Genomic DNA, 57,671 nt, shown 5'->3' on the forward strand with positions numbered 1-57,671 from the left:
AACTGCATGGTGCTTATTGACCAGAAAATAGCTACTTTTTTGAGCTAACAAACTCAGTCGGCGTTATGGAGCTACATTTAGGCGGATTAGTGACCATTTACTTGTAATAGGGCTGCTGGAATTCGCTTCCCCCCTCAGATACGGGTATTTTAATCAAATAGGGCTTCTTGAGTTCATTAAGGCGAACCGCGCACAAATTAGAAGAAGCACAATAGGGGTTGGCAGCCATCATGCGGCGGCGACCCAACGCGCGTCCAAGATCCGCGCGCACAGAGGTATAAATAACTGAAATAGTTTGAAAAAAGTGATAAAAATTTCTTTTATGTGCTATAAACATCTTTATTTTCTTTTATTTTGCTATATAATATACAATATATAATAAATAGAACATACTATATAGGTGGTTCTGAATCATTTAGGAGGAGAACATCATCGAGCTGACAACCCGACAATTGGAAATTATTGAACTTGTGGGTAAACACGCCCCGATAACCGGGGAACGAATCGCGGAGCTTTTGGGCATAAGCCGGCCGACGATTCGATCAGATCTCGCTGTTCTGGTCATGCTTCAGCATATTGATGCGAAACCTAAAGTTGGTTATTTTCTAGGCAAAGCGGCACTGGAGGTCGATTCTCCATTTAAACATATCGAAGCTATGAAGGTGAAAGAGATCATGGGAATTCCCGTCGTCTTGCGAGAAACGGTAACGGTGAGTGATGCGGTTGTAACCCTTTTTCTCGAAAATGTGGGGAGTCTGATGATCGTCAATTTGCAAGGCGCATTAGTTGGCATTGTCTCCAGGAAAGATTTGCTCAAAGTAACGCTGGGGCAAAGCACGGCGAATACGATGCCGGTTTCCATGGTTATGACGAGACATCCGAATATTGTGACTGTAGGTCCCGAAGACAGCGTTCTAGAAGCAGCTAGAAAAATGATTCATCATGACGTAGACAGCCTGCCTGTCGTCAAAGCAGCATCCGAACATGGCCACGATGAAGTGGTCGGCCGCATTACCAAAACAACAATGACCAAATTGCTGCTCGATAGCGCACTAGGGACTTAATCAGGGGGAATTAACGTGGGAGAGAAGATGCATACGATTTTTGTATGTTCGGATGCGGTTGGGGAAACGGCGAACACGGTTGTGCAAGCGACAATTCGCCAATTCAATGCAAGCCAAGTACAAGTCAAGCGTTACGGCACCATTCGAACGGAAGATGAGGTGCGTTCTGTTGTGGAAGAAGCAGCACGCGTTGGCGGGTTTATCGCTTATACGCTGGTGCTGCCTGAACTTCGCGAGATGATGCGGCAGGAAGCGATTCGCGTGAATGTCAATGCGATCGATATTATGGGACCCATGATGCAAGCTTTTATTGATACGTTCAAAGGTTCACCGAAACGCAAAGTGGGTCTCTTATACCAATTGGATGAGCAGTATTATCAACGTGTTGAAGCGATTGAATTCACCGTGAACAGTGATGATGGGAAGGATCCCAATGCGATGAAGCAAGCTAACATTGTGCTGCTCGGCCCTTCGCGCACGTCCAAGACACCGCTGAGTATCTATTTGGCGCACAAAGGCAATAAGGTGGCGAATTACCCGTTAGTTCCCGAGGTGAGGCCGCCAGCAACGATATATGAACTAGAACCAAGCAAGGTAATTGGATTAACGATGAACCCGGATTATCTGGTGCGTATTCGATCCGAACGCTTGAAAGCGGTTGGCCTTCCTTTTGGCGCCAAATATGCGACACGGGAGCGGGTTGATGAAGAACTGGCTTTTGCTATGAAGCTGTACAAGGAACTAGGTTGCAGGATCATTGATGTCAGTGGAAAAGCGATTGAAGAAACCGCAGGGCTTATTCTGGAAGATAAATAGCAGGTGTTCAAACAACAACGTAAATTCGAAAGGGTGAATGGATGAATGCAAAGAGATTTGTCACTGGAAATTGTACGAGTTACAGAATCCGCAGCTTTAGCGTCCGCACGATGGACAGGAAAAGGGAATAAACACAGCGCTGATGAGGCGGCAACTTCTGCCATGCGTGCTATTTTTAGCTCCATTCCGTTTCGAGGAACGGTTGTGATCGGGGAAGGCGAGATGGATGAAGCGCCGATGCTTTACATTGGAGAACCTGTAGGCAATGGACTGGGGCCAGAATATGATGTAGCGGTTGATCCGCTGGAAGGAACGGATATTGTAGCCAGTGGCAGGAACAATGCGCTTTCTGTGGTCGCTATTGCGGAGAAAGGGAATCTGCTCAATGCCCCGGATATGTATATGGAAAAGCTGGCGGTTGGGCCGCGCTTGGCAGGCAAACTCAGTCTGGATGATTCACTCGAGGAGACGGTCCTTAAAGCTGCCGCGCTCTTGAATAAAGAGGTGACTGAGCTGACGGTGTCCATTTTGGATCGCAAACGACACGCGGATAAAATATTTGTTTTACGCACACTGGGCGTAAAAATTCATTTGCTGAGCGATGGCGATGTCGCAGGGGCAATGGCAACGGCCTTCCCGGAAACCGGCATCGATCTGCACGTGGGTTCCGGCGGTGCGCCGGAAGGCGTGCTAGCTGCCGCTGCGCTGCGCTGCATGGGCGGCGAATTCCAAGGCAGGCTGCTTCCAGACAGCGAAGCTGAGACGCAGCGCTGCATCGAGATGGGGATACGGGACCCTTCCAAAGTACTTGGGATGAGCGACTTAGTAGGCGAATCTGATATTTATTTCGCAGCAACAGGCGTGACTTCCGGCGATTTCCTTAGCGGTGTGAAATTCACTTTAGGTGGACGTGCCGAGACCCATTCAGTCGTAATGCGCGCTGAAACACAGACAGTTCGTTTCATCCAATGCGTTCATCAGACACATGATTACCGGCAGCTGGGCAGTGCCTAATCGCAACCATCCATACTAAATTGGGTTTCTGCTTATTTACCACTCATGGGCCAAGTCCGCTCTCGCATATACTTTACTTGATTATGATGCGAAAAGAGGGATAACAATGAGTGTGACCCAATTTGATTTCCTTGCCGTCGTCCGAAGCTGTATACCTAAGGAAGCTGAGGTCGTTCAATTGGAGCAGCAAGGTAATCCCGCAGCTATTCTCTATGCGGATGTGGACGGGGACGGACAGCCGGAAATTACAGCTTTGTATCGCTATTTAGGCAATCAATATTTATTCTCGATCAAAGATTATTCGGGCAATTGGTTTCCAATCGGTTCGTCGTCCACAGGAAGATTGCAGGCTGTGACGGATTTCGCGGCAGCTCCCGTTTCTCGCCGAGAAGGGTGGGATTTGCTCATCGGTTGGCAGAATGACGATACGTTCTCTGAGCTCGATATCGTGCAATGGACACCAACAGGCTATCAACGCTTGATTCCGCCAGGAACCACCTATTCGCATTTGGAAATTGAAGATATGCCGAGTCGGGACGGCAGAGACGGACTTTGTGAGATTGCCTTGTGGGTGAAGGATGCGGATCGGGCGTATCAAGTACAAACCTATCGCTGGGACCCCTATCGGCTCATTCCTAATCACGATGTGCATCCGTACTATTTTCAAAAAGTTGCTCGTTATTATGAAGATCTGGTCAGAGAGCAGCCGGATCAACCCGCGTACAGAAGCTATTTGGAGGATGCGCAAAGAAAAGCTGGCGGTAATTAGCCGGCTGTCATGCCTATTTGAATAGAACATCTAAATGCCAGTGGGGCTTTGATCCTTCTGGTATTTTTGCTCTTTTTATCATGTCGTAATTTCTGAACTGAATTGTCCGAATGTTACACTAAAAATAACCTATTTCCTGTGCTACATTAATGGAGGATGTCTTAATTTCAGATAGCGAAGAGGGAATTCCATGACCAGAAGATTGAAGATTGGCATAATTGGAAGTGGGGGCATTGCAGGCGCGCATGTGCAGGCCTACCAAGTGCTTGCAGACGTAGATGTGGTAGCGGTAGCGGACATGATCCCCGGAAAAGCAGCTCAGTTTATTGATTTCTGGAAATTACCGTCCGCGGTACCCTTTGATGACTATCGGAAGCTGCTAGAGCTTGAGCTGGATGGGGTGAGTATCTGTACGCCGAATGTGGCTCACTATCAAACTACCGTAGATGCTTTGCGGGCTGGCAAACATGTGATGCTGGAGAAGCCGATGTCTGTAACGCTGGAAGAAGCGGTCGAGATGGCTGATACGGCGAAGCAAACTGGTTTTATGCTGAATGTAGGCTTTCAACCGAGATATGATCCGAATATGACAATCATTCAGGATGTCGTCCAGTCCGGTCAACTTGGCAAGGTCTATTACGTAGAAACCGGCGGTGGACGGCGCAGAGGCATGCCTGGGGGAACATTTATTAGTAAAGAAATAGCGGGCGCAGGTGCAATGGCCGACATTGGCTGCTACTCACTGGATATGGCGTTGAATGCGATGGGTTATCCGAAACCGCTTACCGTATCCGCTTACAGCAGCAATTATTTTGGGACTAACCCGCTCTATCACAATGAAGCTAGCCGGTTTGATGTGGAAGACTTCGGCGTTGCGATGATCCGATTCGAAGATGATCTTGTGCTTAATTTTAAAATATCATGGGCCATGCATATGGACACGCTGGGTCCAACATTATTTCTGGGCACAGATGGCGGTCTCAAGGTGACGCCTGCGGGCAAGGGTCCATGGAGCGGAGTTTTTGATGGAAGTGTGGGGGCGATTACGTATTTCCATGATGTGCGTGGTCATCATACAGAGAGTCAAATTCCATTAGTCGATCACAAGATTAATTTATTTAATGAAAAAGTTCGCGATTTTGTGGAAGCTGTGCGTGACGGTAAGCCCGCGCCGATTCCAGGTGAACAAATTGTACGCAATCAAGCTATTATTGATGGCATCATTCGGTCCTCCGCTTCCAAGCGGGAAGTAACGATCGAGTTACGTTAGTTGAACGATCATTTCATATAAAACTATATCCAACCTGGAGGTATTATCTATGTCACGTAAATTTCGAATTGGTATTATTGGTTGTGGCGGTATTGCCAATGGCAAGCACTTGCCGAGTTTGACGAAACTAGCCAATGTTGAATTGGTTGCTTTTTGTGATATTGAAGAAGATCGCGCAGTAACAGCGGCCGAAAAATATGGCGTAGAGGGTGCTGAAGTGTATGTGGATTACACAGAACTTCTGCAAGATTCCACGATTGACATCGTTCATGTGTTGACGCCAAATGATTCGCATGCTGAAATTGCCATTGCGGCGCTGGAAGCAGGCAAACATGTGATGTGTGAGAAGCCGATGGCCAAAACGGCGGCTGATGCCAAGCGTATGGCAGAAACGGCGAAACGCACAGGCAAGAAATTAACGATTGGGTATAACAACCGCTTCCGTCCGGATAGCCAGCATTTGAAACGTGTCTGTGCAGAAGGCGAGCTCGGTGAGATATATTATGCGAAAGCGCATGCTATTCGTCGCCGTGCCGTTCCGACTTGGGGCGTTTTTCTGGATGAAGAGAAGCAAGGAGGCGGGCCGTTGATTGATATCGGCACGCACGCATTGGATTTGACACTATGGATGATGGACAATTATAAGCCGAAAGTCGTGCTGGGAACTTCGTACCATAAGCTGTCGCAAAAAGAAAATGCCGCGAATGCATGGGGCCCGTGGGATCCAAGCAAATTCACAGTGGAAGATTCCGCATTCGGTATGATCGTGATGGAGAACGGCGCAACGATCGTGCTGGAATCCAGTTGGGCACTCAACACACTGGAAGTGGATGAAGCCAAATGTTCCCTTAGCGGCACAGAAGGCGGCGCTGATATGAAGGAAGGACTGCGCATTAACGGAGAGAAGCACAGCCGTCTATTCACGACAGAAGTGGACTTGAAAGCGGGCGGAGTTGCGTTCTACGACGGTGCCACAGAAAGCGCTGCTGATCTCGAAATGCGCACGTGGATCAAATCGATTGAAGAGGACACGGACCCTGTTGTGACGCCGGAGCAAGCTTATGTCGTTTCGCAAATTCTGGAAGCAATTTATGAATCAGCTCGTACGGGTGAAGCTGTATATTTGAACGCTTAATCTCGATTTCTATCGGTGATTAAAGAGGGGCTTACAGCCTCTCTTTTTTGTATTTGTAACTTGCCGCCCAAGTGGAGTATGCTTGAACTATTCTGGCATGATGGAAAGGATGGAAGAAGATGCAGTTAGGCTTGCAAGGGAAAGTAGCACTCATAACAGGTGGAAGCAAAGGGATCGGTTTGGCAACAGCGATTGCGCTCTCGCGCGAGGGAGCCAAGGTTGCCATATGTGCACGAAATCAAGAGCAGCTGCAAGAAGCTGCCATTCATATTGCTAATATAACCGAAGGACAAGTTATTGCGATTCAAGCGGATGTTACCTCAGAGGCGGATTGTCAGCGTGCTGTTGAGGAAACGGTGAAGCGATTCGGCAGTTTGGATATTCTGGTCAACAATGCGGGCACGTCGGCAGCGCAGCCATTTGAACAAGTAGGAACAGAAATTTGGCGGCAAGATTTGGAATTAAAGCTGTTCGGTGCGATTCATTGCTCTCGGTATGCAATCCCCTATATGCGTCAAGCGGGTGGTGGCTCGATTGTGAACCTGACAACTTCCGCTGCCAAAACGCCTCCAGCTTCATCCTTGCCTACGTCTGTCAGCCGTGCAGCAGGACTGGCTTTGACGAATGCGATGAGCAAGGATCTTGCTGCTGATCAGATTCGTGTCAATACGGTGTGCATTGGCATGATTCGCAGCGACCAACTGGAGAAGGGTTGGAAACGCGCAGCGCCGGAGTTGACGTGGGATGAATATGCACGTGATGCAAAGCATGACATCCCGCTTGGGCGCATCGGCAACGCTGAAGAAGCCGCGAATGTGATTACGTTCCTATCTTCGGCGGCAGCATCGTATGTGACAGGGACTTCTGTCAATATCGATGGCGGCAAAGGGGCGGCGTTATAACCAAGGTGACTACGCGAATAAAACTTGGCGTGTTGGATCTCGTCCCCGTGATTGCCCCCGCCGATCCGGGGTTCGCCTTGGAACAGGCTGTCCACTTGGCCCAGCAAGCAGAAAAATGGGGTTATTCGCGCTACTGGGTCGCCGAACATCATGATATGCCGGGTTTAGCCTGCACATCCCCTGAGGTGCTGCTGGCGCATATCGGGGCTAGGACGCAGCATATCAGACTTGGCTCCGGAGCGCTGCTGCTGCCTCATTACAAACCGCTGAAAGTGGCAGAGAACTTTCATATGCTCGCTACCTTGTATCCAGGAAGAGTGGATTTGGGCATCGGCAGAGCTCCAGGCGGTTCGGCTCAGGTTACGATCGCATTAAGCGGCAACTTCCTGGAGAACGTGAGGCAGCTGCCAACGTCATTAGAATCGTTGATGGCCCTGCTGAACAATCAGTATGAGTGTGAAGGACAAGTGGTTCATGCCAGGCCGCTGCCTGCGACTCCGCCCGATGTCTGGCTGCTGGGCACGAATCGGAAAAGTGCCGAATTCGCCGCTGCCTATGGAACGGGCTACGTGTTTGGGCAATTTATGAGTGACAGCGATATGCTGGAGATGTTATCGGTTTATCGGCAAAGTTACCAGCCTTCTACGGCCTCGACCGTGCCGCGGACCCTTGTGGCCATAGGTGTGATTTGCGCACCTACGGATGAAGAAGCGCAGGCGTTGGCTTCCGCAGGCGTGCCTTGGCTGCAGTCAGCATCCAAAGAGGAAACCGTGCATCAACTTAAAGAGAAGACGTCCTACTCGGAACGCAAAGTGCTCATAGGGAGTGCAGAGAGTGTCAAGCTTCAACTGGAGCAACTGGCGCAGCAATGTGGGATCGATGAGTTCCTGATCGTCACGCCCATTCCGGATTATGAGAAGCGGCTGCGATCTTATGAATTGCTGCGGACGATAGCGGAATAGTGGCATCAAACAGCTCATTTAGAAGTAAAAGGCGGCATCATCGTAGTGAATCTACGAGGATGCCGCCTTCTTGGCATATAAGTTTTCGCACATTAGTCTTATTGTAGGGTTTGCGTTCTGTTACGCTCTTCGTTTCTTACGTAAATACCAGACCAACATGGAGATGGCGTCACGGATTGAAGCGGTTTGGTGAAAAGCAAGTGTCATTGTCATAAGCAAGAAACCTCCCTAACCCTGGAAAATGAATGCATAATTAGTAGTACGCAAAAAAGGTGGCGTTGGTTTTATTTTTTTTTAGCGCTTTTTTATCACTGTTTTTTAAACAAACACCTCTACTTTCTGCATTAAGTTTTGCGGTGAAAAGTTGGATAATAAACATGTAAGCGTTATCCAAAATCGATCGGCTCACTTAGGGGAGGAATAGAGATGAAAAAAGTATTCACTTTAGCGTTGTCACTATCCATGATGTTTACCGCAGTCGCTTGTTCATCTGGCAGCACAACAACACCATCCGCAAGCACGGAACCTACCAAAGCGGCAGCAACAGCAGCGGCAAGCACAGCGCCAAGTAAAGATCCAGTTAAGCTTCGTGTAGCATGGTGGGGAGGACAAGCGCGTCACGACTACACATTGAAAGTTATCGAAATGTACGAGAAGGCGCATCCAAATGTCAAAATTGAAGCGGAATATGCCCCATTTGATGACTATTGGAAAAAGCTTGCGCCACAAGCATCCGCTAACCAGTTGCCAGACGTTATCCAAATGGATATCTCCTACCTCACGCAATACGGCGGGAAAAATCAGCTGGCGGATCTCTCGGCATACACCAAAAATGGTTTGATTGATGTATCCTCGATCAGCCCTAACGCAGTATCCGGCGGTGAAGTCGGCGGCAAACTATTTGCTATGAACTTAGGTGTGAATGCACTTGCTACGACATTAGATGTGAATACGTTCAAGAGCCTTGGCATTGATGTTCCAGGCAAAGATTGGACATGGGAAGATTATGATGCGATTGCGGCCAAAGCGAAAGCGAAAGGCAAACAAATCGGCGGTTTCGCGCTTCACCATGAAGTATTCTTCCCTTACTACCTGCGCACGATCGATCAAAAAATGTATAATGCAGACGGAACCGCACTTGGTTTCAATGAGGATAAACCGTTAGTTGATTACTTCAAACGCTACCAAAAATGGTATGATTCAGGCAGCATCCTTTCCCTCGACAAAGAGTCGCAAAAGAAAGGTGTAGCGGAAGAAGATGAGATGTTGCTAGGCAATGCCATTACTGGAAACGGTTGGTCCAACCAATTCCTGGCCGTGGCTAATTTGGTCAAAGACCGCCCACTTGAATTGGCGCCGCTTCCAGGACGCAACGGGAACAAAGGTCTGTTCCTGAAGCCAAGCATGTATTTCTCCATCGCGAACAGCTCGAAACAGAAGGAAGAAGCAGCGAAGTTCATAAGCTTCTTCGTGAATGATATTGAAGCGAACAAATTGATTAAAGGCGACCGCGGCGTACCGGTTTCCTCCAAAGTAAAAGATGCTTTGAAACCGTTGCTGTCACCGAACGAAGTTAAAATCTTCGATTACGTGGCATGGGCTGACCAGAACAGCAGCCAAATGGATCCTCCCAACCCCGTTGGTTCCATCGAGGTAGAGAAATTATTGAAAGCCACAAGCGAGCAAATTCTGTATAAAAAAGCAACGGTTGAAGAAGCGGCAGCGAAGTTCCGCAAGGATGCCAACGCCATCTTGGAGAAAAATAAAAAGTAAGCCCATCCGTTCGCAAAAAAAAGATCGAGAAGCCTTCGTAAAGAAGGTCATCGGTCTTTTTTTTGTTATTTTCAGCTTGACAGGTTAAACGTTTCAAATTAAGCTAATAGAGTATGTTAAACGTTTAACAAAACGGAGCTGAATCAAGGATGAGTAAACCCAAACAAGTCACAATTGTAGAAGTGGCAAAAGCAGCAGGCGTCTCCATTGCCACCGTCTCCAATGTGCTGAATCGAGGTGGTATTCGTTCGTCCAAAGAGACGATTCGCAAGGTCGAATTGGCAGCCGAAGCGCTGGGATATCGACGCAACACGATGGCAGCGGGGCTTAGCCGCAACAAAACGTATGAGATTGGTTTGATCGTGCCTGGTTTGACTTCCTACTACGGCCAGTTAGCGGAGCATTTGCAGATTGAAGCCCATCAAGCCGGGTATCACTTATCTGTCTTTTCCTCCGGGGGATTCGATCCCGATATTGAACGAAGGAATTTGGAGGTATTGCTGCAGCGCAGAGTCGATGGATTGATCTGTCACGGTCTGGCCATGGGCATTGAATCCACGCGATCTATCGTGAACAGCGGCACGCCATTAGTCCTCATCAATGGTTGGAATTGGCCCGAAGATATTTCGATTGGCTCGGTGAATCTTGGCTTCGCTGAGGCCAGCAAGCAATCTTGCCGAGTGTTGGCGGACCGCGGCTGTGAAGCGATCTACTACATAGGCAGCAAACGTTCGAAAGCCATTGATGAACAGCGGAGAATTGGGATTGAGCACGGTATCCAGCAATATGCCAGCCATTTGTTTCACGAAATTATCGACTTTCACGGGATGGATGTGGAAGCGACGCTGCAAGCGCTGCTTGCGCGGCACACGAAGCCGATAGGCGTGATTGCTTTTGATGATCACATCGCATTTCGGCTGCTTTCTGGAGCTAACAAACTAGACATTCGTATCCCGGATCAGCTGAGGATTATCGGTATTAATAATGATTATATTGCCCAGCAAAGCTATCCCGGTATTTCCAGTTGGGATATTCCTTATACGTATCAAGCCAGAATGGCGATACACAAATTACTTGCGAAGTTTGGCAATCAACCGATTGAAGACATGGAAGTTCGAGAGATTGAAGTGCCTCTTACTTTCATCGAGCGTGAAACAACCCATTCATAAGAGAAGCGGAGTGAACAGATGATGTGGAAACAAGCGATTGAGGATGCCTTGCAAAAAACGAAAGTGAATATTGAACGTTTTGGTGATTTATTCCCGCATGTCAGTGAGAATGACGTGTACCATTTGAATCCGAATACGGATTGGACAGATGGCTTTTGGTCGGGTATTTTGTGGCTCGGTTATCAATACAGTGGTGACGAAGCTTATCGCCAAGCAGCTGTGAAAACGGTTGCGAGTTTCAAACAAAGACTTGAAGATCATGTAGAGCTGGATCACCATGATATCGGCTTCCTCTATTCGCTTTCTTCCAAAGCACAGTGGATTATTGAGAAAGATGAGTCGGCTAAAGCACTTACGCTGCAAGCAGCCGATGTTCTTATGAACCGTTGGAGACCGAAAGGTCAGTATATTCAAGCTTGGGGTCCTGAAGGGAATGAAGAGAACGGAGGCCGTATTATCATCGATTGCCTGATGAACTTGCCGCTGCTGTACTGGGCATACGAGCAAACGGGCGATGCCAAATACAAAGAAGTAGCCACGATCCATGCCGATTTAAGCCGCCGTTATTTGGTGCGCGGCGATGATTCGTCGTATCACACATTCTACTTCGACCAAGAAACAGGCGATCCGCTGCGCGGCGGCACACACCAAGGCTATCAAGACGGTTCCACATGGACACGCGGCCAAGCTTGGGGTATCTATGGCTTCGCGCTGTCGTATCACTATACGAAAAACCCGCTCTATCTGGAAACGGCTAAACGTCAGGCTCGTTATTTCTTCGATCGTTTGCCAGCCGATGACGTTGTATATTGGGACTTCAATGCGCCGGTGAATGCCGAAACGAAACGGGACAGTTCAGCATCCGCGATTGCTTCTGCCGGAGCTTTGGAAATTCTTGAACATCTGGCTGCTGATGATCCGGACCGCGCTTATTTGGAAAGTGCCATCCAACGCTCCATGACCGGCTTAGTGAAATCCTACGCGACAATCGGCAAGCCGGATGCGCAAGGCTTCATCGAACGCGGATCGTACAGTGTTCGCGGCGGCAATGCACCGGATGACTTCATGATTTGGGGCGATTATTACTACTTGGAAGCCTTGGTACGCTTAGAGAAGGGAATCACAGGTTACTGGTATGAGTAACAGCTGCGCAGACAGCACAGAACGCTCTTATTGGGTCAAGACGATGCTTCGCATTGCCGACCCCGTATTAAGCGCATTAGCATCAAGAAAACTGCGAGCTACGATGCCTGTTGAAAATAAAAAAGAAGAGCAGCTGCAGTATTCCCATCTGGAAGCCTTCGGCCGCACCTTGGTCGGCATCTCTGCATGGTTGGAGACGCCTGCCCAGAATGCGGAAGAAGAGCAGCAGCGGCTTCATTACGGCGAGCTTGCCAGAGCAGCGCTGGATGCCGGGACGGACCCGGAGTCGCCGGATTTCTTGAACTTCAGCCAAGGGATGCAGCCGATTGTCGATACGGCTTTTCTGGCGAATGCCATCCTAAGAGCCCCGAATACGCTATGGCATCAGTTGGATGGCCGGGTTCAAGCGAATTTGGCCAAAGCGATGAAAGCGACAAGAACGCGCAAGCCAGTGTTCAGCAACTGGCTGCTGTTTGCCGCGATGACAGAAACAGCGCTGAGGTTCATGGGCGAAGACTGGGATCCCATGCGAATCGATTTCGCCTTGAAGCAGCATGAACAGTGGTATCTCGGTGACGGGATGTACGGCGATGGCCCGGCTTACCATGCGGATTATTACAACAGCTTCGTCATCCAACCGATGCTGGTGGATATCATTGAGCATGTGAGCGATCACTATGAGGATTGGGCCGCATTGCGCAAGTCCTTCATCGCGCGGGCGCAGCGCTTCGCGGTGGTTCAGGAGCGCTCGATCTCTCCTGAGGGCACGTTCCCTGTCATCGGACGTTCATTAGCTTATCGTTTTGGCGCCTTCCAGTCATTGGCGCAAACTGCTTTGCGCGGTGAACTGCCAGCCGAACTTGTGCCAGCTCAGGTTCGTTGTGCGCTTGGCGCTGTCATTCGCAGGCTCATTGAAGCGCCAGGCACTTTCGATGAGGAAGGCTGGCTTCGCATTGGTCTATGCGGTCATCAGCCAGAGCTGGGTGAAGCGTATATTTCGACAGGCAGTTTATATTTATGTACGGCGGTATTCCTTCCTTTGGGCTTGACTGCAGATGATGCCTTCTGGCAGGGAGGTGACACGCCGTGGACATCGCAGAAGGTGTGGTCAGGAGCTCCTGTTGTCATTGATAAAGCCTTGTAAGCCATATGGTTGCTTGAAGCGTTCTGTTTCCTAGTGAAACAGGCGCTTTTTTCATGTAAACTAAGGGGAATGCTAGAAGCAAATGACATAATCTCGTTGGAATCATTGTCCACAAATAGCCTGATTATGAATCTGTGGATAACTTTATTCGGGCGATTAGAAAGTTGAGGGACTCTTTTGAATCAAGATTATCAGCTAACGGTGCAAGAAGTGCTTGAGCGCCCGATCTTTCAGCAGGCTTATCTGGCAGGAGGCCAAGAGGGCTTGCAGCGACTTGTCCGCTGGGTACATATTATTGAAGTCATCCATTTTGAACAATTGCTGCAAGGCGGCGAAATGATTCTGACGACAGGCGCAGCCTTTAAAAGCGATACGTCGGCCTTCATGACTTATTTGGATCAATTGATCCATAATCAGGTAGCCTGCCTATGCATCGAAATGGGACACAACTTGACGACCATTCCGCAGGAATGGATCGCGGCCGCAGATGCGTATCAGCTTCCCTTGATCATTTTTCCGCAAAGCGTTCGGTTTATTGACATTACGCAGGATATACATGCCTATATGATTAACCAGCATCATAAAGCTTTGCAGGATTTGGAAAAAATATCGCGGGAATTTCATCGTATGACCCTGACTTCGCAAGGTGTCTCCCATGTGCTGGGCTTACTGCAAAGCAGTACCAAAGCGCAAGTGATCTACGTGCCGTTGGAAGGACAGCCTAAGTTCATCCCTCCGTTAGCGAGCCGCGAATCCGAGCCGTGGCTGGTCTTTCTGGCGAACAAGCTGGAACATAGTCCAGAGAGCAGCACTGCAGCTTCGCCCTCCGTATGGGATGTGAACGGACAGACGATTATTATTCAGCCTGTAGGCGCTATGGGCAAAACCTGGGCACATCTGCTGCTCGTCCTCAGCTGCAAGCCACAGGAATATGAGTATTTGATTCTGGATTCGGCGTCCTTGTCGATTGCCCAGGATTTGTTGCGCAAGCGCTATATGGATGAGCGCAAGTTATACACCCAGACTCTTTGGGTTGATGATTTGCTGCACCTGCGGATACGCGATGAAGAGCAAATTAAAGTGCTGATAGGCAATGAGTTCAAGAAGCTGAATGAGCTTGCGTTCTATGTCATTCTCATTGAATTTGAGCATGACCAAGATGAACAACAAAATCTACCGAATGAAGGCTTGGAATCGCTCGGCATTCATCTGTCCCTTGTGGTTCGCTCCCTATTCGAACAGCATACGTTTCATCCGTTGATTACGCTAAAAAATAACAGACTTGTTATCGTTGCCTTTGATAAAGCTCCTAAGCGACCTTCCAAAGATAGGCTGCAGATGATTTTCCAGTCCCTTTTGCAGATGAAAGCTGAGGAGCGCATGAAGCTGATTATTGGCGTCGGCCAGCGCAATCGCAGTTTTATGCAGGCCCATGTGAGCTATCAGGAAGCTATTCAAGCGATTTCTATGGCGTCTACGCTCCATGGCAGTGTCATGTTTTTTGATCAATTAGGTGTCTTTCAATTGCTGTTTCATATTGCGGACAAAGCGATTTTGCAAGGTTTTGTGCGCACTTATTTGGGACCGATCATCGACCATGATCAGCTGAAAGGCAGTGAACTTTTACGCACCCTCAAAGTATATCTGGATAATGATGGCTCGAAGCAAGTCGCAGCCCAGCAGCTTTTTATCGTCCGGCAATCGCTTTATTATCGTCTGGAGAAAATAGAGGAGCTGCTAGGTTCCGATTACATGCTGCCTGAGAAACGACTTGCGCTGCAGGTCGGAATTCGCGCTTATCAACTTGTCAACCCGCACGTGCAATTGTGAAAAGAAAGTCATGAGATTTTTGACAATTTGTCTAATGGAACGAAGGGGGATCCGTTTTATACTTGGAAACGACAAGTTAAGACAGATCCTGATCGGTTGGGATCCTAAGAGAGGTAGATGCCTAATGATTATCGGAGTTCCTAGAGAAATCAAAAATAATGAGTTTCGTGTGGGCATGACACCTAGTTCGGTACATTCTTACAAAAAAGCCGGTCATGAAGTGCTCGTAGAAACTTTGGCGGGGCACAGCATCGGATTCACAGATGAGGCATATCTAGAAGCAGGCGCGACTATTGTATCAACAGCAGCTGATGTATGGGCAGCTGAAATGGTGGTCAAAGTCAAAGAACCGCTTCCGCAAGAGTACGGTTACTTTCATGAGGGCTTGATTCTGTATACCTACTTGCATTTAGCGCCGGAGGCCGAGTTGACGCACGCCTTAGCCCACAATCAAGTAACAGCCATCGCATACGAAACGATTCAGCTCGATAACGGCAGTCTTCCGCTGCTGACGCCGATGAGCGAGGTTGCTGGGCGGATGTCCGTGCAGATTGGCGCTCATTTCCTGGAGAAAGCGCATGGAGGCAAAGGCATTCTGCTGAGCGGCGTTCCCGGCGTTGAGCCAGGGAAAGTCGCGATTATCGGCGGCGGCATTGTGGGCGCCAATGCGGCGAAGATGGCGATCGGACTCGGTGCGGATGTCAGCATCGTGGACTTGAACCCAGATCGGCTGCGCCAGTTGGATGATCAGTTCCAAGGCCGCGTGAAAACGATTATGTCGAATCCTTATAACATCGCGGAAGTTGTGCGTCATGCGGATCTGGTCGTTGGAGCTGTGCTGATTCCGGGAGCTCGCGCTCCGCGTCTTGTGACGGAAGAGATGGTGCAGCGGATGAGCCCTGGCAGCGTCATCGTGGACGTCGCCATTGATCAAGGCGGATCCATCGAGACGATTGACCGTATTACGACGCATGATGAGCCGACCTATTTGAAGCATGGCGTGATTCATTATGCGGTGGCGAACATGCCTGGAGCCGTGGCACGGACATCGACGCTGGCGCTCACGAATGTGACAACGCCTTATGGCTTGCAAATTGCCAACAAAGGCTATGTCAAGGCTGCTTTGGAGAACAAAGCTATCGCCAGAGGCATTAACGCAGCAGCGGGGCATATCACTTATCAAGCTGTTGCCGAAGCGCATGGGTACACGTACACGGATATTTATTCGATTTTACAATAGTGAGTAGCGCTGGGCTGCATCAAGGTCAAATTTCCTTGATGCAGCCTTTTTGCTGTTGTGCAAAGATAGAGTCTTTAGCAGCGAAGACACAGAGCGCAGCGTGAAAAGGAACTACGATCCGCTAATTGGCGGGAAGCGGGGTGAAAGCAGCCTGAAAGGGAACTGAGGTACGCAATTTAAGCGAAAGATGCTGATTCTGAGCGGGAAATGGAGAAATAGCGGATCGTAGTTCCCTTTGGAGTGGAATATGGCGGGATTCAGCCATATAGCGGATTCTAGTTCCCTTTGGGTTTTGCTTTGGGGACGTAAGCTCGTTCAGACGCCTAGAAATTGAAAAACGCAGCAGCAGGAGCACATTCAGTGGTCTTATCTCACCCGCTGGCCCGAAGTTTGTGGGAGTATGACCATTATGACCAACTAGCTTGCTTATCTCACCCGCTGCTCACACGAGTTTGCTAAGCATGACCAATAAATTTCCTGCGGAAGTTCATCGGCGAGATGCCTTCCTTATTGGCAAAACAGTAAGAGAAATAGGAGCCGTGCTGGAAGCCGACTTCCTCTGCGATGCGGGCCATCGGCCACTTGGTTTGGAGAAGCAGCTTCTTGGCCTGCTCGATTCGGTATTGAAATAAGTAGTCCATCGGCGTCACGCCATATACTTTGAGCATGCATTTTGCCAAATAGTTAGGGTGGTAATTCAGCTCTTGCTGCAACAGCGTGTTCGTCAACTTCTGCGTATAATTTTGGCGCAGATACAGTTCTACTTTCTCCGCCAAATGAAACGCGGTTACATCCGAAGTCGCCGCGAGATCGCGATCGACCAATTGCATGAACTGTTGAAAGACGCCTTGGCGCTTCCAGTTCCGCAGCGATCGGGGTTCTTCGTCCAACTGGAAAAATTGCTCCAGAATGTCGAGCGCTTTTTGCGACAGCTTCATGAATTTCGGAATAAAAACCGAGCACACCTCCGAATGGTTCAAATAAGCCATTTGCTTATGATTGGCAATTAGCGTTGCTTGATTGTCCAAGCATTCACTCATACTGGCGCATTCATCCCACGCTCCGAACGTTTGGAAATGTATCCAAATAATCTCCGTTTCACTAGTACAGGGCATCGTCCCGTAATGACTCCCATCCGGCCTCAAAATGAAGGCCTCGCCCTTCTGAATGCTCCATTCTGTCGCGCCTTCGCCAACGTGCAAGGTGCCTTTGGTCACGACCATTAAGTCGAAGACCCCTATCTGATTGCGGCTTACATGGGACTCGCCTTCTTGGTATTGATAACGTCCACAGTCAATAAAGTAAGGAACAGGAGGAGAGATAAAGTGTAAAACGGGTGAGTTTATCATTCGAATTGACTCCGATCAGAAGGTTGTAATTTTTAAAAATGTGGTTGGAAATGACTATATAAATACTATGGTACACCATGTAGTATATTTATTAAAGCGCTTACGAAAAAGATCATATCTATAAAACAAAGGGGACCCCTAGATGGCGAAATTATCAATCTCCAGACCACTGCCGCTAAAGGATGTGCGCATCACAGATGATTTCTGGTCTGCTTATATTCGATTGGTTCGGAATGTTGTCGTTCCCTATCAATGGGAAGCGTTAAACGATCAGATCGAAGGGACGGAACCGAGTCATGCGATGAAAAATTTTAAAATTTCCGCAGGCTTGGAGCAAGGAGAATTTTACGGAATGGTGTTTCAAGATAGTGACGTGGCCAAATGGTTGGAAGCGGTAGGCTACTTATTGGAAACCGGTCATGACGCTGAACTGGAGCAATTGGCTGACGAGGTGATCGAGATTATCGCCAAAGCGCAGCATAAAGACGGTTATCTGAATACGTATTTTACATTGAAAGAACCGCAAGGCAGATGGACGAATTTGGCTGAATGTCATGAGCTGTACTGTGCAGGACATCTGATAGAAGCAGCGGTTGCTTATTACAATGCGACGGGAAAAGTTAGAATTTTGGAAGTGGCTTGCAAGCTTGCCGATTGCATTAATGAAGTGTTTGGACCGGGAGACTCGCAAATACATGGCTATGATGGTCACCAGGAAATTGAATTGGCGCTGGTGAAGCTATATCAAACGACACATGATGAGCGCTATCTGCGATTAAGTCTGTATTTCCTCGATGAGCGGGGAAAGGAGCCTCACTTCTTCGAGGAGGAACTTGAACGCCGCAATGGACAGGTGCATTTTCCCCAACTTGATATGGTGTTTGATCGCACCTACAATCAAGCGCATTTGCCGGTCAGATTGCAGATGACAGCAGAAGGTCACGCCGTGCGGGTTGTCTACATGTGTGCAGGAATGGCGGACGTGGCCGCAGAGACCGGAGATATGGAGCTCCTGGCTGCGTGCCGCAGACTTTGGTCTAACATGATCAGCAAAAGGATGTATATCACAGGGGCTATTGGCTCTACTGCGCACGGGGAAGCTTTTACGACAGACTACGATTTGCCCAGTGATACGGCTTATGCGGAAACTTGCGCATCCATCGGGCTAATCTTCTTCGCTCAGCGCATGCTGCAAATCGAAGCCAAAAGCGAGTACGCTGATATTATGGAGCAAGCGCTGTACAACACGGTTATCAGCGGCATGTCGCAGGATGGCAAACGTTTTTTCTATGTGAATCCGTTGGAAGTATGGCCTGAAGCGATAGCGAAGAATCAGCACTTAAACCATGTCAAATTTGTTCGACAAGGATGGTTTGGATGTGCGTGCTGCCCTCCTAATATCGCTAGATTGCTTGCTTCGTTGGGTCAATACATTTATACGGTCCAAGAAAATACAGTCTATGCCAATCTATATATGGGCAGCGATATTACGCTGAATCTTGGCGGTCAACAAGTCGATATTCATCAAGAATCTAACCTTCCATGGCATGGAAATGTGAAATTCACGATCAAGACGGGCGCCAAAACCGAGTTTGCATTGGCGCTTAGGATTCCAAGCTGGTGCGCAGATGCTAAGTTAACAGTGAATGGAGAACCGGTTGCGTTGGAAGCAAACACGCGAGATGGCTATGTCTACGTTGCCAGAGAATGGCAGGGTACAACGCATATCGAATGGGATATGCCGATGCAAGTTAGACGCATGAAGGGGCATCCGCATGTCCGAGATACGATTGGCAAGGTTGCCTTGCAATGCGGACCCTTGGTGTATTGCCTGGAGGAAGCGGATAACGGAACGGGCTTGCATCGCATTGTGCTTGATCCGCATGAAGTGCCGCAAAAGCATTTTGCGAAGGAGCTGCTGGGCGGAATTCAGACGATTTCGGTTCCGGCGAAACGAATCCGCATTGGCCACTGGGAACAGAAGTGGGGCGATCAATTGTACATCGCCGACACGGCGCACGAGTGGGAAAACACGACAGCGAATTTCATTCCCTACTATGCCTGGGCGAATCGCGGGCAAGGTGAAATGACCGTTTGGGTCAAAGAAAATTAAAAAAGGCTTTAACCTGCTTAGGTTTATGGTATATATAGGTAAAAGCAGAAAGATAAACATCCATTTGGAGGGGTTCATGTGAGATCTTGGAGAAAAGGTTGGAAAGTCAGTTCGGTAACCACGTTAGCGTTAGGATTATTGGTAGGTTGCAGTTCCACAAGCACACCGGCGACGACTGGCACTACAGCACCCGGAACGAATGCACCTGCAACTGCGACAGCTACGACCAAAGCACCGGACAGCGGTGAAAAAGTAACAATACGATTCACAGACTGGGCGAATAATGAAGAAGCGAAGTCAACCAGGGTCAGCTTAGACGCATTTGAGAAAGCGCATCCGAATATTAAAGTTGATTATCAGAATGTGGCCCTTGCCGAATTCGGCGCGAAACTGAGTGCGATGGCGGCTTCCAAGACACTGCCGGACATCAGCACAATGCTGGAAGCGCAAGCGCTTAAATATGCTGAGTCAGACATTTTGATGGATTTGTCCCCCTATTATAAGGACGGTTCTGTAACGCCTAAGCTCGAGAGCAATAAATTCGTCACACCGGACGGTAAATTGCTCGGCTATAGCGCAGCTAACGAAATTATTTTGCTGCACTACAACAAAGACATGTTCGATGAAGCGAAGCTGCCTTACCCGCCAGCTGAAACCGAGAAAGCATGGACATGGGATCAGATGCTGGATGTCGCCAAAAAATTAACTAAAGATAAAGGCGGCAAGCATCCAGGCGAGGCCGGATTCGATGCCAAAAACATCGTGCAATACGGCATCAATGTCTCTCATGGGCAAGATTTCTTCTGGACGCCTTTCGCCATCTCCAATGGCGGCGGTGAAGTAAGCCAGGATGGCAAGCAACTGCTGCTGGATAAGCCGGAAACGATAGAAGCGATTCAGAAGATCGCGGATTTATCCAACGTTGAACATGTTTCGCCAACGGCTGCGCAATCTTCCGGATTGCCAGGCGATGTGGGTCAATTGCTGCTTTCCAAGAAAGTCGCCATGGTCACCTCCGGTCAATGGGAACTCGTCAATATTAATCCACAGTTGAAAAATGGGCTCAAAAATGGGATTGGCGTGCTGCCGATTTTCAAAAAACCTGCAACGACAAATACAGGCACACCAATGGTCGTTTATAAGAACACGAAACATCCGAAAGAAACGATCGAACTCTACAAATGGTTGATGGATATTGAGAAAAACTTAGCGAATATCGACAGTGGCGTATGGATGCCAACCGAAATGAGCTGGTACACAGATCCTGAGAAAATTAAAAGATGGACACAATCGCCGGTTCATCCGCCAGAGTACAAAACAGCCGTTATTGATTACGCGTTGAAAGCAACGTACCCAACACCATGGTTTTTCCTTCCAACCTACAGCAGGATCGGTGATGTTTTGAACCCTGGATTAGATCCCGTGTGGTTAGGTACCAAATCCGCCAAAGATGCGATTGCCGAAATGATGCCGAAAATCAAACCTATATTTGAAAGCGGTAAGGCAAATTAAACGAAGCCAGCAATGATTTTGAATATGCAAGCTAACCCGTAATCAGGAGCAAGCTTGGGATCAATCAGCTTGCTTCTGGGAGCTTGCATAGAAAGCTTGTTACACATAGGGGGTACCGGATCATGTCGACAGGTCAGCAGACTAGCTATAGGAGCCTTAAACGGCAGCAAATCATCGTTGGATACTTATGCATCCTGCCAGCCATTCTGGGTTTATTCATCTTTACGCTAGGTCCATTGCTTTACAGTTTATACCTCAGTTTTACGGATTGGACGATTTTGAAGCCCAAGCAATGGGTTGGATTCGCTAATTACCGCAACATCTTCACACAGGATCTTTTTTTCTATGATTCTCTCAAAGCTACGGCCTATTACGCGATTGGCTCAGTGGTTGCTTCTATTTCATTTTGTTTTGTCGTGGCCTTATTTCTCAATCAAAAGATCAGGGGCAGAGCGGCCTTCCGCGCCATATTCTACATTCCGTCCATTATTCCGGTGCTTGCCAGCAGTATTATCTGGCTGTGGCTTTACAATCCTGATTTTGGCATCATTAATCATCTGTTAAGCTTCATTGGCATTGATAAACTGATGTGGGTCAACAGTCCGGATACTTCGGTTCTTTCGATGATTATTATTGCTGTGTGGGGTTCGGGCAATGTCATCGTGATCTTCCTCGCTGGACTGCAGGACGTACCGACGCATTTACTTGAGGCTGTGGAAATCGATGGTGGGGGCTGGTGGCATAAATTACGTTCCGTAACGATTCCGCTCATGTCGCCAATCATTTTCTATAATGTCATTCTAGGCTTTGTGAATTCGATTACGGCTTTTACCCAAGCCTATGCGATGACACAGGGCGGACCAGGCAATTCAACGCTATTCTATGCGTTCTTTATTTATCGGGAAGCTTTCCAACGTCAAAATATGGGCTATGCCTGCGCGCTTGCTTGGGTTCTGTTCATTATCGTGGCATTCTTCACTTACCTGTTATTCCGTTCCTCAGCCGGATGGGTGCACTATGAAGGAGGGAAAAAATAATGACCTACCGAATTCGAGGCCAAATCATCACCTATGCCGTGCTTTTCCTGCTTTCGCTGCTTGTCTTTTTTCCGATGTATTGGATTCTGCGATCCTCGTTGCTTAATTTGCAGGAGATTCTAGCGTTTCCTCCGATCTGGTTTCCGAATGCCTTCCGGATCGACAACTATACGGAAGTTATGGCTCGCGTTGATTTCGGCACCTATTTTATCAATACATTTACCGTTATTATCCCGGTCTTGATTGGCGTAGGTTTAACGGCTAGTTTAACAGCCTTTGGGTTTGCCAGACTGGAATTTCCACTGAAAAACCTGTGGTTCTCCCTCATCATCATGACGATTTTACTTCCGAGCATTGTCACCTTAGTCCCCACTTACATCGGTTGGTCCAAACTTCATCTAACGAACTCTTATTGGCCGTTGATTATTCCTGCTTTTTTCGGCGGCGGAGCATTTAATATCTTCTTATTGCGTCAGTTTCTTATGACGATCCCCAAGGAGCTTGATGAGTCTGCTGTTATTGATGGTGCCGGATATTTCACGATTTATCGTAAAATTATACTGCCTTTGATTAAACCGGCGATTGTTGTTGTGCTGCTGTTCACTTTTGTCGGCGTTTGGAATGATTTCCTTGGACAGCTTGTGTATTTGAATGATTCGAAAAAATATACCGTTTCACTGGGGTTATCGACCTTGCGTGGCGCCAATAATACACCAATGAACTTGCTGATGGCAGGAACGGCTATTATCGTGATGCCAGCCGTTATTGTGTTCTTGTTCGGACAACGATACTTCATTGAGGGTATTGCGACTACAGGAATCAAGGGTTGAGCTTATAAAATAGAGTGACAGACGATGGCTTGGTTCTGTCTATTCTCTATTGGTCTGTTTGTATACGCTTTCATAACATGATGGAATTGCTAATGTGCTGAAAGGAGGTGATGATCGTTCTGTAAGAGATTCAACTGCTTTGACTAATTCGATCAATGGAGGTGTTATTCATGAGTATGCCAAGTTTGCAAGGGAGCAGAAATATGCTTGCCCTGGCCGTTAGTTTTATCTTGACCGCGCTGCTATTCATCTTATTGGCGCCTAGTATGGCTTTGGCCAACACGCTATCCAACAGCACATTCAATGTCCAGACAGGCTCGAACGGTGAAATTACATCGCTCAAGCTTACCGGAGATACGTTCGCAACCGATTATGTGATGAATGCGACCAATGCGCCGAATCAGAATACCGCAGACCACCAATGGCTGGGAGAACTGATGTTTACGTATAAGCTGGGAAGCGGGGCCTGGACCAAAGCCTATACGAGTAAATCATCGGATGGGAGAACGATAACACAAAGCGGCAATACGGTTACCGTCACCTATCAGAACGCTGCCAATGCAGAGGGCATCAAAAATTTCAAAGTCGTTGTGACCTATGCGCTAGTCAACGATTACTTGCAATGGTCCATTAATGTGACAAATACCAGCACACAATCGATTGAATTTGGGGATGTGGGGCTCCCGCTCCCGTTCAACGAATTCTGGACGGCCGGGAATGATCCCATCTATGAAACGAGAGTGGTCACACATTCTTACGTAGGCAATAATAATTCGTATATGACAGCGGCTCGTCCAAGCGGAATCGGTCCTTTCTTGTTGATGGTGCCGGATGCCACCACAGGCGCAGGGTTCGAATATCAGGACCGCTGGCGAATTGAAGAGCATCCAGGCAGCATGTGGGCGATGGATCAAGGCGGCTGGGTAGAAGGCTTGAATGTGTTCTACATTCATTCCAATGTGATCAAGAGCACAAACCGCGGCTATTTGCCGAATACAAGTTTGACTTTGGCTGCAAATCAAAGCAAAAACTATGCTTTTAAGTTTTTCAAAGTAGCCAATGAGAATGCAATGAAGGATAAGCTGTACACGGAAGGTCTCGTTGATGTGACGGTTGTACCTGGCATGATGTTCGCCACGGATATGAAGGCCAAGATCGATCTGCATACATCGAAGGCAATCACATCGGTGACTGCGCAATATCCGTCCGAAACGACGATAGCCTATTTGAATACAACTGCAACGGATCATAAAATTTATGAGCTTAATTTGAGTCATCTCGGACCCAACAATATTACCGTGAATTATGGCAGCGGAGAGAAAACGGTCCTGCAATTCTATGCCATAGAGCCTATAGATCAAGCCTTGCAGAGACACGCCACCTTCATGGTGAACAAAACGCAGTGGAATGCGCCAGGTCAAATCTATGACAAGGTGTTCGACGATTGGATGATGCAGAGCAAGGCCAAACGCGGATCTTTTGCCGGCTATTGGGGCTGGGGCGATGATTGGGGCTATACCCACGGTCAGTTCCTTGCGGAGAAAAATGCGCTGACACCAGTGGCTTCCGAGGTTACGGCGGTGGATCAATATCTGGAAACGGCGATTTGGAATCGACTGATGGTGAACAACCATACCGATTATCTCGTGCATGATTTTCTGATGCCAGAGCCGAATGATACGCCGACGTACCGCGGCTACGCTTATCCGCACATTTATAACACTTATTTCAGCATGTACAAAATTGCGAAGCTGTACCCGAATCTGATTACGTACACCCAACCCAAAAACACTTACTTATTAAGAGCTTATAATATTTTCAAAACGCTGTACGATGGTCCTGTGGCATACAACTGGAATACAGGCCTCATGGGCGAGCTTACGACACCTGATATCATTAAAGCGTTGCAGGATGAAGGCTACACGACGCAGGCCAATGATATGATCGCGAAGATGGCGACGAAGTATAATAATTTCAAAAATACGACCTACCCTTACGGCTCCGAATATTCCTATGACAATACGGGGGAAGAAGCCGTTTATACCTTAGCCAAAATGAACAATAACACAACAATGATGAACAAAATCAACAACAAAACCCGGGCCGCCCGCGGCCAAATGCCGATCTGGTATTATTATGCCGATCCGGTGACCATAACCGGTGAAAACTGGTGGAATTTCCAATACACCGTATCCTTGGCTGGCTATGCGATGGATGACTGGATTCGCAATCATTCCACGACCCCAGAAGTCGAACAGCGATTGTCCTATGCAGCCAAAATAGCCAACATCGGAGCCATTAATTCCGGGCAAATTTCTTCCGATGCCGCGAATATTGGCGCAGTCTCCTGGACGTATCAGGCCGAGAAGGGCAACTACGGCGCGCTCGGCCTGGATGGCGGACCGCTGTTCAATGGCTGGAGAGGCATGAGCGGTGAAGCAGATCTTGGCTTGTTCGGAGCCCTCAAAATTCTAAGCGCAGATATCTCAGTTGATCCGATCTTCGGCTTATTCGGATACGGGGCTGACGTAACCCAAAGCGGCACCAACTACGTTATCACGCCCAAAGATGGTTTATTCAAACGATTAAACCTAATCACTGAGAAGCTTTCCATGGAGCTTGAAAAGGATCAATACACCGCAGCGACTGTCGCTATCGCCAAAAACAATGTCAATTTCACCTTGAAAAACCAGACGCCCGCTTCCGCACATACGACGAAGGTTACTTTCGGCGGCTTGGCGGCAGGCACCTATAACATTCTAATCAATAATGCCATTGTAGGTACGGCAACCGCTATAAATGGTGGGAAAACCAGCATTAATCTCAGCATTGGCACGGCTGCTACGTATGATATCAAGCTGCAGCCAGGCACATCGACGGGCCCAGTTGATCTTGCGCCACAAGCAGCCGTTACGACTTCTTTCGTTTCTACGTGGGAAAGTTTAGCAGGGCTGAATGATGGCTACTCGCCGACTAGCTCTAATGATAGAGGGCACTCTGTCTATGGCAACTGGGATAATCCGGGGACGACGCAGTGGCTGCAAGTTGATTTTGGTACAGCCAAAACACTATCCAAGACGGAAGTCTATTGGTTTGACGATGACCAAGGCATCGATCTTCCGGCCTCTTATACGTTGCAATATTGGAGCGGGACTGCGTGGGTCAATGTAGGAAGTCCAGCCGGATTAGGCCTACTGCCTAACCAATATAATACGACCACGTTCACACCGGTCTCGACGACCAAAATCAGGCTGAATATCACCGCGAAAACAACGACTTCCACAGGAGTGGAGTCGTGGCGGGTGTATGGCACTTAAATAAGCACAAATAAAAACACCTCCAGACCCCTACTTTTACAGTAGTAGGGGTCTGGAGGTGTTTTCTATGCGTTGTGGCCCCCCCACCATGATGAGGAGGGCGATGAGATGCGAATAAGCTAGCTGAACGTGCTTATTTGATCGAAACGCTGCTCTTTTGCAGTCATATGCCGAATTTGTCATGTTGGTGGAGTTGGAAAGAAGGTTTGGGAGAAGGGGAGAGTAAATATAAGGGAAAGTAGCTGAAATATTGGACGGTGCGGGATCTCGCGGACAGAAGGGAACTACAGTACGCTAAAGTAGCAAAAAGTGTGAATACAGCGAGTTTGAGGGAACTATAGTGCGCTATTTGGCTGTTTGCTGAGAAATTCAGCGCTTTTCGTGGAAATAAGGCCCTGTAGTTCCGCTATAGCCCTAGTATCCCCGCTGTTTGCCTAAATAGCGTCCTGTAGTTCCCTTGATGGGATTTATTGATAATTTGTCCATAAATTAAGATTTTATAAGCTTTCCTCAGCACTCCCCGGCATTTCCTGTCTTCTCGGTTTCCCAGCCTCGATTGCTTATTGTGCCAGAGCTGCTTTAGAAAGCAGGAACAATCGCGCCTTTGTACTTCTCTTCAATGAATTTCTTCGTGTCGGCGGAGTTTAATGCTTTCGCCAGTTTTTGCATCGCTTCGGCGTCCTTGTTGTCTGGACGGGAGACGAGAATGTTGACGTAAGGCGAGTTTTTATCTTCAATAAACAACGCATCCTTCGTCGGCAATAAATTGGCTTGCAGCGCATAGTTCGTATTGATTAAGGCGAGATCAAATTCGCCGATGGTGCGCGGCAGCATGGCAGGATCAAGTTCCTTGATTTGCAGTTTCTTCGCATTTTCCACGACATCTTGAACGGTTCCTTTGATGCCGACGCCGTCTTTCAACTTAATGAGACCATTCTTTTCCATCAAAGCAAGCGCGCGGCCTGCATTGGAAGGGTCATTGGGGATGGCGACAGCTGCTCCTTCTTTCAAATCAGCGACAGCTTTTACTTTTTGGGAATACGCGCCGAATGGCTCGATGTGGACGCCGATGACTTTCACGAGGTTTTGTTTTTTATCCGTGTTGAATTGGTCTAGATAAGGCTGATGCTGAAAGAAGTTCGCATCCAGCTGTTTCTCGAACACTTGTACATTCGGCTGCACATAGTCGTTGAATTCGATCACTTCCAAATTAACGCCTTGTGTCTTTAATTTGGCTTTCACACTGTTCAGTATCTCAGCATGCGGGACGGAGGACGCTCCAACCTTGAGCGTTACTTCTTTGCCAGCCGCAGGTGCTGTTGAAGCAGCAGGGGCAGAACTTGCTGGCGTTTCGGTTGCTTTTTGCCCGCAAGCAGCTAAGGCAAGGACCAGAAATAAGGAAACGATGGATATAGAAATTTTCTTCACGATGTATAACCTCCATGGTGGGATTGATTGGATAGACAATGTCCAGTTATTTGCGGGAAAACTTGGTGACCAGGCGATCCCCCAGCACTTGCAGCAACTGGACGAAGAGCACAAGGATCACGACGGTCACGATCATGATATCGGTTCGAAACCGCATGTAGCCGTAGCGGAGCGCGAGATCGCCAAGTCCACCGCCTCCGACGACGCCTGACATGGCGGAGTAGGAGAGCAGGGCAACAGCCGTGACAGTAACGGCTGAGATCAGGCCTGGGCGCGCTTCAGGGAGCAGGACGCGCCAAACGATTTGCCAAGGCGTAGCGCCCATCGACTGAGCGGCTTCAATGACGCCGCTCTCGATCTCGCGCAGCGCAGACTCGACCAGCCGCGCGAGGAACGGCGCGGCCGCAATGACGAGCGGCGGGATAGCGCCCTTCACGCCAATGGTTGTATGCACGAGCACCTTCGTGATCGGGAAGACCGAGATCATGAGGATCACGAAGGGAACGGATCGCAGGATGTTGACGACAAGCGAGAGCACACTGTACAGCGGCAAGTTTTGCAACAGCTGACCTCTGGAGCTAAGAAACAAAATGATGCCAAGCGCCATGCCAATGAGGAAAGTAAATATCAGGGACCATCCCAGCATGATAAGCGTGTCGCCTGTGGCTTTGATGATCTCCGACCAGTTGATCTCCCAAGTCATATTCATTGTGCAATCACCTCCACATCAATATCTTCCTGCCGCAGTTTGGCGATGACCAACTCGGTGTCGCCGGGCTGTCCACCGGTTAGGCGAACGACCAATTGACCGTAGGGGACGCCTTTCATCGCGGAAATGGTGCCTTGCAAAATAGCAAAGGAAACCGTCGTAGACTTGACGATTTCGAACAGGATCGGTTCGTACGTTTGTTGCCCGACATACGTAATGCGAATCAATGTGCCGGCAGCAGAATTACTTGGAACATCCAGATGGGCACTGCTTGTCTGCGCTGTGAAGTCAGAAACCTGCCCCACAAAGTCCTTCGTCACAGCGTGTTGGGGCTTGAGGAAGACATCCAGCACATTGCCGGTCTCGACGATCAAGCCGTTCTCCATCACGGCAACGCGATCACAGATGGCCCGAATGACCTGCATCTCATGGGTAATCAGCAGGATAGTAATTCCCAACTTGTGATTAATATCGAGCAGTAAGGCGAGAATGGCGTTCGTAGTTTGCGGGTCCAGAGCTGAAGTAGCTTCATCACATAGCAAAATGTCGGGATGATTGGCCAAAGCTCTGGCTATGCCAACACGCTGCTTCTGACCGCCGGACAACTGATTCGGATATTTGCTCGCGTGTTCCAGCAATCCGACCAGTTCAAGCAGCTCCTGAATGCGAGCTTGAATCTTGGCTTGTCCCATACCGGATAGCTTTAGGGGGAATGCCACGTTTTCAGCCACTGTTGCGGAAGATAGCAGATTAAAATGCTGAAATATCATGCCGATTTTCCGACGCTTCGCTTGCAGCTGCTTGGCATCCAGGCGCATCATTTCTTCACCATCGATGCGGATGGTTCCCGAGGTAGGCCGTTCCAACAAGTTAACACAGCGCAGCAAGGTGCTCTTGCCAGCACCGGAATGTCCGATGATACCGAATATTTCGCCCCGCTTAATATGTAAATGGATGCGATCGATCGCCGGCAATCGTCCAGGCATATCCGCATACACTTTTTGCAAATTGTCGATATGAATCAGGGTGAATACCTCCTATGCCATGCCACTGGGTTGATTGTATATTTTAACCAACGGTAAATTATTTTATAAAAATTATCCAGTGAAAGCAACCACCAGAATATGGGAATGGGGTTTTCATTGTGCATTGACGCCTTATTTAATTGGATATAAACTGAGGTTAAACGTTTCAATTTCAAGGTTATGCCTATTATTCAAGGGGGAAGACACCTATGACCAATGTCAAGCATCGACAACACGAAATTATCAAGATAATTGCCAATAAGGCCTACAACCAGCCACTTCTAGATAGCGGATTATTATTTCAACAAGATGTACGCGATAATTTCTATTATGCATCCTATTTATTTGCTGCCGCTGAGGATCAAGCCATGCCGTTTGCCGGTGAGCGGGAAGCAGCGAAAAGCAAAGCCGAGAACGTCTTATTTCACTTGCTTGAGCTGCAGGATCAAAGCCCAGAGAGCGAGACTTACGGGCATTGGCCATTGAATTTGTGGCCAACCCCGCAAGAGGCAGCGAAGAATACTTTGCCAGTAGAATTAATGGGCAGTTTGATGGTTTATTTTTATAAGCGCTATGCGCATGTGATGAATTCCGAACTGCGCAGTTCTTTTGACTCTGCGTTGAAGCATATTTATCAAAGTAATTTCTATCGTAAACCCTTAACTTCTTATGGTCATCATGAGGCGAAGTACACGGCAGCCAAGCTTATTTTCGGGCAGCTTTATGAGGATAAGGCTTTGGTTGAGGATGGTTATCAATCTTTATGTTTGACACTCGACCGGATTAAGAAGACAGGCATGGTTGAGTATGGCGCGCTGCCGTGGTTTTGGCACTGGGTGCAAGCTTTTACGTGCGCTTGGGAGCTAACGGAAGATGCAGCCATCCAAACAACTTTGACGCAGATGCTGGATTACTTATGGGACGTTCGCGCTACCTATTATTTGGGCGGTGCTTGGGTAGGTTCACACTCGCGGATTTGGCCGCATGATATGCCACGAGACACGAATGTGCTGCACGATTATGTGCAGTTCGGCGACTTCCGCTTATCGGATGTGATGCCTCGTACGGAATATGCCGGTTTTCTGGCATATGAAGCATCAGCGGTCGTGAGAGACAAAGCGTTAAACCGCGCTGCAGCAACGGAAATCAAGCGCCAGGTGCCGAGGCAAATAGGACAAGCGAGCAATGAAGCGGACGTTCTGCATACGTATGCGTATTTGACGGAGAACTTCGCTGTAGGCGGGATTTGGGAACGTATTGCTGAATTCGACAATGAACAGCACCGCTGGGATATCAGCTTGCCGCTGGATGCTGCTGAGGGTGTCAATCACTTGTACTTTTTTCACCCTGGCGACAAATTTAAGGAAGGAGATCTGCGTCACCAAAGCGAATATACAGAGGTGCTTTTTCATCGCAACGCAGTCATAGCTTCCTACCTTATTCCGGATGACCAACCTCAGCAAATTTGGGGATGTTTGCCTGTCGGTGAGTGGGTAGAGATGTCTAGCGGCCTGTTCGGTTTATGCGGCAATGTGTTGATTGCGATCTTTATTCAGCAGCCTTATCTAAGAGAGCTGCAATCCGATCGTTCTGTCGTTACCAGCACCAACAATCAGAATGCCGTTGTCGTCGAAGTGATTGATTTACTTGCGGCGCAAGCTCAAGGAATTGGAAGTCTTCAGCAATTTGCAAGCAGCATGAACTCTAGACAACCCGCTTTTCTGACATCTAATGATGGGTTTAGCCTTACATATAAGACTTTGAGCGAAGAAGCTTTGGTTTTAACCTGTGGCACGGATAGGAAAATCACTAGACTTGTGAATGGTCAGCCGGTTGATTTTGCAGCCTATACGGTCACATGACAAAAATAGAAAAGAGGAAGTACAATGCCATTAGTTGACTTACCATTAGAGAAGCTAGTCACGTATGAAGGGCGGAATCCACGTCCGGAAGATTTCGATGCGTATTGGGAACGCGCAATTGCTGAAATGAAAGCGCTAGATCCTCAGATCGAGCTTCGCCCAAGCGAGTTTCAAGTGCCGTACGCAGAATGTTTTGATCTCTATTTCACTGGTGTAAAAGGTGCGCGTATTTATGCGAAATATGTGCGTCCTAAGCAGTCAACATCCCCACATCCGGCAGTTGTCCAATTCCACGGCTACTCAGGCAGCTCAGGTGATTGGTCTGATAAAATTCAATATGCAGCGCTGGGTTATTCCTTCTTTTCCATGGATTGCCGTGGTCAAGGCGGGTTATCCGAAGATGCAGGCGGCGTCAAAGGGACGACGCTGCGCGGACATATTGTCCGTGGGTTAGACGATCATCCGGATCAACTGTTGTTCCGTGATATTTTCCTGGATACGGCTCAACTAGCTGGTATTGCCATGAATATGCCGGAAGTGGATGCTGAGCGTGTCGGTGTCATTGGGGGATCGCAAGGCGGAGCTCTGACGATTGCCTGTGCCGCGCTTGAGCCGCGCGTTAAGCGTTTGGCGCCGATGTACCCATTCCTAAGCGACTACAAGCGCGTCTGGGAAATGGATTTAGCGAAGGATGCCTACCAAGAACTGAAGGATTTCTTCCGTCGTCATGACCCGCAGCATAAGCGGGAAGATGAAATTTTCACAAAGCTCGGTTATATTGATATCCAATACTTGGCTGACCGCATTCAAGGGGAAGTCATGATGGCTGTTGGTTTAATCGATACGGTTTGTCCACCTTCTACCCAATTTGCGGCTTACAACAAAATTAAAGCCAAAAAAAGCTATGAATTGTATCCGGATTACGGCCACGAAGGTCTGCCTGGATTCAGCGATAAAACAATCCAATTCATGTTGGGCCTATAAGCACCTGAAAAAGCCTCTCTCATCTAAGGATGTGAGGGGCTTTTTTCAGGTGCGATGCTGCTGGCGATAAGTGCGAGGCGTGACGCCGGTCATTTTTTTGAAAAGCTGATTGAAAAATTTCATATCCTGATACCCTACCGTTGCTGCAATATCACTGATTTTGTGATCTGTTAATCGCAGTTGGCGGCAGCAAGCCTCGATTCTTGCCTGCTGCACATACGCTGTGAAGGACATTCCCGTGTGTTTCTTCAGCTGCCTATGCAGTTGACGTTCACTGATGGACAGACGGGCAGCAGCTGCGGTAAGCGAAATAGGATGACTGCAATGGCTGCGAATATACGCAAGCAAGCGGTCCAGATCTTGCAGTTTCGCTTCCGTCATATCCAGTGGATGAGCGAGCTGGGAACGGTGCATGAACACGAGCAGCTGAGCGACACAGGCTTGGAAAATGGTCATAAAGCCGCTGAGATGAGCATTATACTCGAAATGCAGCCGTTCGAATAAAGGTTGGAATTCACTGTTGCTCTCTTTAAAAGACAGCCAGGAAGATTGCTCGATGGCCTGTGTGAAAAGGACATTGAAATCATCTTTGGTCCCCTTCGATTGCTTGCTTAGAAGCTGTTCCATCCATTCCTGTGTGAACAGACAATTGTATACGATCAGAGGGTTTTTGTTAGCCGTTGAGGATGGCCGGAACACGTGAGAGACGCCAACAGGGATGAAAAAGAGATCCCCTTTGGATACGGACAGGGAGGTGTTCTCGATATAATGGGCGCCACTCCCCTCTGCTACATAGCTGATTTCAATGAAATCGTGCGTGTGCTGGAGCATTGCGAAGGACTCATGAACACGATTGACATAGAATGGTAAATCCGGGAGGAAGAACTGATCGCCAGCCGTTTCCAGAATGCTGCGTTTAATGGTCATCATTTTCCTCCTTGATGGCAGATTAGACCCTAATGAATGTCGGAATAAGCCCTAAAAATGAGTACGCTATCATCATAAAATAAGGTCGTAGAAGACACAATCATTTTTTTATGGAGGCTGTAAAATGGGAGATTCAGCGATCAACTGGCAGGCGCAATGGATTTGGGGAGAGGGAGAAGAAAGCCCGCGCAATGAATGGCGCTGCTTTCGCAAAACGTTTCAAGTGCCCGCAGAAGGCTGGCGTGGTGGCAGGCTGTTATTAACAGCAGATTCCAGATATGTTCTGTACGTGAATGGGACCCGTGTTGGACGCGGTCCGGTTCGCTCGTGGCCATTTGAACTGGCATACGACACGTATGAGATTGAACATCTGCTTCGCAAAGGTCAGCAAAATACGATTAGCGTACTGGTCATGCATTTTGGTCTGTCCAACTTTTATTATTTGCGGGGAAGAGGCGGATTGTTAGTCCAAGTGGAAAGCGAGCTGGCAGGTCAATCGAAGATTAGCCTGGTTTCCGATGCAAGCTGGCAAACCTCTCTGTATGAGGGATACGATACCCGCTCAGGACGGATGTCCTGCCAGCAAGGATTTGCTGAGCGAATAGATGCTAGAGTATGGCGGGAGGAATGGGTTCAGAACACGTTCGATGATCACAGTTGGAAAGCTGCATCTGCACTTGGCGTTGTCGGTATGGAGCCGTGGAGCCAGCTAGTTCCCCGTGATATTCCATACCTGACAGAGGAACGAATATGGCCAATTCGTATCGAAGCTTTGCATAAAGTGAAGCCAGTTGCTTGGACAGCATCAATTGATGTTCGGAATCAGATGGTTCCTGACAGTGTCAATCATGCTAATCCAGTAGGTTACGTGGGCTATATGGCAACGGTCGTGCGAACGGCTAAGGCTGCGAAAGGAATACTCGGTTTGGTTCAGCCTAGCTGTGTCCAAGCTTGCAGTGTGAACGGGATTTGGCTGGAAGAAAGTGCGTACACAGGTACTTTGCCTGAACGATATGCCCAGATTCAATTGAAAGCGGGAGACAACTTCCTCTTGTTTGAAACAACGGGTGTAGATCATGGTAGAACCTTACAGTTTGGCTTTGATTGCGAGGCAACGTTTGAGTTGATTTCTCCATCGTCAGACGCTGGTACCGCAGATTCCGTTTTCATTTCTATTGGCCCATTTGCTTCCTGCGTGTCGATAGATCATCAAGATAACCTGGAGCCTTTGCAAAATTATCAAGGTTTTAATCCCTTTTCATCCGTTGGTGAGGTGAAGGAGAAGTTAGACGCCGATGCTTTTGCGGATTTTGCCGTCTATGAGGAAGTTAGATCTTTGGCGAGCTCTTCAGAGCTAAGTCTTTATCAGGACTGGATTCGGCCGTATCCGCTTGAATTGGTAAGCCGAGATTCTGTTTTTGCTTTAGGCGTCTGGAAAAAAGAAGCAGAAACCCAGCCAATTCCTTACAGTCTGCAGCAAGCTGTCATCCCGAATGGAAGCCCAGCGACGATCCCTTGGTACGAAGGGGCAGACACGGAATTTATCATTGATTTTGGCAAGGAATGGTCTGGTTTCCTTGAGTTTGAAGTCGATGCTTCAGAGGGGACGGTACTTGATTTCTACGGTTTTGAATACATGCGGGACGGCTGGCGGCAGGACACCTTTGATTTGGATAATACACTGCGCTATACATGCGCTGAGGGGCGTCAATCGTATACGTCTCAAGTGCGAAGAGGATTCCGTTACTTAATGGTGACTGCCAGGAATGCGGCAACTGCTGTGAAGCTTCACGGTGTGCAGATCTGGCAAAGCAACTACCCCGTTGCGGAAATTGGGCGGTTTCAAAGTTCAGATGCGCTGTTGAATGATATTTGGCAGATTAGCAGGCACACGACCCGACTCTGCATGGAAGACACGTTCGTAGATTGTCCAGCCTACGAGCAGGTTTTCTGGGTAGGGGATAGCCGAAATGAAGCGCTTGTCAATTATTACGTCTTTGGCGCAACCGATATTGTAGAGCGTTGTTTGCGGCTGGTTCCTGGGTCACGCACACAATCGCCGTTGTATGTGGACCAGGTTCCGAGTGGGTGGAGCAGCGTTATCCCCAATTGGACGTTTTTCTGGGCGCTTGCGAGCTGCGAGTTCTATGAGCATACCGGAGATGAAGCGTTTGCTCGTGACATGTGGCCGCATATTCGATATACATTGGAGCATTATGAACACAAGTTGGATGAACGCGGCTTATTATTTATCAAAGGCTGGAATCTACTCGATTGGGCGCCCATTGATCAACCGAACAATGGCGTTGTCACCCATCAGAATATGATATTGGTCAAAACGCTGCGCAGTGCCGCTGGCTTGGCAAGGGCCGTCGGAGATAACGAAGAAGCGGCAGCGTACGAGGCTAAAGCCATGCGGCTATGTGCAGCCATTAACGAGCATCTATGGCATCAGGAGCGCGGCGCATATCTGGACTGCATCCATGCGGATGGCCGGCCATCGACTGTGTTCAGCATGCAGACGCAGGTGATTGCTTACTTATGCGGGATCCCAGAGGGGGAACGTGCTGAGCAGCTTAGGAGCTATTTGTTTGCGCCGCCAGCAGATTTTGTGCAAATCGGGAGTCCATTTATGTCGTTCTTCTACTATGAGGCCTTGGCCAAATTAGGCGGTGTCGGTACGGACCGGATGATTACGGATATGCGTCAACATTTTGGGCAAATGATCGACTACGATGCGACGACCTGTTGGGAAATGTATCCGAATTTCAAGGAGAATCGCGCGAATCCCGATATGCTCACGCGCAGCCATTGCCATGCGTGGTCCGCGGCGCCGGGCTACTTCCTCGGCGCGCAGGTTCTTGGCGTTACGTCCGCCGACAAGGGCTGGCGGAAGGTGGTCGTAGCTCCACAGCCCGCTGACTTGCAGTGGGCGAGGGGGACGGTGCCGCTGCCGCGGGAAGGACGAATCGATGTCGCCTGGCGACTCGAGGAGGACGGACGCGTGATGCGGCTGCAGGTCTGGGCACCGCGCAGCGTAGAGCTCGAGATCCGCATCCCGGACGGTTTGGACGGGATTGTGGAGCGGCATGAGGTTTAGCAAGGTGAGACGAAACGGCGCAGCATCGATCGTAGGGGCGCTATTTCGCGTTAAGGCGCCCGTCATCATTTGTTCTTCCGGTAAACGCGTTCAGGTCTGCCGACAACACCGTAGGATAAGTCGGCGTACAAGTCGCCTGAGCTGACTAGATGCTCCAGATAACGGCGGCCGGTCGAACGGCTGACGCCAATTTCTTTGGCGATTTGGTCGGCGGTTAGGCCGCTGTCTGCGACCGCTATCGCCTGAACAATTTTCACAAGTGTTAGCTTGTCGATTCCTTTGGGGAGAAAGAAGGTGTCGGGGCTCGACTCCTTTTTGGATGAACCTAACAAGAGGCGATCCACGTCGCTTTGATTAATCATGCCGCTTTCGTTCATCCTGCGTAATTCGCGATGGAAATTCAGGTAGCGAAGCAGCGTTTCTTGCAGCCGGTTAAAGACGAGGGGCTTCATAATGTAGTCGAAAGCTCCGCCGCGGATGGCCTCGCGAATGGCATCCATTTCTTTGGCGGCTGTAATCATAATGACGTCGGTTTCACGGTAATGCTGGCGGATAAAGGAAAGCATATCTAAGCCGTTCGCGCCAGGTAAATACACATCAAGCAGGACGAGATGAGGGGTTAGCACCTCCAACTGCTCTTTGGCTTGTTCGGAATCGGTGGCGATACCGACGACATGGAATCCAGCTACTTTTTCAACAAAACGCCGATTAATTTCGGCAATTTTCACATCATCTTCCACAATCAATACATCAACAGTCGGATTAAGAGGTTCTCTCCGATCCATCTGTTCCATCTGTTCCATCCGATCCCTCTGTACCATAAGTCCGACTCCTTTCTGCAAGATCTGTTAGCTTGGGAATAGCAACGGTGAAAATGGTGCCGCCATCGGGATTTTTATGAAAAGTAATGTACCCGTTCAATTTGCCGACAGCGTGTTGGACCAGTGCGAGTCCGATCCCCCGATGTTCGCCCGCTTTGGTGGAAAATCCTTTCACAAAAACATTCATACCCGTCTCCTCCGAAATTCCGATGCCCCGATCTTCACATTCAATGATAAGATCATCTCCCAGATCGGTAAGAAATAATTTGACATAACGATCGTCGTGATTGCCTTTGGCAAGTACAGCTTCCATGGCGTTATCGATCAAGTTGCCAATGACAGTTACAAGTAAATTGCGCTCCATGGAAGCCGGAATGTCGCGGAACGAGCTTTCGTGATCAATTTCGAACGTCAGCTTCAATTCCTGTGCATGATTAAATTTCCCGATAAGCAGCCCGCCTATCATAGGATCAGGGATTTCCCGCATAATGAATTGCACCCAATTCTGGTGGACGTCAGCTTCACGTGAGATCAGTTCGACTGCTTCCTGATACGATTCCAGTTGGATAAGGCCGGAAATAACATAAAGTTTATTCGAGAATTCATGCGTTTGTGCGCGAAGGGCTTCAGCAAATCGTTTGACCTGGGACAATTCCTCGGCAAGCCGATACAGTTCCGATTTGCTGCGGAAGCTGGAGACAGCACCGGTCACACTGGATTTTCGTTCAATAATCGGCACTCGATTAACAATGACTTCATGGTCGCCAATTAGCATTTCATGGTCAAACTCAGCTTGGCCCGTACGAACGACTTCGACTAGACGTGTATTCGGAATGACATCCTCGATATGTCTGCCTGTAATTTTGGCCGTGACTGGCAGTTCCAGCAGTTGCAGCGCGTAGCGATTAGCCATCGTAATCACACCTTCTTGATTGACGGCAATAATGCCTTCACGAATAGACTCCAGAATGGCCTTTTTCTCCGTATATAAAGCGCCAATTTCCTTTGGCTCCAAACCATGAATGGAACGCCGAACATTGCGGGCAATGAGCACAGAACCTAATAGACCAACGACCAAAACAAGCAAGGAGATCAGCTCGATGCGTGTTTGATAGTTATCTGTAACAAGCTCAATGTCCTCTGTAAGAAAGCCGACAGACACGATGCCGATGACTTGACCCTGGTCGCCAAACACGGGCGCTTTACCACGGAGAGAGGGGCCAAGAGAGCCGGTAGCTTTGGAAATAATGGAATTTCCCGCGAGTACAGGAGCATTGTCACCACCGACCATTTCTTTGCCAATCCGATCCAAAACAGGGTGAGAATAACGAATGCCTTCGCGGTTTCCGACAACGATATACTCGGCATCAATTTTCTCCCTTACGGCTTCAGCGATTGGTTGAATAATGGACGATGGATCTTTGAGTGAGAAGGCATCTTGGATATCGGGCATGCTGGCTACCGTTTCAGCAACCTTGAGAGCGCGTGTCCCAATCTGCTCCTCAAGCGCAGTCTTCATCAAGTAATAGAAAATACCGCCAAGACTGAAGACGAGGAAGACAAGCAGGGAACAAATAATGATGATCAGCTTGGTTTGCAGCCTCATGACCGGAAGTAGCCTCCTGTTTTTTGCTAGTATTGTATCATAAAGCGTTATCATTTTGAGTGAAAATGGGTCAGTGCTTCCGTGAACAATATGAACAAAATGCGCAAAACGAAGTTATTACAACTAATTTTGTTAAACTTCTCTAATTTCTATTCAGGTGATATTCTGAAAGCGCTTCATAGAAAGCGCATACAAATATACCAAACTTATTGGAGGGGTTTCATTTGATAAAAAATGTCATCACAGCATCTTTAAAAGTAACATCGATCAGCATATTGGCCGTCTCATTGGCAGCATGCGGTAATGGTGCAAACCAAACAGCATCCTCATATCCAGTGAAGGCGCTTAGTATCATCGCACCATCCGGTGCAGGTGGAGGTTGGGATATGACAGCTCGAACGATCGCCAAAGTATTGACGGAAACCAAAGCGATGGATAAGCCTATATCCGTTGAAAATAAACCGGGCGGAGGCGGTGCTGTCTTCATGGCAGAATATGCCACCAAAGATGTGAAAGACAATTATAAGTTATTTGTCAGCTCTCCGCCGATTCTCATTAATCATTTGAAAAAAGAAGGCAACACGCCTTACGGCTATGCCGATACCACACCTATTGCCCAGTTGACCAAAGATTATGGCGCGATTGCTGTAGCGGCGAATTCGAAATACAAAGATTTGAAATCATTGCTCGATGATTTGAAAGCCGATCCTACGAAATTGACAGTTGCTGGTGGTTCTGCGCCAGGGTCGATGGATCATTTGGTTTCTATCCTTCCAGCCTTTAAATACGGCATCGATCCCAAAAAAGTGAAATATGTGTCCTATGATGGCGGCGGGGAAGCTGTCACTGCGCTGCTGGGCGGAAATGCCGATGTGCTTGGTACCGATGCCTCTTCCTTGGATCAATACGTCAAAGCTGGGAAAATCCGTGTGCTGGCTGTTGCCGCTCCACAGCGTCTTGGCAGCATGAAGGATGTGCCAACGATGAAAGAGCAGGGTGTTGATGCAGAGTTTCTCATCTGGCGCGGCTTCTTCGGGCCTAAAAATATGGATGCCGGAGCGAAAAAATTCTGGGATGACGCGATCAAGAAAATGGTGGATTCCGATGCTTGGAAAAAGGAAATGACTGCGAATAATTGGCAAACGGACTATAAAAAATCCGAAGATTTCAAAGCTTTCCTCGCTCAACAGGAAACGCAATTGAAAGATATGCTGACGGCGTTAGGGATGCAGAAATAACAGAGATTCTAGGTAAAGGGAGAAGCCGAGTAAGGCTTTTCTCCCTCCTTAGAGCGGGAGGTTGATGAAGAGATGACGACAAGATTTGACCGGTATGCAGGCATCGTATTTTTGGCTATCGGCACGGCATTTATGATCGGAAGCCGCAGCATTTCTACAAGCGCATACGGCAGCAATGTTGGCGCTAATATTTTCCCTATGATACTGGGAGCATTCCTGGCTTTAATGAGTATCCGACTCATTTACGAAACATTTCGCAAGCAGAAAACCGAGAGTTATAAGGAGAATTTGGATTATCAAAGATTCGGCATCATTTTCACTGCCGCTGTTCTCTATGCGTTATTTCTCGAGAATATCGGCTTCGTTATTTCCACATTTCTGTTCTTAATGATTGGCTTTCAAACGATGCAAAGAGGTCGGGTTTGGGTTTCACTCGTGATTTCGGCGGCTTTTTCCTGCGGTGTTTACTATTTGTACGTGCATGTACTGGATGGATCGCTTCCAGGATTTCCAGCTTGGTTAAGCTTCTAAGATGATGTTGATGCAGTGAGTTTGCGAAGGCAAACGATAGGGGGGATAGAAATGAGCACGATGGATTATGTGCTTCATGGCTTGGGTACTGCGATGCAGTGGCACAATGTACTGTTTGTTTTTCTAGGCGTATTAATTGGTACTGTGGTAGGTGTACTGCCTGGGATTGGGCCTATGAGCGGTGTTGCTCTCCTCATCCCGATTACAGCGACAATGACTGCAGGATTGGGTCCGGAAGAAGCCGCGACAAGCTCCATTATTCTGCTGGCTGGCGTCTATTATGGAGCGATGTATGGGGGTTCAACGACCTCAATTCTGCTGAATACACCGGGTGAATCCTCATCCGTCGTCACAACGTTAGATGGGTATCAGATGGCTAAGCAAGGTAGAGCAGGAGCAGCGCTTGCGATTTCGGCGATCGGTTCCTTTGCAGCTGGGATTATTTCTTTAATTGGTCTGATCTTCCTGGCGCGTCCGCTCTCCGCTGTTGCCATTAAATTCGGCCCGGCTGAATATTTCTCCCTTATGGTTCTTGGATTGCTGGCAATTAGCGGACTAGCAGGAAAATCGATGGTCAAGGCTTTGATGATGACAGCTTTTGGACTGCTGCTCGCTACGATCGGAATTGATAACGTCTCCGGCGTGGAACGCTTCACCTTTAACATTCCAGAGCTGTATCAAGGCTTGGAATTTCTGACAGTTGCTGTGGGTACATTCGCGGTTGGGGAAGTGTTCAAGACCATTTTGCAGCGTGAAGGCAACGATGGCGAGTTGGCCAAAATCAATCGAATCCTGCCCACCAAGCAGGACCTGAAAGACAGCGCAGCGCCCATCGCGCGCGGCTCCGTATTAGGCTTTTTCATTGGGCTTCTGCCTGGCGCCGGTGCTATTCTTGCTTCGTTTTTTGCCTATATTGTGGAGAAGAAGATCAGTAAAAACCCTGAGAAATTCGGGAAAGGCGCTATTGAGGGAGTAGCTTCTCCCGAGGCTGCGAACAATGCGGCATCTGGCGGAGCGATGATTCCACTGCTAACACTGGGCATCCCGTCCTCCGGTACAACCGCTATACTCATGGGCGCTTTCATTATGTACAATGTCCAACCGGGTCCCTTGCTTTTCCAAGATCACCCGCAGCTAGCTTGGGGTGTTATTGCCAGCATGTTCGTGGGCAACTTGATGCTGCTGATTCTGAACATGCCGCTCGTTAAAGTATTTGCGAAGGTGATCGAAACGCCAACCAAATACCTGATTCCTTTGATTATCGTCTTTTCCGTCTTCGGTGTGTATGCCGTTCAGTATTCAACGTTTGATCTGCTATTAATTATGGGCTGCGGACTTGTGGGATACTTTTTATCCAAAAATGATTACCCATTAGCGCCGCTGGTGCTTGGTCTTATTCTTGGACCGATGCTCGAAAATAATATGCGCAGAGCATTAACCATTTCCAATGGCGATTTCATGATTTTCTTGCAAAAACCAGTCTCCCTCGTCTTTTTGATCATTGGGTTCCTATGGTTGACAATTCCCTTGATTCTCAAACGAAGAGGTAAAAATGTGCTTGTCAACGAGGAAGCGTAAACAATACGACGATTGTTTATTTATCCAAACTATTATTTTTAAGTGGAGAAATCCGCAGGAATGGGGAAGTTGTCATGAAGGATACACTTGGCGGTAAAAGTATTATTCTGCGTTTGGAACTGCAAACGGAGATGATTCATTTTGGTCATTTGATTACGGTGATTACCGAAAATGGCGGCGATGTGATCGCGATTGACGTGATACAAACCGGGCCGAATTGGACTGTGCGGGACATTACCGTATCTGCTTTGGAGCAAGCGCAATTAGAGGCCGTCACCCGCGCGATGAAAGAGCTGCCTGGCATTCGACTTATTCATGTATCCGATCGTACCTTTCTGCTTCATTTGGGCGGCAAGATTGAGATGAAACCCAAAGTTCCGATCCAGAATCGAGATGATCTATCTCGTGTTTATACACCGGATGTAGCAAGGGTTTGTATGGCTATTCATGAAAAGCAGGAAAATGCCTATAAGCTTACGATCAAACGCAACACAGTAGCTGTTGTGTCAGATGGCAGCGCTGTTCTAGGTCTTGGAAATATTGGTCCTTACGCGGCCATGCCGGTAATGGAAGGAAAGGCTATGCTGTTCAAACAGCTGGCGGATGTCGATGCCTTTCCCATTTGCTTGGACACGCAGAGCACAGAGGAGATTATTACCACGATCAAGCATCTGGCTCCAGCTTTCGGCGGAATTAATCTAGAGGATATCTCATCGCCGCGCTGCTTTGAAATTGAAGAGAGACTTCGCCATGAGCTCGATATTCCCGTATTCCATGATGATCAGCATGGCACCGCTGTCGTCCTCTATGCGGGCTTGATCAACGCGTTGAAAGTAGTAGGGAAGACAATTGACGAAGCGAAGGTCGTCGTCTGCGGTATCGGGGCGGCAGGAATCGCCTGTTCCAAAATTCTTCTCGCCGCAGGTGTGAAGGAATTGATTGGCGTCGACCGTGAGGGAGCCTTGGTCAGCACTCAAACATATGCCAACTCCATGTGGAACTGGTATGCGCAGCATACGAACCCGAATCAAGTGACGGGGGCGCTGTCTGACATCATCGCGGATGCGGATGTATTTATCGGTCTATCCGCCGGAGGCGTGCTGAAGCGAAGCGATGTTGCGAAAATGGCGCAGCATCCTGTAGTCTTCGTGATGGCCAATCCGACCCCTGAAATCCTCCCGGATGAAATAGAAGATATTGCCGGCGTAATCGCCACAGGAAGATCGGATTTTCCTAATCAGATCAACAATGTCCTATGCTTTCCGGGCATATTCCGGGCAGCATTGGACTGCCAAGCGATGACGATCAACGAAGAAATGAAGCTCGCGGCCTCAGCGGCAATTGCTTCCGTTGTTGCTCCGCAAGAATTGAATAAACTGTATATTATTCCAAGCGTTTTTAATCAAGAAGTGGTGAGGCTCATTCGAAAAGCAGTCATCGAAGCAGCCATCCGAACCGGAGTCGCTCGCAGAATGCCACGCGAATACAGGGTAGGAGGAACGCTATGAGCGGATTAGGAACTAGAGCGATTGTGGAAATCAATCAGGCAGCCAATCAATTCCAATCCAGCATCGTGATTAAAGTCGGCAAACGCTACATTGATGTCAAAAGCATTCTCGGGCTAAGCATAACGCTGTTCAGCAACGAAACTTATCAGCTAGACATTCATGGGCCAGACGAGGCCGAAGCCAAACAGGCGATGAACCAACTGTTCCACAAACATGGACTTCCGCTTGCGGACCTGATCCCCTAATTCTGCGCTTTGGACCTCCAAAGTAGCAGATAAGCACATCTAGCTTGCTATTTACCCCCAAGTGCGCAAATGTAAAGAACCTAGCCGCAGGCTAGGTTCTTTCTTATTGGCTTCCAGTACCGACTTCTTTGCTTTTGAGGATTTCAGTCTTAAAGAGCATCTAATGAACTCTATGATACTTATAGACGAGAAATTGGCTACTTTGGAGAATTAATGAACGGAGTTGGCGCTACCCGGCACTTTATTGGCCGAATGGTGATCATTTCCTTGAAATAGAGCGTCTGGAGTTCATAAGATTTTCAGAATGAGCGATTTTGATCGAATAAAGGGTATTGAGTTCGTTAGAGGGCTTGGTGGTTTTCTTCAATGTACCTTGACTGGGTGACCTAGCCGCAATTCTATCAAGAAGTACCATGATAGCGAGGGAGGGAACTACAGTGCGCTATTTTAGCAAAAAGCGGCAATATTGCGAGGGGGAGGGAACTACAGGACGTTATTTTGCTATTTCCTGGGAAGTTCAGCGCTTTTCGTGGAAATAAGACCCTGTAGTTCCGCTTCGTCCCACGCATCCCCGCTTATTGCCCAATTAGCGTTCTACAGTTCCCTTAATCGGACTTGCCGCTTGTAACACGCTCAGCTCTCAAGGCGGCGAAGCCGGGTTTTCTCATCTGGAGTGTGCAGCAGCACATCCAGCGCGGGAACCGCGATACGCAAAAGTCCCATTTTGCATGTTTTTCTGCCTAAATAGCGAATCTGCGATCACTGAAAGCCCTATTTTGCATGCCGCTGCCTGCTATTTCACCTTGAAATGCACAACGGCACTGTACAGCATTTTGCCGGCATTCGGATCAAAAACAATATGGTGTTGGATGGCGAACACATCCAGCAGTAAGGCCTTGTTATTATCGACTTGATCGTTGATTTTTCGTTCAAGTGTTTGCATGTCATAGGCTTGAAAAAACTCGATTTTATTTTCGATCCGATCCAATATAAAATCCATGTGGGGAAATCCTCCTTGAGCGATCATGTTAAGATTAGATGACTTCTCTATTATAACGTCAATATCTGATATAGGAAGTGAATCTGAATAGGCGTATACTGTAAGGGGATACAAGGCAAACTTTTCCTTGAAAGGTTGAGTGCCGACTACAAGTAATAGGAAGTGATGTCGTTGTGAAATCTACACGGTTGTTAGTTGATTTTTTCAGAGTGAAATGGCCGTTGTATGTCATTGCCGCATTGTCCATTTCGGTAGGTAACATCGTTTACTCGTATTACCCTAAGCTGCTCGGTCAATTTACAGATCAACTCAAGCAAGGCGGGCTTAACAAAGCTACCATTATTGACTACAGTTTACAGTTATTATTCATTGGTTTGGCATTTGGTATTTTGGCTGGGATTGGTCAGTACATGATCATGCGGAATGGGAGAACGTTTGAGTTTGTTTCGCGAAATCGCCTGTTCGATCACTTTACGAAGCTGGGAGCGACCTTTTATTCGAAGAATGGGGTAGGCAAGCTGCTGAGTTACATCATGAACGATGTGACAGTGATTCGAGAATCGATCTCGATGGGGATCAACCAAGTGGTGAACTCCGCGATATTAATCATCGCCGTCATCATAACGATGTTGTTCAGCTCGATTCCGTTATATTTGATTGCCGTTTGCATCATACCCCTGCTGTTAATTCCGATCCTGACGGTCAAATTTCAACCTGTGATCAAAAAAAGATCCTCACAAGTTCAAGAAGCTCTGGGCAAAATGACCGAGTCAGCGGAAGAACAATTCGGAGGCATCCGGGTTGCCAAAAAGTTTGCAGTAGAACCGATCATGGTTCGCAGATTCAGTGAAACGGTTGACAAGATTCGTGACAGTCAACTGAGTTTGATCCGCCTCTCCTCGTTATTTGAAGCGCTGATCCCATTTCTGGGCGCTATTTCGCTCATCATTGCGATTGCATTTGGTGGCTTTTTGACGATTCATGGCCGGATCACGATTGGTAATTTCGTAGAATTAACGCTATACATACGCATGATGGTTAATCCCTTGCAGCAAATTGGTCGCGTTATCAATGCGATGCAGCGCTCCAAGGCTTCTCTGGAGAGAATGAATGAACTGCTCGATTTGAAATCAGAGGTAGTTGAAAAGGAAATTGCCCAGATATCTGATCTGGATCATGAAGGAATTCGCATTGAACACTTATCCTTCGCGTATCCCGATGATGAGGATGAGGTGCTTCATGATATCTCCCTGACGATTGAACCGGGTAAATCCATTGGCATAATCGGGAAAACGGGCAGCGGCAAATCGACGCTGGTGAAGCTGATGCTGCGCATCTATGATCCGCCTGAGGGCACGGTCTGGATTGGCGAGACGGATATTCGCGATGTGACGCTCGAAAGCCTGCGCAATCAAATCGCCTATGTGCCGCAGGAAGGGTTCCTGTTCAGTACGACGATTCGGGATAATATTGCTTTTTATAAAAGGGAGTCCCCTCTGGAGCAAGTGGAGTATGCGGCCAAGAAAGCCCAGATTCTTGGGAGTATCACATCGTTTCCCGAAAAGTTCGAAACCAAACTTGGCGAACGAGGCGTAACGCTCTCTGGCGGGCAGCGCCAACGAACCAGCCTAGCCAGAGGCATTATCAAGGATTCTCCGCTGATGATTCTGGACGATAGTGTAAGCGCAGTCGATTCGGTAACCGAGAAGCATATAATCGATACGATTCGCAAAGAAAGATTGAACAAAACGACGATCTGGATCGCCCACCGGATCTCTGCCTTAAAGCATACGGATGAAATTATCGTGCTGCATGAAGGTCGAATCGTACAGCGTGGAACACATCAACAATTGATTGAACAAGAAGGCTTATACGCGGAGCTGCATGCGATACAAGAAGGAGGGAACCACGATGAGCGTGCCTAAGACCAGGCTGGATCTGCCTAAGACTCTTTCGCCTTTCCGCTTTTTATCCAGCTATGCGAAGCCGCATCGCTGGACCTTCATCGCCGTCGTATTCTGCGCGCTGCTTGGGATTGCCGCGGATTTGTTTCAGCCCTATTTAGTGAAAATCGCCATAGATGATAATTTGATGATTGGCAAAAATGATTACAATTCGTTGATTTTGATCTGTTTATTTTATGTGGGTCTTTCAGTGAGCAGTTTATTTTTCAGCTATTTGCAAAACAATTTGCTCCAGTTCGCCGGACAAAGCGTTGTGGCCAAAATCCGCAAGGACTTGTTCGCACATATTTTCAAACAATCCATGTCTTACTATGACAAGACGCCAAGCGGCAGCCTGATTACCCATGTGTCGAGTGATACGGAGACGTTAAACCAATTTTTTACACAAGTGCTGCTCAGCTTGGTGCGCGATGGCATGACGCTGATTTTCATCGTAGTTCTGATGTATCACTTAGACCCGACACTGACCTTGTACAGCATGATTGTCATTCCCATTATCGTAATAATTGCAGCCAGCTTCCGTCGGTATATGCGCAAAACGTATCAGCTTTCGAGGACGCAGCTCTCCCAAATGGTCGCATTTGCCGCTGAAAATTTATCAGGCATGCATCTGATTCAAGCGTTCCATCAAGAAAAAGAGCAGATGAACCGGTTTACCGAACGAAATCATAGTTATCTTCGCGCGAACTTGCGGGAGATAAGGACGAACGTCTTGTTCAATCGTTCCTTTGATATTTTGGGCAATGTATCGGTGGCCTTTATTACTTGGATAGGCGGTATGGCTGTATTTGATAAAACGATCGAATTCGGTGTCTTATATGCCTTTATTACGTATATCCGGCAGTTTTTCCAACCGATTAACAACATTACCCAGCAGTGGAATACGCTTCAATCAACAACAGTGTCCTTGAACCGGATTTGGAAAATATTCTCGACACAACCGGATGTGAAGGACAAGGAAAATGCCCAACCCCTTGCTGACAGCGATGTGAAAGGCGGAATTCATTTCAATCATGTTCAATTCGGGTATGTGCAGGAGAGGACGATCATTGAGGATCTGGACCTCCATATTCAGCCCGGAGAGATGATTGGCATCGTCGGAACGACAGGTGCGGGGAAGAGCTCGCTTATTAGTCTTCTATGCCGCTTCTACGATGTGCAGAAGGGCAGTATCCAGATTGATGAGACGGACATTCGCGATCTCCCGCAGGCTGCTTTGCACCGGATGGTTGGACTCGTACAGCAGGAACCTTATTTATATGCAGGAAGCATTCTCGATAATGTCCGGATGTTCGATGAGACGATTTCGCGTGAAGATGTGATTAAGGCTTGTCAGCTCGTTGGTGCGGACAGCCTGATTATACGCTTAAAGGATGGCTACGATTCACGAATTTCTGAACGCGGAAGCGGGCTTTCAGCGGGGGAAAGACAACTGATCTCCTTTGCGCGGATTATCGTCTTTGAGCCGAAAGTGTTAATTCTGGATGAGGCGACAGCGAATTTGGATTCCAAGACGGAGCAATTGATTCAAACGGCGTTGGCGGTTGTGGCGAAAGGGCGAACTACGCTGGTTATTGCCCATCGGATCTCGACGATCCTTCATGCCAATCGCATCCTTGTGATGAGTCAGGGCCAAATTGTTGAAGAAGGCAACCATGCTGAACTGCTTTCCCTTCATGGATACTACGAGCAATTGTACCTGCATTCGCAAGGAAATATGGATGCGGCCCAAACTTTTTCATAGCCGCAAGTTCACACAGAGCTTTGCCCTAAGTCCTCTTGGAGAGGCTAGGGCAAAGCTGTTTTTTTGTCATAAGTCAACTTTTTACCAATGGTTAAATATATACAATAAAAGCAAGTTAGTGCCATATTAATATCTTAACAAACAATATTGGTAAATTGTGTTGTTTTATTTCTTTTACTATACTATACTGATGTATAAAATTGTAAAGTTTTTTGTCGATTAATGTCGAAGATGGAAGTGATCGCCACAACTTTATAATGGCAAACCTATTGAAAAATAGGGACGCAAAGCTAGAGGGACTACATCCAACAAGGATATGTCAGCCAGTTGCACGGGGAGCAATTGGTGGAATAGGACTTAAAGCCTGTTTACACCTTTTTGGTGCGAGCATTTTCTTCAAATGATTCTATCGATAGGAGTGAAATTATGAGAGAAAAGAAAGCAAATGTTCAGCAGTTATTTCCAAGTGAAGATGGTAACCCTCAAACGCGTCAGATGTTTATGAAGCTTATTGAACAGATTGTCACAGGTGCAGATGAGCTGAAAAACCCGGATGGCGTTAATCTCAAAGGAGAGAAGAATCGTTCAGGGCATTTCTACAACAATCTTATCCGTGAAAGCGCCATTCCCCATGGCAGCATTCCAATGGAAGAAGTGAATGTTGAGTTACTAAAGCTGCTTCATGATCATCCTTACCATACCAAATATTTTTTGACGAACATTTTGCCCATGGCCAGCCTTCCCGGCATTTTGGGGATGATTACAGCTTTCATGGTGAATGGCAACAATTTGTGGGATGTATATGGCCCGGCTGGAGCAGAAGCGGAAGTGCGAGTCACCAGCATGATGTCCAAATTAATCGGCTACGATGCGCTGCAAAGCGGCGGATATACAACTTGGGGAGGACAAGGCGCGGTATTTTCTGGACTTCGACTGGCGATTGCCAAATATGCTCCTGATGCCTTGCAAAAAGGAGTTCCCAACAATTTGTATGCGTTTTGTTCCGAAGCTGCGCATTACAGCTTGTTCAAATCGATGGAGGCATCAGGTATCGGAAGCGATCGCTTAATCAGGATTCGTACGCATGCGGACAGCTCCATGGATGTGGATGATTTGGCAATCAAGCTGTCAGAAGTCATTGCTCAAGGCGGAATTCCAATATACATCGTCGCTACAACAGGAACGACAGATGCCATGGGCATTGACGATGTGGCGCACATTTATGAAGTTTCTTCCCAATTAACCAATCAACATGGATTGTCGAGACCTCATATTCACGCAGATTCTGCGCTAGGGGGATTCTTTGCTTTCTTTAATGACTATGATTTCGAGGCTAACCCACTTGCGTTCAGTCAAGAAGTTATGCAAGCATTAATCGCGATTCAGAGTAAAATGAAACATCTACATATGGCGGATTCAATGTGCTTCGATTTCCAGAAGCTAGGCCAAACTCCCTATTTGACAAGCTTATTTCTAGTGAAAGATGCCGCTGATTTACGGCTCATGGATCTGCATCCAGATGAAACGCCGTATGTCGGCCATCGTGGTTACGGACAGTATCACACCGGCTATACGCTGGAATGCTCGCGAATGGCTAGCTCGATTAGCATTTACAGCGCACTGCTCGCATTCGGTATTCAAGGGTATCAACAATTGCTAGCCCAATTCGTTGAAGTGAATCTCGCTTTCCGCGCAGCACTTAAGCGGGAGATCCCTCAAGTGGAGATCGTCAATGATGATAACCCTGGTATCATTACACTGTTTCGTATCTATCCTGACAGCAATCCTGGATTCCAGGCTGAAATCTCAGGCAAGTGCACACTCAAGGAAATAGAACGAAATAACAAATTCAACGAGCGGCTGTTTGAAATGCTTGGGGATCATCGCGATCGTATCTTTTTTGGAGATACCAAGAAGCATTTGTTAGTTCAAACGAAGGATGACAGCTCTATTCCTTTATATGCGACAAAAATCTTCGTGATCTCCCCGTATACCGAGACTAGGCACGTAGAAGAAATTATTGAATATTTAAAAACGACGATTACACAAGTCTACGAAAAATACTCGGAGTCATCCATGTTAAGCAGGAGGTAATTGAAAGTGGCTAAGCAAGTTGGGACAACAATCATAAACTGGTTCCGTGGACATATCGCGGTGAAGATGACCCTCAGCATCTTACTGCTGCTGTTCTTTGTATGTGCGGCTTTTTCCGTTTCTGGCTATATGACCAGTCGAAGTTTATCGACCAAGCTCGAAGACCAATTCGTTCTAAGATTAACGACCAATATTGAAAATGTCTCGAAATATCTCTCTTCCATTCCCGAGCATGCGGATGAAATTACAGGCAAAGAGCATCCGGCGTATATCAAAATTAAACAGCAATTCGAGCAATTCAAAAAGCAGGATACGCTTGAAAATGTTTATGTTTTGAAAAGGGTGCAAGACAAGGATCAAATCGTTATTTTAACAGGTGTAGACGATGATTTGGGCACAGAGTACCCATTTACAGCAGAAATGAATAGCGCCATCAAAGAAAACAAAGCAACGATCAGCAATATTTACAAAGATGAATTTGGCATTCATAAATCCATATTTGTTCCTCTCAAGAACAGCAAGGGTGACAATATCGGCATTGTCGGCATTGATTTGGACGCTGCGGTGATTACGAAAACGAAACAGGATTTGGTATGGACGACATCCGTAATCACCTTGATCGTTGTCGTTATTGGAAGTTTGATTGCTTATTTCATCAGTCAAAGTGTCACGAGACCTGTTGTTCAACTGATGCGCTTGACGGAGAAGGTTGCTGCCGGAGATTTATCCGAACAAGTCGTCATCGGGCGCGTGGATGAAATCGGGAAGCTGGCTAATTCTTTTAATGAAATGCGGCGAAGTTTGGATGTGATTATCCGTCAAATCTTCTCATCCTCGGATCTCCTTACGAATACCAGCGCACAATTGTACCAATCGGCGGATGAGTCCAGCGCAAGTGCGGGGCAGGTTGCTGTTTCGATGAACAGCATGAATGAAGGCGTGGCAGAGGTTGTTTCTTCCATTTCAGATAGTACCATTTCGATTGTGGAGATCAACTCTGAATTGTCGGAGGTCACGCATGAAGTTAAAGAGATGCAGGAAATGGCGCATCAAGTCAGCGTACATTCAGCAGACGGCCAACAGCTTGTGGAGAAGACCTTGCACCAAATGAATGCCATTCAAAAAGAAATGAAGCATTCCCAAGAAGCAGCTCAGCAGTTGGGGAACCGCTCCAAAGAAATCGGTGAAATCATCCATATCATTACCGAAATTGCGCAGCAGACAAATCTGCTGGCTCTGAATGCTTCGATTGAAGCAGCGAGGGTAGGCGAACAAGGAAAAGGCTTTGCCGTAGTCGCCGGTGAAGTGAAGAAACTGTCCGAGCAATCGACCAATGCCGCAAGTTCCATTACAGAGCTTGTATCCAGCACCCAGAAGGATAGCCTGCTCGTTATGGAAAGCATCCTGCAGGGGAATCAAGCTGTCGAACAAGGTCAAACTTGGATCAATGACACCTATGAGAATTTTAAAGTTATTTTTAATGGCATTTCGGGCTTTTCGGATCGTACCGATCACTTGCTGGTTACCCTAGAAAAAGCTGTGAAATCTTTTGAAGTCATTTCCAATGCCATGCAGAAAATATCCGGCATTACAGAGGAACAATCTGCAGGCTATGAAGAAGTAGCAGCCGCAGCGCAGGAACAAAGTGCTTCTATTCAGGAGATAACATCCGCCATTCGCCAGTTATCCGAAATGACGGTAGGGCTGCAAAATTCGGTGCAAAACTTTAGAATTACGAAAACCAACTTATAGTACGTACTGGCCAGCCTCGTGCTGGCTTTTTTTTTATGCCAATATTCCTCCCGTTTTGAATCTGTCGCACTGGGGTAATGATCTGGTACTAGGAATAGATAGTACTTCACAGGGGAAGGATCTCCTGTACAATTAGAAGTAAGCCGGAAGGGGGAAGACGATCATGAAATCCAAATTTGTAACGATTCAATTAGGGTATGTGTTGGGGGCAAGCGCGCTGTTAACCGCCATCGTATATTTCTTTGCAACAAACTGGGAAAAGTTGAACCGCTGGGAGAAATTCGTTCCTGTTTTTCTGCTGATACTCGGCTTTTATGGGTTATCCCTTTGGCTTTCACGCAAGCCTGGCAGGCATTTTCTAAGCCGTTTGAGCTTATTTGCAAGCTGTGTCTCCTTTGGCGTAGGTGTTGGGCTGATCGGTCAGACTTATAATTCGCATGCGGATAGTTATCGTCTGTTCGCAGTTTGGTTGATTCCGGCAATCCTATTCTCGTTTTTAACCAGATGGCAGCCGTTCTATATTCTTTCTTATGTGCTGGGTCACATCGCTTATGGGTTGTATTTTTTCCCGAAATGGGGCTCAGGCGCTGAGGATGAAATGAGTCAAATCGCAATCCTTCTAGGGCTGGTTGTGATTAACGGTGTGCTTTATGTGCTTACCGAACGTGAAGCCGTGCACTCTCTTTTTCTGAAATGGGTGTCTTTCCAAGCGGCGATGGCTCTTCTCTTATTCCTTTCAAACTCCCACATCTTCGAAGAAAATGGGATTGTGATGAACGTTCCGCTTATCGCAGCCTTGGTGCTGGCTGTCGGTTATGCCCACCGAACAAGGAACAAAATGTATCTGCTTTTTGCAGGTCTATGGGTTTCAGCCGCGGTCACGGTGAAGTATATTGAGGTGGTTATTGACCATTATAATGAGCTGTTTTTTGTCGTTAGCTTGCTGTTCCTGATCGCTTTCATTGCGGCGAATGTCAAATTTATGAGCTATATTCGGGCTTGGAATCCTGCTCCCAAACAGCTTGGGACAGAGTCCTTAACAGAAGAAGCAGGGAAAGCGCATAACGACTTTACCAAATGGATTGTTCGTGTTCTCACGGTTACGGTTATTATCATCGGCTCGTTATTAGGGAGCTTGACGATTATTGGGATTGTCACAGTGGTTCTGGGATTCGAGCATCCAGAAAAGGTGCTTATGGGGTATGGTCTGCTCTCCGTAATGGCCATGATTGCTGCTTCGAAGCTGAATTCGTTAGCAAGATATACAATTCTAATTAGTGGCCTATTGCTTGGAGCTGGGACTTCGGTGGTTATGGAAAATGAAACGATGATGCTCGTTTTCCTCGCTGTTACGATCCTTGCTTTCGTCCTCATGAGGGGCTTGCTGCATCGCGTATTTTTCTTCCTGGCGGCAATCAGTATGACGGCCTGCTTGCTCGTAAGATGGATCGATAGCGAAATAATGGTTCTGACCGTACTTGCAGGAGTGCTTGCTGTTCTCTTTGCAGGCAGTCTTGCGCTCAAGAACGATACCTTGAAACTGCCGATCTTATACAGCAGCTATCCATCGTTTTTGATGATCTTATTCTCGCTCACTTTTATTACTGAAAAGGCTTGGTATTATATCTCCAATATCCTATTCTTTCTTATCGTCGTAACGGCCTTAGTTATCAGTAAACAAAAATTGATCAAGTGGATGTACGCTTGGTCTATGGGATTTTGGATCGCTTACTTGGTGTACAAATATTATGATTTGGCTTGGAAGCTGCTTCATAAATCAGTTACATTCGCCATCATCGGGATTGTGATCCTTGCGTTCACCGTTTGGTATGAAAATAGGCATCGTCAGGAAGCACTTGAGTCCAATGAAACGAATGCTATTTTTAAAATGAATCGTTGGATCATCGCGCTGTTGGTGCTGCTCCAAGTACTGGCTATGTCTATGCAAATAGGCAAAAGCGAGTGGCTTCTTGCACACGGGCAGCTAGTTAAGCTCAAGCTCGAACCGCTGGATCCACGATCGCTGATCCAAGGGGATTATGTTCGTTTAAGATATTCAATATCTAATCTTGAAATTAATCAAACGATGGAGCCTGATACTTTTTCAAATAAAAAATTGGCCGTTGTGCTTGCGCCGAACAAGGCAACCGGCGTGTATGACTTTAAGCGTGTTTATCGGGAAGATGAGGTGCTTGCACCAAATGAAGTGAAACTCAACGGAAAGCTGACGGGCTATGACAATGTTGCCTACGGCATAGAAACGTATTTCATCCCGGAAGGCACTGGACGCATCTATGAACGGGATGCCAAGTTTGCCGAAGTGAAAGTATCGGCTGGCGGTGATGCTATTCTTGTACGCTTGCTGCTTGCGCCAAGTATTGTCCAGTGAGAAGGAATGTGGTAAAATAACCCGATCTTTGTGAGCAAAAGAAAGGGGTAACTGCATTTCATGTGGCTTTTATTTTCTGTACTTGCAGCGTGCTGCTTCGGGCTGCGGGGCATCTTGTATCATTGGACCAGTCAACAATCTTTGAATCGTAATGTGCTGCTGTGCGGTACGTTTTTTATGGGGGCGCTCATCAGTATCGTGTGTGCCCTCGTTCTACATCAAGCTTGGACTATGTCAGCATTGATTGGTGTCCAAATGGGGCTTTTTTCGTTCGGGGCCAATGCCAGTATGTTCAAAGGCTTTGCTGTAGGCAAAGCTTCGCTCGTCGCGATCCTTACAGGATTGCCTTCGGTAATCGTGGTAGTATTCGCCTACTTTCTATGGAATGAACGACTCAATCTGCTGCAATTTTTTGCATTCGTGGTCATTGTAGTCGGGATTCTAGTCGTTCGCTACTCGAATGATATAACGCTGCGTAATTTGCAGGGAGCGGGCTGGGGACTTCTGGCCATGCTTCTTTTTGCGGGAAATGATTTGTCCAGTAAATGGACAACATTGGTGAAAGCTCCACTGTTTCCAACGTTATTCTTCATGTTTATAACGGGAACCTGCTGCTTTGCGCTGTGGTGGATCAAAGATCGGCTCCAAGAAAAGCCTGACAATAGGGTCAGCGCAAAATGGAGCGAGAAACAAACCTTTTTGATCGGCATGGGCGTAGGCATCACCAATGTTGCTGGGATGATTCTAATTATTCACGGTTTTGCACATGGCAAGGCGGGACTGGTTTCCGCTGTCGTTGCGCTCAATGTACTGATTGTTCTGCTGTACACCCGCTTTATTTTGAAGGATAAATTTTCCAGGTTGGAGCAATCTGGCCTTGCTTTAGCACTCTTAGGAATTCTAATGATGAAACTGGTAGCATCTTGACAATAGAAATAGATTGCTGTAATATTCAGTAAATTCATAATTTCATATGAAACATTAGTGAACAGGACAGTAGTTCTTGTCAGACAGTCGCAGCGAGCCGGAATTGGTGGGAACCGGTACGAATGTCAGGAGCGAAGCGGGCCTGGGAAATGGTCTTCCGAAGCAAGTCGTAGGGAGATCCGGCATGAGCCGTTATCGAATGAGTGGTTAAATCCAAGTGATTTAACACATAGAGTGGTACCGCGGGAATGAACAGCTCTCGTCTCTTGATATAGAGACGGGGGCTTTTTTGCGTTCAAATCAGATAACAAGGAGGAACAGGACAATGCTTCAACAACTGTTATTCAACGAAATTTCTTTGCATGTAGACAATTTACTTCAAGAGGGCGGAGTGGAACGTCCGGGGACACTGAAAATTGTGACGGAACACCCGGCGCATATCGACCATGGGGATTACAGTTCGAATATAGCTATGCTTATGGCGAAAATAATTCGTAAGGCTCCATTGTTAGTCGCACAGGATTTGCAATCTCGGATAGTGGAAAATGGATGTATCGAAGGTCTGTTTTACAAGGTTGAGGCAGTTGCACCTGGTTTCCTTAACTTTTATATTCAATGGGATGCTTGGGCAAAGTGGAAATCACAAACAACGATCTCCCTGGGGGAATCTGGTCATAGCAAGAAAGTCGTCGTTGAACATACCTCCATCAACCCGAACAAAGCTGCTCACGTAGGACATTTGCGAAATTCTTGTATTGGCGATTCGTTGTCGCGTATGTTGGCACATGCCGGATATGAGGTTGAGGTGCATAACTATATTGATGATTTGGGCAATCAGCTTGCGGATACCGTTGTAGGTATGCTTCACACCTCGTCAGACGAGACGTTCGAGCGATTCGGGGATTTCTGCTGGGAAACCTACGCCAAAGTGAACCAGGCTTATCGGAATCAGCCAGATCTGGTCCAGCAGCGTTCCGTTGTTCTGCATGCTTTAGAGAATGGTAACTCCAACCTGGCTTGGATGGGCGCATTGGTGGCTGAACGCATTGTTCGTGAACAACTGGACGAAATGAAGCAATTCGGCATTCAGTACGATGTACTGGTGTGGGAAAGCAGCATTGTCAAAGCTGGATTCTGGGACACTACTTTCGAACTGCTCAGCCAAACGGATATGTTTGATAAGGTGGCTGACGGTAAGCTAGCAGGCTGCTGGGTTCTCAGGAATGTCGAGCAGAAGTCAGATGCGGAGGATGAAAATGAAGATTACCAAAGCGATAAAGTGCTCGTTCGGTCCAATGGCATTCTAACTTATACAGCCAAAGACATCGCTTATCATCTCTGGAAATTCGGATTGCTCAAGAATGATTTTGCCTACAAAAAATGGGGGGATGGCCTGTGGTCCACTGTTTCCCAGGGCCGTAAGAAATCGATTGGACATGCGGACAAAGTCATTAATGTCATTGATTATCGTCAACAATATCCACAGGAGATGGTGAAGATGGCCTTGAAGGCGCTTGGCTTTGAGAGCGAAGCAAACGAGCTTAAACATGTGAGCTACGGTGTTGTTTCGTTAAGTCCGAGTACAGCAGCAGGTTTAGGAATCGATACGGCGGATGGCAAAAGTTCCTACGCGATGTCTGGCCGCCAAGGTATCGGGATCAAAGTGGCCGATCTGCTGGACCGCATGGAAAGTGTCATCCATGAGAAGCGTCCGAGGAAAGCTGGCATCTCCAGCCGCACCCTTGCAGCCGCATCGATCCGCTACTATTTGCTCAAATATCAACTGCTAACGGAAGTGGTCTTCGACTTGGAACAAGCGACAGAAGTAACGGGGAATACAGGCGTTTACT

The 57,671-nt window shown here is 47.7% G+C and carries 42 protein-coding genes, 1 riboswitch and 1 other annotated feature (1 of these 44 running past the window's edge); of the genes, 34 read left to right on the forward strand and 8 right to left on the reverse strand.

Annotated features, from left to right (window positions below):
- Positions 1 to 428: 428 nt before the first annotated feature.
- The 14 genes from IEY34_RS23020 (at position 429) to ald (ending at position 16,231) form a co-directional block, all read left to right on the forward strand.
- A complete protein-coding gene (locus tag IEY34_RS23020; protein WP_268240167.1) occupies positions 429 to 1,064 on the forward strand; it encodes a helix-turn-helix transcriptional regulator in 636 nt (211 codons plus the stop codon).
- A 27-nt stretch (positions 1,065 to 1,091) separates the two neighbouring features.
- Positions 1,092 to 1,880: a pyruvate, water dikinase regulatory protein gene (locus tag IEY34_RS23025; protein WP_189015644.1), complete on the forward strand. Its 789-nt coding sequence runs from the start codon at positions 1,092 to 1,094 to the stop codon at positions 1,878 to 1,880.
- Positions 1,881 to 1,925: 45 nt separating this feature from the next.
- Positions 1,926 to 2,894 (forward strand): class II fructose-bisphosphatase, encoded by a 969-nt coding sequence (glpX, locus tag IEY34_RS23030; protein ID WP_189015516.1) that lies wholly within the window; start codon positions 1,926 to 1,928, stop codon positions 2,892 to 2,894.
- A gap of 106 nt (positions 2,895 to 3,000) precedes the next feature.
- Positions 3,001 to 3,663, forward strand: coding sequence for a hypothetical protein (locus IEY34_RS23035; RefSeq protein WP_189015518.1), 663 nt, complete (start codon positions 3,001 to 3,003; stop codon positions 3,661 to 3,663).
- Between the two features lie 190 nt (positions 3,664 to 3,853).
- Entirely contained in the window at positions 3,854 to 4,933 is a 1,080-nt protein-coding gene (locus IEY34_RS23040) for a Gfo/Idh/MocA family protein (protein ID WP_189015520.1), read from the forward strand.
- Positions 4,934 to 4,982: 49 nt separating this feature from the next.
- Positions 4,983 to 6,068 (forward strand): Gfo/Idh/MocA family protein, encoded by a 1,086-nt coding sequence (locus IEY34_RS23045; protein WP_189015521.1) that lies wholly within the window; start codon positions 4,983 to 4,985, stop codon positions 6,066 to 6,068.
- A gap of 119 nt (positions 6,069 to 6,187) precedes the next feature.
- Positions 6,188 to 6,970, forward strand: coding sequence for an SDR family NAD(P)-dependent oxidoreductase (locus tag IEY34_RS23050; protein WP_189015523.1), 783 nt, complete (start codon positions 6,188 to 6,190; stop codon positions 6,968 to 6,970).
- 5 nt (positions 6,971 to 6,975) lie between these two features.
- A complete protein-coding gene (locus IEY34_RS23055) occupies positions 6,976 to 7,932 on the forward strand; it encodes an LLM class flavin-dependent oxidoreductase (RefSeq protein ID WP_229757802.1) in 957 nt (318 codons plus the stop codon).
- A 426-nt stretch (positions 7,933 to 8,358) separates the two neighbouring features.
- On the forward strand, positions 8,359 to 9,705 hold the full coding sequence (locus tag IEY34_RS23060) for an ABC transporter substrate-binding protein (protein WP_189015525.1): 1,347 nt from the start codon (positions 8,359 to 8,361) through the stop codon (positions 9,703 to 9,705).
- Positions 9,706 to 9,854: 149 nt separating this feature from the next.
- Positions 9,855 to 10,874, forward strand: a complete 1,020-nt coding sequence (locus IEY34_RS23065; RefSeq protein WP_189015527.1) for a LacI family DNA-binding transcriptional regulator — start codon at positions 9,855 to 9,857, stop codon at positions 10,872 to 10,874.
- A 21-nt stretch (positions 10,875 to 10,895) separates the two neighbouring features.
- The gene (locus tag IEY34_RS23070) at positions 10,896 to 12,017 is read left to right on the forward strand and encodes a glycoside hydrolase family 88 protein (RefSeq protein ID WP_189015648.1); all 1,122 of its coding nucleotides are present in this window, start codon (positions 10,896 to 10,898) and stop codon (positions 12,015 to 12,017) included.
- On the forward strand, positions 12,010 to 13,161 hold the full coding sequence (locus tag IEY34_RS23075; RefSeq protein WP_189015529.1) for a DUF2264 domain-containing protein: 1,152 nt from the start codon (positions 12,010 to 12,012) through the stop codon (positions 13,159 to 13,161). Before IEY34_RS23070 ends, IEY34_RS23075 begins: the two co-directional genes overlap by 8 nt.
- Positions 13,162 to 13,338: 177 nt before the next feature.
- Entirely contained in the window at positions 13,339 to 14,991 is a 1,653-nt protein-coding gene (locus IEY34_RS23080) for a PucR family transcriptional regulator (protein ID WP_189015531.1), read from the forward strand.
- A gap of 124 nt (positions 14,992 to 15,115) precedes the next feature.
- Positions 15,116 to 16,231 (forward strand): alanine dehydrogenase, encoded by a 1,116-nt coding sequence (gene ald / locus IEY34_RS23085; protein WP_189015533.1) that lies wholly within the window; start codon positions 15,116 to 15,118, stop codon positions 16,229 to 16,231.
- A 455-nt stretch (positions 16,232 to 16,686) separates the two neighbouring features.
- Here the strand turns inward: ald and IEY34_RS23090 are convergent, their stop codons facing one another.
- Entirely contained in the window at positions 16,687 to 17,580 is an 894-nt protein-coding gene (locus IEY34_RS23090) for an AraC family transcriptional regulator (RefSeq protein WP_229757803.1), read from the reverse strand.
- A gap of 142 nt (positions 17,581 to 17,722) precedes the next feature.
- Here IEY34_RS23090 and IEY34_RS23095 point away from each other — a divergent pair, with 142 nt between their 5' ends.
- The 5 genes from IEY34_RS23095 to IEY34_RS23115 all read left to right on the forward strand — a co-directional run bounded on the left by IEY34_RS23095 (position 17,723) and on the right by IEY34_RS23115 (position 26,389).
- Positions 17,723 to 19,693, forward strand: a complete 1,971-nt coding sequence (locus IEY34_RS23095; protein ID WP_189015535.1) for a glycoside hydrolase family 127 protein — start codon at positions 17,723 to 17,725, stop codon at positions 19,691 to 19,693.
- 78 nt (positions 19,694 to 19,771) lie between these two features.
- Positions 19,772 to 21,205, forward strand: a complete 1,434-nt coding sequence (locus IEY34_RS23100) for an ABC transporter substrate-binding protein (protein ID WP_189015537.1) — start codon at positions 19,772 to 19,774, stop codon at positions 21,203 to 21,205.
- 122 nt (positions 21,206 to 21,327) lie between these two features.
- A complete protein-coding gene (locus IEY34_RS23105) occupies positions 21,328 to 22,242 on the forward strand; it encodes a carbohydrate ABC transporter permease (RefSeq protein ID WP_189015539.1) in 915 nt (304 codons plus the stop codon).
- Positions 22,242 to 23,072 carry a carbohydrate ABC transporter permease gene (locus IEY34_RS23110; protein ID WP_189015541.1) on the forward strand — a complete coding sequence of 277 codons (831 nt, stop codon included), beginning with the start codon at positions 22,242 to 22,244 and terminating at the stop codon, positions 23,070 to 23,072. Before IEY34_RS23105 ends, IEY34_RS23110 begins: the two co-directional genes overlap by 1 nt.
- 272 nt (positions 23,073 to 23,344) lie before the next feature.
- Positions 23,345 to 26,389 (forward strand): DUF5695 domain-containing protein, encoded by a 3,045-nt coding sequence (locus tag IEY34_RS23115; RefSeq protein ID WP_308423045.1) that lies wholly within the window; start codon positions 23,345 to 23,347, stop codon positions 26,387 to 26,389.
- 579 nt (positions 26,390 to 26,968) lie between these two features.
- Here IEY34_RS23115 and IEY34_RS23120 read toward each other — a convergent pair.
- The 3 genes from IEY34_RS23120 to IEY34_RS23130 are packed head-to-tail and all read right to left on the reverse strand — an operon-like array spanning position 26,969 to position 29,551.
- Positions 26,969 to 27,817 carry a MetQ/NlpA family ABC transporter substrate-binding protein gene (locus IEY34_RS23120; protein WP_189015543.1) on the reverse strand — a complete coding sequence of 283 codons (849 nt, stop codon included), beginning with the start codon at positions 27,815 to 27,817 and terminating at the stop codon, positions 26,969 to 26,971.
- A gap of 46 nt (positions 27,818 to 27,863) precedes the next feature.
- Positions 27,864 to 28,526, reverse strand: a complete 663-nt coding sequence (locus IEY34_RS23125) for a methionine ABC transporter permease (protein WP_189015545.1) — start codon at positions 28,524 to 28,526, stop codon at positions 27,864 to 27,866.
- Positions 28,523 to 29,551, reverse strand: coding sequence for a methionine ABC transporter ATP-binding protein (locus tag IEY34_RS23130; RefSeq protein WP_229757809.1), 1,029 nt, complete (start codon positions 29,549 to 29,551; stop codon positions 28,523 to 28,525). Before IEY34_RS23130 ends, IEY34_RS23125 begins: the two co-directional genes overlap by 4 nt.
- A gap of 209 nt (positions 29,552 to 29,760) precedes the next feature.
- Here IEY34_RS23130 and IEY34_RS23135 point away from each other — a divergent pair, with 209 nt between their 5' ends.
- Both IEY34_RS23135 and IEY34_RS23140 read left to right on the forward strand, forming a co-directional pair.
- Complete coding sequence (locus tag IEY34_RS23135; protein ID WP_189015555.1) at positions 29,761 to 31,413, forward strand: hypothetical protein; 1,653 nt, start codon at positions 29,761 to 29,763, stop codon at positions 31,411 to 31,413.
- A gap of 24 nt (positions 31,414 to 31,437) precedes the next feature.
- Positions 31,438 to 32,397 carry an alpha/beta fold hydrolase gene (locus IEY34_RS23140; protein ID WP_189015557.1) on the forward strand — a complete coding sequence of 320 codons (960 nt, stop codon included), beginning with the start codon at positions 31,438 to 31,440 and terminating at the stop codon, positions 32,395 to 32,397.
- Between the two features lie 45 nt (positions 32,398 to 32,442).
- On the opposite strand, the gene IEY34_RS23145 is transcribed toward IEY34_RS23140, so the two are convergent.
- On the reverse strand, positions 32,443 to 33,327 hold the full coding sequence (locus IEY34_RS23145; RefSeq protein ID WP_189015559.1) for an AraC family transcriptional regulator: 885 nt from the start codon (positions 33,325 to 33,327) through the stop codon (positions 32,443 to 32,445).
- Between the two features lie 121 nt (positions 33,328 to 33,448).
- On the opposite strand from IEY34_RS23145, the gene IEY34_RS23150 reads away from it, so the two are divergent.
- Positions 33,449 to 36,424, forward strand: a complete 2,976-nt coding sequence (locus tag IEY34_RS23150) for a family 78 glycoside hydrolase catalytic domain (RefSeq protein ID WP_189015561.1) — start codon at positions 33,449 to 33,451, stop codon at positions 36,422 to 36,424.
- 65 nt (positions 36,425 to 36,489) lie between these two features.
- Here IEY34_RS23150 and IEY34_RS23155 read toward each other — a convergent pair whose 3' ends face one another.
- Together IEY34_RS23155 and IEY34_RS23160 are read right to left on the reverse strand one after the other, a co-directional pair.
- Positions 36,490 to 37,209 carry a response regulator gene (locus IEY34_RS23155; protein ID WP_189015654.1) on the reverse strand — a complete coding sequence of 240 codons (720 nt, stop codon included), beginning with the start codon at positions 37,207 to 37,209 and terminating at the stop codon, positions 36,490 to 36,492.
- A complete protein-coding gene (locus IEY34_RS23160; protein WP_189015563.1) occupies positions 37,187 to 38,851 on the reverse strand; it encodes an ATP-binding protein in 1,665 nt (554 codons plus the stop codon). The genes IEY34_RS23155 and IEY34_RS23160 overlap by 23 nt, the downstream gene beginning before the upstream one ends.
- Positions 38,852 to 39,075: 224 nt before the next feature.
- Between IEY34_RS23160 and IEY34_RS23165 the strand changes: the two genes are divergently transcribed.
- From IEY34_RS23165 to IEY34_RS23185, 5 genes are all read left to right on the forward strand, one after another.
- Positions 39,076 to 40,089 carry a Bug family tripartite tricarboxylate transporter substrate binding protein gene (locus tag IEY34_RS23165; protein ID WP_189015565.1) on the forward strand — a complete coding sequence of 338 codons (1,014 nt, stop codon included), beginning with the start codon at positions 39,076 to 39,078 and terminating at the stop codon, positions 40,087 to 40,089.
- A gap of 72 nt (positions 40,090 to 40,161) precedes the next feature.
- Complete coding sequence (locus IEY34_RS23170; RefSeq protein ID WP_189015567.1) at positions 40,162 to 40,620, forward strand: tripartite tricarboxylate transporter TctB family protein; 459 nt, start codon at positions 40,162 to 40,164, stop codon at positions 40,618 to 40,620.
- A gap of 51 nt (positions 40,621 to 40,671) precedes the next feature.
- Entirely contained in the window at positions 40,672 to 42,198 is a 1,527-nt protein-coding gene (locus IEY34_RS23175) for a tripartite tricarboxylate transporter permease (protein WP_189015569.1), read from the forward strand.
- Between the two features lie 74 nt (positions 42,199 to 42,272).
- Entirely contained in the window at positions 42,273 to 43,706 is a 1,434-nt protein-coding gene (locus IEY34_RS23180; RefSeq protein WP_189015571.1) for an NAD-dependent malic enzyme, read from the forward strand.
- The gene (locus tag IEY34_RS23185) at positions 43,703 to 43,951 is read left to right on the forward strand and encodes an HPr family phosphocarrier protein (protein WP_189015573.1); all 249 of its coding nucleotides are present in this window, start codon (positions 43,703 to 43,705) and stop codon (positions 43,949 to 43,951) included. The genes IEY34_RS23180 and IEY34_RS23185 overlap by 4 nt, the downstream gene beginning before the upstream one ends.
- A gap of 793 nt (positions 43,952 to 44,744) precedes the next feature.
- Here IEY34_RS23185 and IEY34_RS23190 read toward each other — a convergent pair.
- Positions 44,745 to 44,951 (reverse strand): YrzA family protein, encoded by a 207-nt coding sequence (locus tag IEY34_RS23190; protein ID WP_189015575.1) that lies wholly within the window; start codon positions 44,949 to 44,951, stop codon positions 44,745 to 44,747.
- 173 nt (positions 44,952 to 45,124) lie between these two features.
- Between IEY34_RS23190 and IEY34_RS23195 the strand changes: the two genes are divergently transcribed.
- The 7 genes from IEY34_RS23195 to IEY34_RS23225 form a co-directional block, all read left to right on the forward strand.
- Positions 45,125 to 46,876, forward strand: coding sequence for an ABC transporter ATP-binding protein (locus tag IEY34_RS23195; RefSeq protein WP_189015577.1), 1,752 nt, complete (start codon positions 45,125 to 45,127; stop codon positions 46,874 to 46,876).
- Complete coding sequence (locus tag IEY34_RS23200) at positions 46,863 to 48,659, forward strand: ABC transporter ATP-binding protein (protein ID WP_229757805.1); 1,797 nt, start codon at positions 46,863 to 46,865, stop codon at positions 48,657 to 48,659. Before IEY34_RS23195 ends, IEY34_RS23200 begins: the two co-directional genes overlap by 14 nt.
- Positions 48,660 to 48,908: 249 nt before the next feature.
- Positions 48,909 to 48,994, forward strand: a riboswitch (cyclic di-GMP riboswitch).
- A 91-nt stretch (positions 48,995 to 49,085) separates the two neighbouring features.
- Complete coding sequence (locus IEY34_RS23205) at positions 49,086 to 50,753, forward strand: pyridoxal phosphate-dependent decarboxylase family protein (protein WP_229757806.1); 1,668 nt, start codon at positions 49,086 to 49,088, stop codon at positions 50,751 to 50,753.
- 6 nt (positions 50,754 to 50,759) lie between these two features.
- Positions 50,760 to 52,505, forward strand: coding sequence for a methyl-accepting chemotaxis protein (locus tag IEY34_RS23210; RefSeq protein WP_189015581.1), 1,746 nt, complete (start codon positions 50,760 to 50,762; stop codon positions 52,503 to 52,505).
- 163 nt (positions 52,506 to 52,668) lie between these two features.
- On the forward strand, positions 52,669 to 54,894 hold the full coding sequence (locus tag IEY34_RS23215) for a GDYXXLXY domain-containing protein (RefSeq protein WP_189015583.1): 2,226 nt from the start codon (positions 52,669 to 52,671) through the stop codon (positions 54,892 to 54,894).
- A 60-nt stretch (positions 54,895 to 54,954) separates the two neighbouring features.
- On the forward strand, positions 54,955 to 55,821 hold the full coding sequence (locus tag IEY34_RS23220) for an EamA family transporter (RefSeq protein WP_189015585.1): 867 nt from the start codon (positions 54,955 to 54,957) through the stop codon (positions 55,819 to 55,821).
- Positions 55,822 to 55,869: 48 nt separating this feature from the next.
- Positions 55,870 to 56,091: a binding site (T-box leader), on the forward strand.
- Between the two features lie 55 nt (positions 56,092 to 56,146).
- Positions 56,147 to 57,671, forward strand: partial view of an arginine--tRNA ligase gene (locus tag IEY34_RS23225; RefSeq protein ID WP_189015587.1) — the 5' portion only. 362 nt of this gene lie beyond the right edge of the window; only the first 1,525 of its 1,887 coding nucleotides appear in the window; it begins with the start codon at positions 56,147 to 56,149; its stop codon lies off the right edge, out of view.

Source organism: Paenibacillus marchantiophytorum (assembly GCF_014640555.1).
Taxonomy (GTDB): Bacteria; Bacillota; Bacilli; order Paenibacillales; family NBRC-103111; genus Paenibacillus_E; species Paenibacillus_E marchantiophytorum.

Bases quoted from the DNA above. Each gene is read 5' to 3' on its own strand.
- IEY34_RS23090 (WP_229757803.1), bottom strand. From the start codon at position 17,580: ATGATAAACTCACCCGTTTTACACTTTATCTCTCCTCCTGTTCCTTAC.
- IEY34_RS23200 (WP_229757805.1), top strand. From the start codon at position 46,863: ATGAGCGTGCCTAAGACCAGGCTGGATCTGCCTAAGACTCTTTCGCCT.
- IEY34_RS23105 (WP_189015539.1), top strand. From the start codon at position 21,328: ATGTCGACAGGTCAGCAGACTAGCTATAGGAGCCTTAAACGGCAGCAA.
- IEY34_RS23175 (WP_189015569.1), top strand. From the start codon at position 40,672: ATGAGCACGATGGATTATGTGCTTCATGGCTTGGGTACTGCGATGCAG.
- IEY34_RS23155 (WP_189015654.1), bottom strand. From the start codon at position 37,209: ATGGATCGGAGAGAACCTCTTAATCCGACTGTTGATGTATTGATTGTG.
- IEY34_RS23145 (WP_189015559.1), bottom strand. From the start codon at position 33,327: ATGATGACCATTAAACGCAGCATTCTGGAAACGGCTGGCGATCAGTTC.
- IEY34_RS23050 (WP_189015523.1), top strand. From the start codon at position 6,188: ATGCAGTTAGGCTTGCAAGGGAAAGTAGCACTCATAACAGGTGGAAGC.
- IEY34_RS23190 (WP_189015575.1), bottom strand. From the start codon at position 44,951: ATGGATTTTATATTGGATCGGATCGAAAATAAAATCGAGTTTTTTCAA.
- IEY34_RS23135 (WP_189015555.1), top strand. From the start codon at position 29,761: ATGACCAATGTCAAGCATCGACAACACGAAATTATCAAGATAATTGCC.
- IEY34_RS23150 (WP_189015561.1), top strand. From the start codon at position 33,449: ATGGGAGATTCAGCGATCAACTGGCAGGCGCAATGGATTTGGGGAGAG.
- IEY34_RS23220 (WP_189015585.1), top strand. From the start codon at position 54,955: ATGTGGCTTTTATTTTCTGTACTTGCAGCGTGCTGCTTCGGGCTGCGG.
- glpX (WP_189015516.1), top strand. From the start codon at position 1,926: ATGCAAAGAGATTTGTCACTGGAAATTGTACGAGTTACAGAATCCGCA.
- IEY34_RS23170 (WP_189015567.1), top strand. From the start codon at position 40,162: ATGACGACAAGATTTGACCGGTATGCAGGCATCGTATTTTTGGCTATC.
- IEY34_RS23125 (WP_189015545.1), bottom strand. From the start codon at position 28,526: ATGAATATGACTTGGGAGATCAACTGGTCGGAGATCATCAAAGCCACA.
- IEY34_RS23065 (WP_189015527.1), top strand. From the start codon at position 9,855: ATGAGTAAACCCAAACAAGTCACAATTGTAGAAGTGGCAAAAGCAGCA.
- IEY34_RS23035 (WP_189015518.1), top strand. From the start codon at position 3,001: ATGAGTGTGACCCAATTTGATTTCCTTGCCGTCGTCCGAAGCTGTATA.
- IEY34_RS23185 (WP_189015573.1), top strand. From the start codon at position 43,703: ATGAGCGGATTAGGAACTAGAGCGATTGTGGAAATCAATCAGGCAGCC.
- IEY34_RS23140 (WP_189015557.1), top strand. From the start codon at position 31,438: ATGCCATTAGTTGACTTACCATTAGAGAAGCTAGTCACGTATGAAGGG.
- IEY34_RS23040 (WP_189015520.1), top strand. From the start codon at position 3,854: ATGACCAGAAGATTGAAGATTGGCATAATTGGAAGTGGGGGCATTGCA.
- IEY34_RS23110 (WP_189015541.1), top strand. From the start codon at position 22,242: ATGACCTACCGAATTCGAGGCCAAATCATCACCTATGCCGTGCTTTTC.
- IEY34_RS23075 (WP_189015529.1), top strand. From the start codon at position 12,010: ATGAGTAACAGCTGCGCAGACAGCACAGAACGCTCTTATTGGGTCAAG.
- IEY34_RS23025 (WP_189015644.1), top strand. From the start codon at position 1,092: ATGCATACGATTTTTGTATGTTCGGATGCGGTTGGGGAAACGGCGAAC.
- IEY34_RS23060 (WP_189015525.1), top strand. From the start codon at position 8,359: ATGAAAAAAGTATTCACTTTAGCGTTGTCACTATCCATGATGTTTACC.
- IEY34_RS23070 (WP_189015648.1), top strand. From the start codon at position 10,896: ATGTGGAAACAAGCGATTGAGGATGCCTTGCAAAAAACGAAAGTGAAT.
- ald (WP_189015533.1), top strand. From the start codon at position 15,116: ATGATTATCGGAGTTCCTAGAGAAATCAAAAATAATGAGTTTCGTGTG.
- IEY34_RS23180 (WP_189015571.1), top strand. From the start codon at position 42,273: ATGAAGGATACACTTGGCGGTAAAAGTATTATTCTGCGTTTGGAACTG.
- IEY34_RS23215 (WP_189015583.1), top strand. From the start codon at position 52,669: ATGAAATCCAAATTTGTAACGATTCAATTAGGGTATGTGTTGGGGGCA.
- IEY34_RS23095 (WP_189015535.1), top strand. From the start codon at position 17,723: ATGGCGAAATTATCAATCTCCAGACCACTGCCGCTAAAGGATGTGCGC.
- IEY34_RS23045 (WP_189015521.1), top strand. From the start codon at position 4,983: ATGTCACGTAAATTTCGAATTGGTATTATTGGTTGTGGCGGTATTGCC.
- IEY34_RS23160 (WP_189015563.1), bottom strand. From the start codon at position 38,851: ATGAGGCTGCAAACCAAGCTGATCATCATTATTTGTTCCCTGCTTGTC.
- IEY34_RS23205 (WP_229757806.1), top strand. From the start codon at position 49,086: ATGAGAGAAAAGAAAGCAAATGTTCAGCAGTTATTTCCAAGTGAAGAT.